The following is a 57,671-nucleotide window of genomic DNA, read 5'->3' on the forward strand; positions in this document are numbered from 1 at the left end:
CTCTTTTGCCGGCCAGCAGGAAACCTTCCTCAACGTACGTGGCCTGGACGCCGTGATGGTGGCCATCAAGCACGTATTCGCCTCCCTGTTTAACGATCGCGCCATTTCCTACCGGGTTCATCAGGGCTACGACCATCGCGGCGTGGCGCTGTCGGCCGGCATTCAGCGCATGGTGCGTTCCGACATCGCCGCTTCCGGGGTCATGTTTACCCTGGACACCGAGTCCGGCTTCGATCAGGTGGTGTTCATCACTTCCTCTGTCGGTCTGGGCGAAATGGTGGTGCAGGGCGCAGTCAACCCGGATGAATTCTATGTGCACAAACCGACCCTCAAGGCCGGTCGCCCGGCGGTGGTGCGCAAGACCCTGGGTTCCAAGCTGCAGAAGATGATCTACGCCGATGGCGTAGAGCTCGGCAAGCAGGTGGAGATCAAGGAAACCAGCCGCGAAGAGCGCCGCCATTTCTCGTTGACCAACATTGAGGTGATGGAGCTGGCCAAACAGGCGGTGATCATCGAAAAACACTACGGCCGCCCGATGGACATCGAGTGGGCCAAAGACGGTATCGACGGCCAGCTGTATATAGTACAGGCGCGTCCCGAAACCGTGCGCAGCCGCCAGGATGCCAATGTACTGGAGCGTTTTGCCCTCAACGAAACCGGCAAGGTTATCGCCGAAGGCCGCTCCATCGGCCACAAGATCGGTGCCGGCACCGCCAAGGTGATTGCCTCTATCGAACAAATGGACGACATCAAGCCCGGTGACGTGCTGGTGACCGACATGACCGACCCGGACTGGGAGCCGATCATGAAGCGGGCCGCCGCCATCGTGACCAATCGCGGTGGCCGTACCTGTCACGCGGCCATTATTGCCCGTGAGCTGGGCATTCCGGCGGTAGTCGGCTGTGGTGACGCCACCCAGCGCATTCAGGATGGTCAGCAAGTGACCGTGTCCTGCGCCGAGGGCGATACCGGCTTTATCTACGACGGTCAGCTCGAGTTCAAGGTCAACACCTCCGAAGTCGGCTCCATGCCGGTGTCGCCGGTGAAGGTGATGATGAACGTGGGTAACCCGGACCGGGCATTCGACTTTGCTCAGCTGCCCAATGCCGGTGTGGGTCTGGCACGACTGGAGTTCATTATCAATCGCATGATTGGTGTGCACCCCAAGGCGCTGCTGAATTACGACACCCAGAGCCCGGAGCTGAAGCTGAAGATCGACGAAGTCATCGCCGGCTACGAGAGTCCGCGCGAGTTCTTCGTGGCCAAGCTGGCCGAAGGGATCTCTACCCTGGCATCCGCCTTCTGGCCGGAGCGGGTGATTGTGCGCATGTCCGACTTCAAGTCGAACGAGTATGCCAACCTGATGGGCGGTGACGCCTATGAGCCGGATGAAGAAAACCCCATGCTGGGTTTCCGGGGCGCTTCTCGCTATATCTCCGAAGACTTCCGCGACTGTTTCGCCATGGAGTGCGAGGCGATGAAGCGGGTGCGCAACGACATGGGTCTGACCAACGTCGAAATCATGATTCCCTTCGTGCGAACCCTGACCGAAGCCGCTTCCGTTATCGACATTCTGGCGGAAAACGGCCTCAAGCGTGGCGAAGCCGGCCTCAAGGTGATCATGATGTGCGAACTGCCTTCCAACGCCCTGTTGGCGGACAAGTTCCTGGCCTACTTCGACGGCTTCTCCATCGGCTCCAATGACATGACCCAGCTTACTCTGGGCCTGGATCGGGACTCGGGACTGGTGGCCGGCTCGTTCGACGAGCGGGACGAGGCGGTGAAGGCGTTGTTGTCGATGGCCATTCAGGCGGCACGCAAGGCCGGCAAGTACGTGGGCATCTGCGGCCAGGGCCCGTCGGATCACGCCGACTTCGCCGCCTGGCTGGTAGAGCAGGGCATCGACTCGGTCTCGCTCAACCCGGACACCGTGATCGACACCTGGTTGTATCTGGCCGAGCATTCGGTAAGCAAATAAGCTTATTCCGGTAAAACCTATTCCGGTAAAACCTATTCCGGTAAAAACGTTAAAGGGCGCTTCGGCGCCCTTTTCTGTGACAGGGAATATTAATTACAGGGAATAGGGATTAGGGATTAGGGACTTGGGATTAGAGGGGGAGTGCATTATTGCCATTCCCCATTCCCCATTCCCCATTCCCCATTCCCCATTCCCCATTCCCTATTCCCCATTCCCCATTCCCCAGTCTTGCGCTTCTCGCCCACGGCGTTAAAATGCACCCCGCTTTTACTCCCGGTCGCAGCCTACCCGGACAAAACAAGGACACAATATGAAAGCATTACTGATCTGCTCCGGTGGATTCGACTCCGTGACCCTGGCTTATCGGCTGGCGGCGGAGCAATCCCTCGGTGCTCTGCTGACCTTCGATTATGGTCAGCGCCACAAGAAAGAAATCGATGCCGCCCGCCTGTGCGCCGAGCGACTCGGGGTACCGCATCTGGTGATGGACATCGGTCACATCGGCCGTCAGCTGTCCGGCTCGGCGCTGACCGACGACATCGAGGTGCCCCACGGCCACTACAGCGAAGAAAACATGAAACTGACGGTGGTGCCCAATCGCAACGCCATCATGCTCACCATCGCTTTCGGCGTGGCCGCCGCCCGTGGTCTGGACACGGTGGCACTGGCGGTACACGGCGGTGATCACTTCATCTATCCCGACTGTCGACCCGACTTTATTCGCCTGTTTGGCGAAATGCAGGCCCGGGCGCTGGACGGCGTGGCCGAAGTGGCCCTGTTTGCCCCCTACGTAGACAGCGACAAGACCGACATCGCCCGCGATGCGGCGCGCTTTACGGTACCGGTGGCCGACACCTGGTCCTGCTACGAAGGCGACGAACTTCACTGCGGTCGCTGTGGCACTTGCGTGGAGCGTATCGAAGCCATGACCCTGGCCGGGGTGGAAGATCCGACTCCCTATCTGGATAAAGAGTATTGGCTCGAGGCCGTGGCGAGGGTGGAAAAATGTACACCATAAAGAAAGAGTTTCACTTTTCCGCCTCCCACCAGCTGCACCAGATGCCGGACTGGCACCCTTGTGCCCGGCTGCACGGTCACAACTACGTGGTGGTCATCGAGCTGCAAAGCGAGGTGCTGGATCAATACGGCTTCGTGCGTGATTACCTTGAACTCAAGGCGTTCAAGGACTACATCGACGACAAGCTCGATCACCGCCACCTCAACGAGGTGCTGGGCGACGAGTGCACCACCGCCGAACGGCTGGCCCGCCATCTGTTCGACTGGGCCCGGGCGCGTTGGCCCGAGGTGAGCGCGGTGGCGGTATCGGAAACCCCCAAAACCTGGGCGGAGTACCGGCCATGAGTATCGCCATCAGCGAGATCTTCGGCCCCACCATTCAGGGCGAAGGGGCGCTTATCGGCGTGCCGACCCTGTTCGTTCGTACCGGTGGCTGCGACTTTCGTTGCAGTTGGTGTGACACCCTCTATGCGGTAGAGCCGCGCTTCAAGGCCGACTGGGCACCGATGAGCGCCGAGGCCATTATGGCCGAGGTGAAGCAATTGAGCGGTGGCCAGCCGCTGCTGGTGACCCTGTCTGGCGGCAATCCGGCGCTGCAGCCATTAAGCGAGCTGCTGGAACTGGGTCATGCCGAGGGCTATACCTTCGCCATGGAAACCCAGGGCAGCAAGGTACAGGACTGGTTTGCGCGGCTCGATCATCTCACCCTCAGCCCCAAGCCGCCGTCGTCCGGCATGGCCTTCAATCGCAGTCGGTTCGAGGCCGGCCTGGCTGCCGCCGGCGAACAGACGCGAGTCAGCCTCAAGCTGGTGATCGCCGACGAGGCCGATTACCAATGGGCGAGGGCAGTGGCCGCCGATTATCCGCAACTGCCGCTGACCCTGCAGCCGTGCAATCCGAGCCCGGCTACCCCCGAGCAGCCGGATCTGGAAACCGACACCGCGTCGCTCAACGCTCGCCTGCGCTGGCTGGTGGACAAGGTGACCGCCGATCGCTGGTTCAACGCCCGGGTACTGCCCCAGTTGCACGTACTGATCTGGAATAACGAACGCGGGGTGTAGCGCTCCGCCAACCCCTGTTTTCAATTCTGCTGGATCTGTAGTGTAAAAGAGGCAACAGGGTTGCCTCTGGGCTACGGCATTCTTTACCCTCTGAAACTATCACATTGCACACCGTCTACTGCTACGAATTTCCCCCGCATATCGGGCAGTCGGGTGCCTTGGGCAGGGTCAGCTCCCGAGTGTTGAGGTTGAGACCGTCGACCAGTAACAGCTTGCCTTTGGGCGAACGACCCATGTTGGCCAGCAGCTTGATCGCTTCCAGCGCCTGCAGGGAACCCATCACGCCCACCATGGGGGCCAGTACCCCGGCCTCCACACAACTCAGGGTGCCGTCGCCCATCAGCCGGCTCAAACAGCCGTAACAGGGCTCATCGTCGCCATAGGTAAAGACGCTGAGCTGGCCTTCCATGCGGATCACCGCCGCCGACACCAAGGGGATTTTGGTGGCAAAGCACAGCCGGTTGACCCGCTGGCGGGTCTCCAGGTTGTCGGTGCCGTCCAGTACCAGCTGATGTTGGGGGATAAGCCGGGTGAGCAGGGCATCATCGGCGTCGCAGGCGTGGGTAACCACCTCGAGATAGGGGTTGGCGGCGCGCAGGCTGTCGGCGGCGGAGTCCACCTTGAGCCGGCCTATATCACCATCCTGATGCAGTACCTGGCGCTGCAGGTTGGACAGCTCGACCCGGTCGTGATCGACCAGGGTGATCTGGCCCACCCCGGCTACCGCCAGATACTGGGCGGCGGCGCAGCCCAGACCACCGGCGCCGATGATCAGCACGGCGGCATTTTTCAATGCCTCCTGCCCCTCTATATCGAACTGGCGCAGCACTATCTGGCGGTTGTAGCGCAGCCATTCGTCGTCGTTGAGTGGCTGCATCACCAGTACAAGCCGTCAATCAGTTCCAGAGTGACCATATCGCCCTCACTCACGTTGCCTCTGTCCTGCTCCAGGTGCAGCAGGCAATTGGCCTCGGCCATGGCGCTGAAAACCGCCGAGCTCTGGGCACCGGCGGCCACGACGCCCAGACTGCCGTCGGCCTGGGTGCTGACCGTGCCACGCTGAAAGTCCATGCGGCCGGGACTTTTCTTGAATGGCATCAGCGCCTTCGCCTGCAGCAAAGGAGTGGGCTTGAGAGTTTCACCGGCCAGGGTGGCCAGAGCCGGGCGCACCAGCAGGTGAAAGGTGACGGCGGCCGATACCGGATTGCCGGGCAGGCCGAAGAAGGGACAGTTGTTGATGTGGCCGAAGGCGAAAGGCTTGCCGGGCTTGATGGCCAGTTTCCAGAAGCCGATGCGGCCCACCTCTTCCAGCACCTGCTTGGTGTAGTCCGCATCGCCCACCGACACGCCACCGGAGGTGATCAGCGCATCGGCTTCGGTGGCGGCCTTGATAAAGGCCTGACGGATCAGCGCAGGATCGTCCTGGATAATGCCGTAGTCGAGGACCCGAATGCCGAGCCGTTCGAGCATGGCGCCGACACCGATGCGATTGGAGTCATAAATATCGCCGGGGGCGAGCAGCTCGCCCGGGCTTTTCAGCTCGTCACCGGTCGACAGCAAGGCCACCGTCAGCTGACGTTGAACATAGACCTGCTCCAGCCCGAGCGAGGACAGTACCGACAACACCCGGGCGTTGATGCGGGTGCCGGCGGCAAAGACCCGTTCGCCCTGGGCCAGATCCTCGGCGGGCAAACGTACATGCCGGCCTTCGGTCACCGGGCCCCGGGGGTAGATGATGTTGTGCTCCGAGCGGCAGTTTTCCTGCATCACCACGGCGTCGGCGCCCAGCGGCAGGGCGGCACCGGTCATGATGCGTACGCATTCACCGGGCCCAATGCTGCCGTTGAACGGATGCCCGGCCAGGCTGGTACCGACCAGGGTGAGGGCGGCCTCGTCGGTTACATCGGCGGCGCGCAGGGCGTAGCCGTCCATTGCCGAGTTGGCGAAAGAGGGCACGTCGAGGGGAGAGTGAATATCGTCGGCCAAAATACGGTTCAGCGCCTGTTCCAGCGAAACGGGGGTGCTGTCGGTTATTGCCTCGAGACGAGAGAGCATCTCGTGTCTGGCGTCGAGATAGGGACGCAGTCCGGGTTGGCTGTCGCAATCATGAATGGCCATCTTGGGTTACCTGTTGTGGGGACGGTTGAGCTCATTATTCCAGTTTAAAATGTTTTTTGTCATCTTTCTCTGCAGGTTAGGAAATGAATCCATCATTCACACCAGACCATAAATGCACTACCATTCCAGCAGTTTTTTTACCGCTTTTTATTTATTCAACGGAGCCTGTCATGACCGCTTTGAGCGACGCCGCCATTCGAGTTCGTTCTGCCCTCGAGGCCAGGGGACTGGAAACCCCGATGAAAAGTAATCATCTGACCCTGGATGAAAAACAGTCGCGCATTACCGGCCTGATGACCGAGATGATGGACGTGCTGGGCCTGGATCTCGAAGATGACAGCCTGGCCGAAACCCCGCAGCGCATCGCCAAGATGTATGTGCGTGAAATTTTCTCCGGTCTGGATTACAGCTACTTCCCCAAAATCACCCTGATCGAGAACAAGATGAAGGTGGATGAAATGGTGCAGGTGCGGGACATCACCCTGACCAGCACCTGCGAGCATCACTTCGTGACCATCGACGGTACGGCTACCGTGGCCTATATTCCGCGCAGCAAGGTGATTGGGCTGTCGAAGATCAACCGCATCGTGCAGTTTTTTGCCCGTCGCCCGCAGGTGCAGGAACGACTGACCCAGCAGGTGCTGGTGGCCTTGCAGGCGCTGCTGGAGTCGGATGACGTCGCGATCAGCATTACTGCCACCCATTATTGTGTGAAGGCCCGCGGCGTGATGGATGCCACCAGCGCCACCACCACCACCTCGCTTGGTGGTATTTTCAAGAGCCGTCCCGAAACCCGCCAGGAGTTTCTGATGGGGGTAAAACGCTGATCGTCACTCGTTAATGGTGGTTCGTTAGCCATGGTTCGTTAACCATGGTTCATCAAGAACAAGGGCGCCGATGCGCCCTTTATTTTGTCTGTTTGAAGCAGTCTTCCATGTATTCCACAAAGCACTTTACCCGACTGGGCAGAAAATGCCGGTGCGGGTAGAGCAGGTTCAGGCTGACAGCCGGTAGTTCAAACTCTTCCAGCAGCGGCACCAGGGTTCCCTGCGCCAGATAATCTTCCACGATAAAGCGGGGCTGCATGATCACGCCCATGCCCTGACTGGCGGCCAGGGCCAGTGCCCGGCCGGTATTGGCACGCATGGCGCCTTTGGGCCGCACCGGATAATGGTGCCCCTGTTGCCGATAGCTCCATTGCGGTTCGCTCAGGGTATAGAGCAGGCAGTTATGGTCGGCTAGCGCCGAAGGATGAGAGGGAGTGCCGTGCCGGTCCAGGTAGTCGGGCGCGGCACAGGTGAGCAGCGGTATCTGTGCCAGAGGGCGGGCAATCAGCGACGAGTCGGGCAGGGCGCCGATGCGCAGCGCCAGATCAAAGTTTTCTTCTACCAGGGCCACCAGACGGTCGCTGTATTCCAGAATCAGCTGAATATCCGGGTAGCGGCGGTGAAACTCCGCCAGTAGCGGCGCCACCTTGAGGGTACCGAAGTCCATGGGCACAGAGATACGAATAGGGCCACTGGGTCGGCGACTGTGATCCGAGATCATGGCGTCGGCCTGCTCCAGCTCGGCCAGAATGGCATGACAGCGTGCGTAATAGAGCTGGCCGGCTTCGGTGACGCTGACCCGTCGAGTCGTGCGCATCAGCAGCCGGGCGTTGAGATGTTGCTCCAGCAGGCCCACCTGTTTCGATACCATGGCGACCGACAGCTCCAGCTGCTGCGCGGTTTTGGTAAAACTCTGCAGTTCTACTACCTTGCAAAAGGTCCGGATGGCGGATAATTGATCCACGTTTTATGCTTCCTTATACCAATTCCATGAACATTATTTATCATCTTCAACTTCTTTGTTCTCTTTGAAGTACCGGCGTGCCAATAGACAACATTATTAACTAAAAGTTGATAATGTTTTAGTTAAGCTATAATTGTTCTCGTTTGCAAGGCATCCTACTATCTAGTCCAGACGCATCATATGGCGCCATCTGCGCCTGATTTAGGCAGAAACGGAGATTGTTATGAACATGAAAAAAGTAGCCCTGCTGGTTTCTTCCCTGGCACTGGCCGGGCCGGTGATGGCCGCCGATTACAAGGTGGATCCCGCTCATACCACGGCCGTTTTTGAAGTGAGTCACATGGGCTTCAGTACCCTGCTGGGGCGCTTCAACACACTGGAAGGCGAGTACCAGTTCGACGCGGAAAACCCGGCTGCCGCCAAGGCCAGCTTTACCATAGAGGCCGACAGCGTCGATACCAACCATGAAGAACGGGACAAGCATCTGCGCAGCCCCGACTTCTTCGATGTGCGCCAGTATCCGACCCTGAATTTTTCCAGCACCGGTTATGAAGGTGACAAAGACAGCGGCAAGCTGAGTGGCGACCTGACCGTGCACGGCGTGAGCCAGCCGGTGACTTTTGACGTCGATTTTGTCGGCGAGGGTGAAGATCCCTGGGGCGGCTATCGTAACGGTTTCAATGCTGAAACCACCATCAAGCGCAGTGACTTCGGCATGAGTTATGGCCTGCCCGGCGTGGGTGACGACATTCATATCAAGCTGTTTGTCGAAGGCATTCGTCAGTAACGTCGGAGGTTGATATGGGCGTGGATCTGCTGCTGCAGACACTGCTGCCGGCCTTGTTTGCGGGCGCCATCGGTTGGTGGCGCCCGCCTGCATTCTGGTGGCTGGCCGGGGTGGCGGTATGGGTAACCATGGGCTGGGCATCCGGCTGGTATTTGTTACCGACCAAGGGAACCCAGTGGTTGCCGTTTGCCCTCTGGGCAGTGGCGCTGGCCGAACTGTTACCGGGCCTGTGGCGTCGAATACTGACTCCCGTGCTGGTCAGTGGGGTGTTTCTACTGGCGTTATGGCCCTTGCTCGGTCGCTATCCAGAGGCGCTGTTCGGCCTGCTGGTGTTCTGGCTATGGCAGGGCTGGCGAGAGTGGCGCGGCGGTAGCGGCCGGGCCGGGTTGGGCTTTGCCGTCGGTGGTGCCGCTTTCGCCATTACCGTGGCCATCGGCGGCAGCCTGCTGCTGGCCCAGCTCGCCGGATCTCTGGCGGTGCTGGCCGGCATCTTGTGGTTGAGTGGCCTGAATCGTGCCGTGTCCGATCGGCACTTTACCGGCGTTTATGTGTTGTTGCTGACCCTGTGCTGGCAGTTTATCCCCATGGACGGGTGGCTGGTGGCGCTGGCGTTGGTACCGCCTCTGGTGGAGCAGGGTCTGCGCCATAAAGGGGCCGGGTGGTCGGCACTGGCGGCGGTGGTGTCGGCGTTGCTGGTGGGGGCGCTAAGCCTCTGGCTGGTGTGGCCGCAGGACTCGTTATACTGATAGTCATGTTATAAAAAGGGGTCGGCGTCATTTATCGACGCCGACCCCTTTTTCGTTCCGAGACTTTTTATTTTGAGAGAAGGAAAACCATGAAACCGAGAGTGGAAATTCGCTACTGTTCCCTGTGCCGCTGGCTGTTGCGCTCGGCCTGGCTGGCGCAGGAAATATTGTCGACCTTCAATGACGAGGTGGGCGAGGTGGCCCTGATCCCGGGTGAAAAAGGCCAGTTCCAGATCCTGGTCGACGGCACCCTGATTTGGTGTCGGGTGGCCGACGAGGGCTTTCCCGAAGCCAAAGAGGTTAAACAGCGGTTGCGGGATCATATCGCGCCGGACAGAGACCTGGGCCACAGTGACCGTTAACCCCGTAATCCGCCCCCACGCGATGGATTGGCTATGATTTTAGTATCGGGTCGAATGCGGGACAGCAGCCTGTCACCCGCATCATAACGTGAATTCCAATCCGTCCCGATGACGGTGCCATGGCACCATGCATACGGTTTGATGAAGGGAATCACTATGACCAATCATGTTTCGGTCAGCCTTGACCATATCACCCCCTTGTATGCCGATGCCGGGGGACGCAGCGGCAAGATGGCCCTGGTGTGTGAAGGGGGCGGGCAGCGGGGCATTTTTACCGCCGGGGTGCTGGATGTCTTTATGGAAGCCCGTTTCGACCCCTTCGATATTCTGATCGGGACCTCGGCCGGTGCACAGAACCTGTCCGCCTTTGTCTGTGATGCCCGGGGGTACGCCCGCACCTTGATTGAGGAATATACCACCCGTGCCGATTTTTTCCGGCCGCTGCACTTTGCCCGTGGCGGTGACCTGGTGGATCTGGACTGGTTTTTCGACGTCCTGACCCATGGCCTGCCGCTGGATATTCACACCGGTCGCAAGCGGCTGAACGGGCGCGAGCTGCTGTTTTGCAGCACCCGTACCGGGGATTACCAACCCCATTATTTTCACCCGGGCGAGAGCGACTGGATGCTGGGGTTGAAGGCGTCCAGCGCGATTCCATTGTTTTACCGGGCCGGAGTGGAGTGGCAGGGAGAACGTTATGTGGACGGTGCCGTCGCCGACGCCATTCCGGTGCGCGAGGCCTATCGTCGCGGGGCGCGCACCATAGTGGTGATCCGCACCGTGCCCCAGCACAGCCGCTTCAGTCCACATTGGGCACGCAAGCTGGAAGGCTGGATAGGCCGGGAACGGCTGGGCGATCTGATGCAGATAGTGGAGGCGCATGAACGCTGCTTCAACGACTTTCACGACTTCATCCATTGCCCGCCGAAGGATGCGCAGATCATCGAGATTTTTCCACACCAGCCGTTGCAAAGCCGGGTGCTGGGATCGAGTCGGGCGCAGCTGGAACAGGACTATGAACTGGGGCGTCATTACGGTCTGCATTTTCTGCATACCCTGGGCTCGTTACTGGAGATACGGGCGGCGCAATAAAATGGCTGCAAGTGGTTTCATACACTGGTCAGCGCCCGAGTCTGTGTGTAGACTCGGCTCCCGTTTTTCAGGACAAGCCATGCCCATGGCCGTTGCCATTAATGTTGGTATTAATGTTGCGGTGATGCTTGCTGAAGTCGCGGGCGCTCGATACCCTCCGAGCGTCAAAAAATTATCGTACCGGGTCTTACCCAGGCCCGGATCTTCTATGACCCTTACAATCAAAGGGGACAAAGAATATGGCTGAATGGTCCGCAAACGACGCGCTCAAAGTATATAACCTGCCTTACTGGGGCGCGGGCTTCTTTCATCTGGACGATCAGGGACGGGTGGTGGTGACTCCCGATAAAACCCGGCCCGAGGCCAAAGTGGTGGTGTCCGAGGTGGTCGAGCAGCTCAAGGCCGAAGGCTATGCCGCGCCGGTGTTGTTGCGTTTTCCCGATATTATCAAAAGCCGCATCGATGCCCTGTTCAATGCCTTTAGCGGCGCCATCGAAGATTACGGTTACGAAGGCGATTACCTGACCGTTTATCCGATCAAGGTCAACCAGCAGCGCGGTGTGCTGGACGCGGTCACCAAGGCCTACAAAGACAAGCCGCGTCTTGGGCTTGAGGCGGGTTCCAAGCCGGAGCTGCTGGCCGTGCTTGCGCACAGTCATGAAACCGAGTCGGTGATCGTCTGTAACGGTTACAAAGACAAGGAATATATTCGTCTGGCGCTGATGGGCACCAAGATGGGCCATCAGGTGTATATCGTCATCGAGAAGCTGTCCGAGCTGACCATGGTGATGGAGGAGGCCAGGCGCCTCAACGTGGCCCCTCGCCTCGGTGTGCGGGCCCGATTGGCCTCCCAGGGTGCCGGCAAGTGGCAGTCCAGCGGCGGTGAAAAGTCCAAGTTTGGCTTGAGCGCGGCTCATGTGCTCAATCTGGTCAAGCAGTTGCGCGATGCAGACTGCCTGGACTGGTTGCAGCTGCTGCACTTTCATCTGGGCTCCCAGATTGCCAACATTCGCGACATTCAGAAAGGCGTGCGTGAATGCGGCCGTTTCTATGGCGAGCTGCGCCGCATGGGCGTACCGGTCGACATCGTCGATGTGGGCGGTGGTCTGGGCGTGGATTACGAAGGAACCCGTTCGCAGAGCTATTGCTCGGCCAACTATAACCTGCGCGAATACGCCAACAATGTGGTGTGGGGTATCGGGGATGTGTGCCGCGAATTCGAGCTGCCTTATCCGTTGATCATCAGTGAATCCGGCCGGGCCATTACCGCGCACCATGCCATGCTGATAGCCGATGTGATCAGCACCGAGTCGGCCAAACCCCAGGCCGCGAAAGCGCCGGCAGACGACGCCGCCTTTCTGCTGCAGAACATCTGGGAAACCTGGGAAGACCTGTGCCAGGAAGATCCGCCATTGCTTGAAATCTACCACGATACCGTGGCCGAGCTGGCCGATGTGCACCAGCAGTACAACATGGGTCTGATGACCCTGGAAGACAGAGCCTGGGCCGAGGAAATGCACCTCAACATCTGTCTGGGCATCAAGTCACGGCTGGATACGGTTAACCGGGCGCACAGACCCATTATCGACGAGCTGAACGAGAAGCTGGCAGACAAGTGTTTCGTCAACTTCTCCCTGTTCCAGTCGCTGCCCGATGCCTGGGGTATCGATCAGATTTTCCCGGTATTGCCGCTGGATGGTCTGGACAGAGCGCCGACCCGTCGTGCGGTGATCCTGGATATCACCTGTGATTCGGACGGTGCCATCGATCAGTACGTGGATGGCCAGGGGGTGGAAACCACGCTGCCGATGCCGGAGTTTATTCCCGGTCAGCCCCAGTATCTGGGCTTTTTCCTGGTGGGCGCCTATCAGGAAATTCTGGGCGACATGCACAACCTGTTCGGTGATACCCACAGCGCGGAAGTGTCGGTAGACGAGCAGGGCAAGGTGGTGGTCAATAACGTGAAAGCCGGCAGCACGGTAGCCGACATGCTGCGTTATGTGGACATAGATCCGTCGGTGATCAACGCCCGTTACGAGGTATTGGTGAATCAGCCGGATCTGGATGAAGAAACCCGCGCCATGCTGATGAAAGAGCTGACCGCCGGTCTGGAAGGGTATACCTATCTGGAAGAAGAGCTGTAAACTTTATAAGCCGTAAGCCGTAAGCCGTAAATGACCAGCGGGAAGTCGACATCGACTTCCCGCTGTTTTTATTTCAGTACAAACGTCGGACAAATGGCCCGCTCCACCGACTCGCTGTGAATACCTCCCTGATACCAAGGAGTTGCCTCTGGTCTAAGGCCGTACCTACAGGCCGAGATCCTTCACACTTTCCATGACCACGAAGGTACTGGTTTGCACCACATGCGGCAGGGTGGAGAGTTTTTCACCCAGCACCATGCGGTAAGCGACCATATCGTTGGTACGTACCTTCAGCAGATAGTCGTAACCGCCGGCGATCATGTGGCACTGCTCGACTTCTCCGATCTTGCGGACGGCCTTGTTAAAGGCGGTCAGGGCCTTGCTGCTGGTATCGTTGAGGGTGACCTGGACAAAGGCGATATGATTCATGCCGAGCTTGCCATGATCGACCAGCGCCGTATAACCGGTGATATAGCCCTGTTCCTCGAGTCGGCGCATTCGCAGCTGGCAGGGGGTCTTCGACAGGCCGACGCGGGAAGCCAGCTCGGTAAGTGTCATTCGAGCATCTTCCTGGAGTTCCTTGATGATCTGCAGATCAGCTCTATCCAGATTTCCTGTTTTTTCTGTCATTTTTGGTTTTTATTCCCATTGGGTTGTTTAAATATATTCCAATATTCTACATACGTTTATTTATTGGTGAAATGGACTATCGGTTTCAGAGCGGTGGCGGTGTGTGTCAACCCTGATAACGCCCGAGAGCAGGCGTCTTCATACTCGAAATCCGGTACTTCTCCGGAGAATGTCGTGCCTTGCCGGGACCAGCTTTGGATGGCGAGGTTAGTCTATTTTCCTGTTATTTATATTTTTATGGTGAAAAGTTAAAAATTAACATTAATAAATAGTCATAAGGTAAGGCTTATGGATTTCATATAGGAAATGTGACTCTCTGTTTGTGGGTAGAATGGCGGCAACAAGACTGCATATATCAAGGGAGTAGGTCGGATGAAAGAACAAGCACAATCGATGGCGTCCAGCCGGGAACAGATGCGTAGCCACTATCTGGCCGATGAGGCCACCGTCGTCAAGGCGTTGGCGGCCAGTGCACAGGTATCCCCCGGTGAGCGTGCCAACATCTCCGCACGGGCGATCGCGCTGGTTAAGGATGTGCGTGCCAACGCCACGCCAACCATCATGGAAAAATTTCTTGCCCAGTACGGCCTGACCACCAAGGAAGGCGTGGCCCTGATGTGTATGGCCGAGGCCCTGCTGCGGGTGCCGGACAAGAGCACCATCGACGAGCTTATCGAAGACAAGATTTCATCCGGCAACTGGGCCGAGCACCGTGGCCGCTCCGGCTCCTCGCTGATCAACAGCTCCACCTGGGCACTGCTGGTGACCGGCAAGCTGCTTTCGCCGGTCGACCGCAAGGGATTGGCGAGCACCCTGCGCGGCATGGTCAAGCGTCTCGGCGAGCCCGTGGTGCGCACGGCCGTGGCTCAGGCCATGAAGGAAATGGGGCGCCAGTTCGTTTTGGGCCGCAATATCGAAGAAGCACTCAAGCGTGCGAAAAATTATGAAGCGCGGGGCTATACCTATTCCTACGATATGTTGGGAGAGGCGGCTCGTACCGACGGGGATGCGCTGCGCTATCACCGCGCCTATTCCGATGCCATCAAGTCCCTGGCACCGCACTGTGGTCACCAGGAAATTCGCAACAACCCGGGTATTTCGGTCAAGCTGTCCGCACTGCACGCCCGCTACGAATTCGGCCAGCAAGATCGGGTCATGAACGAGCTGGTGCCCCGGGCGCTGGAGTTGGCCAGACAGGCCAAGGCCGCCAATATGGGCTTCAATATCGATGCGGAAGAAGCCGATCGCCTGGACTTGTCTCTGGATGTGATCGAAGCGGTGCTGTCCGATCCCTCGCTGGCGGGCTGGGACGGCTTTGGTGTCGTGGTGCAGGCCTTCGGCAAGCGGGCGGCGCATGTGCTCGACTGGCTGTATGCACTGTCCGAAAAGCTGGACCGACGCATCATGGTACGCCTGGTCAAAGGCGCCTACTGGGATGCGGAGATCAAGCGCGCCCAGGTGATGGGCCTGACCGATTTTCCGGTCTTCACCCGCAAGGTCAACAGCGATCTGTCCTACATTTCCTGCGCCAGAAAACTGCTGGCGATGACCGATCGTATCTATCCCCAGTTTGCGACCCACAATGCCCACTCGGTATCGGCCATTCTGGAACTGGCTCAGGGTCGCGATTGCTTCGAATTCCAGCGTCTGCACGGCATGGGCGAATCGCTGCATGATGCGGTGCTCACCAAGCAGGGAACCCGCTGTCGTATCTACGCCCCCGTGGGGGCCCACCAGGATCTGCTGGCCTATCTGGTACGCCGCCTGCTGGAAAACGGTGCCAACAGCTCCTTCGTCAACCAGATTGTCGATACCCGCATTCAGCCCGAAGACATCGCTCGCGACCCCTTCGATACCGTCGCGGCCATGGGGGATGCGGTGTCGAGTAAAATCATTGCCCGCCCGGCGGATCTGTATGGTGCCGAGCGCCTCAATGCCAAGGGCTGGGACATCACAGATCCGGTGGAAGTGGCCGAGATCGAAGAGGGCCGTGGCCGCTTCAAGCGCCATCAGTGGACCGGCGGCCCCGTGCTGGCCTGCGCGGTGCAGGGTGGCGAGGTGCAGGAAGTGCGCAACCCGGCCAGGCCGTCCGATCTGGTGGGTCATGTGACCCAGGCCTCGAAGCAAGATATCGAAGGTGCCATTCGCGCAGCACAAACGGGCTTCCAGGCCTGGTCCGCCCTGTCGGTAGAAGAGCGGGCCAGCCGCATTCGCCGGGTGGCCGACTTGTTTGAAGAGCATGTCCACGAGCTGTTCGCCCTGGCGACCCGAGAAGCGGGCAAGAGCCTGCTCGATGGCGTGGCCGAAATTCGCGAAGCCGTCGACTTTGCCCGTTACTATCCGAACGAAGCGGTACGCAACCAGGAGTTCGGTGCCGGACGCGGTGTCATTGCCTGTATTTCACCCTGGAACTTTCCGCTGGCAATCTTCGCCGGTCAGGTACTGGCGGGGCTGGCGGCAGGCAATGCCGTTATCGCCAAGCCGGCGGGTCAGACCGCACTGCTCGCCACCCGGGCCGTCGAGCTGATGCATCAAGCCGGTATTCCCAAGGGCGCCATTCAGCTGCTGCCCGGTGGCGGCAGCACCGTCGGTGCGGCGCTGACCTCGGATCCGCGTATTGCCGGCGTCTGCTTCACCGGCTCTACCGCCACGGCCCAGCACATCAACAAGGTGATGGCCGAGACAATGGCGCCGGATGCCCCCCTGGTGGCCGAAACCGGCGGTCTGAACGCCATGATCGTGGACTCCACCGCCCTGCCGGAGCAGGTGATACGCGATGTACTGGCTTCTTCGTTCCAGAGTGCCGGTCAGCGTTGCTCCGCCCTGCGCATGCTCTATGTGCAGAAGGACATCGCCGATCACCTGCTGGAGATGCTGTTCGGTGCCATGGACGAACTGAGCGTGGGTGATCCCTGGTTGCTGTCTACCGATGTGGGCCCGGTGATCGACGACAATGCCAAGCAGGGTATCGAAGCCCATTGCAAGAAATTTGCCGCCATGGGGCGGGTGCTCAAGCAACTGCCGGTACCGGCAGAGGGGCGTTTCGTGGCACCGACGGTGATCCGGCTGGAAGGCATTCATGAGCTGGAAGAAGAAATCTTCGGGCCGGTACTGCACGTGGCCACCTTCGAGGCGGACGAAATCGAGCAGGTGGTCGATCAGATCAACGCCCAGGGCTTCGGCCTGACCTTCGGCCTGCATACCCGGGTCGACAAGCGGGTTGAGCGCATCGTCAACCGGGTCAAGGTGGGTAACATCTACGTCAACCGCAATCAGATCGGCGCCATCGTCGGCTCTCAGCCCTTTGGTGGCGAGGGGCTGTCGGGCACGGGTCCGAAAGCGGGTGGCCCCCAGTATGTGCGCCGCTTCATGAAAACCGGCGCGGTAGCGACGGTAGACGCCGCCGGGGCAGAAACGGTTACCGCGGATCAGCTGCAGCGGGCGATCACCCGGCTGGATGTGAAGGCCTGGTCCGTGGCCCGGGATCGGGCGGCGCGGCTGCAGCCCGTTTTTGGTACCGTGCCCGCGGCCCTCGATGCCGCACCGGAAGAAATGCCGGGACCGACCGGGGAGCTGAACCGGCTGTCTTGCCGTCCTCGTGGTGTTGTGCTCTGTCTGGGGCCGGATCTGGCCTCGGCCATGAAGCAGGCCGGCATTGCCCTGTCGCAGGGTAACGGCGTGGTCGTGGTAGCGCCGGGCGCACCCGCGGCACTGGCAGGCCTGGCAGGTATTCCCGTACTGGGGCTGGAAGGTCTGTTGCAGCCTGCCGCCCTGAAAACCGTTGGCGGATTCGAGGCGCTGGTCAGTGCGGCTGCCGAGCCGACACTGCGGCAATACCGTGTTGCTCTGGCGAAACGTGACGGTGCCCTGTTGCCGCTGCTGACCAGTCAGGATGCGCCCGAGCGCTTCGTGATCGAGCGCCACCTCTGTGTCGACACCACGGCAGCCGGCGGCAACGCCAGCCTGATAGCGGCATCCGAGTAAGCGTTATCGCGTACCTGGCGACAGCAAACCAATACGGGCCCAGTGCCCGTATTTTTATGCCCGGGTGTCCGGGATCAGGCTGTGCAGCCACTCCCGCCAGATGGCCACCAGCAGCGCCATCGGTACCGGCCCCACAAAGAGGCCGTCGATGCATCTGAGCGTATTTTCAATAGACAGAGCCTGAGTTATCGGCTTATTGGCCCGGCTGATCGGGCCGTGTCAGTTTGCGCTCACAATCGGTTCTGACGATGGCCAGTGCGGCCAGGGCAACAGCCGGATCCACGTCATTGAGCTCCAGTAGTTCAATCAAGTCTACCGCCAGTTGTACTTCTGCCGGGGCATCGGCCAGGGTCATCATGCTGCTCCCTTGTCATGGGTGGGTACTAGGCGCGTATTGTACGCAAAAGAGCGATTGCAAAGAACGGCGTGCAAAAAAATGCCCAGCAAGCGCTGGGCGAAGACTTAGTGCTTAATTGCAGTGGCATTACATTGGAGCAAAGAACGAGCCGAAGGTTCCCGTGATATGCGGTAAAAAAGGAAAAAATTTATCGCCGCGGTTTAGCTTGACAGTCAGCGGCCATGAAACGTAAATTCAAACAGTTGTTTTATTTTTGAGGTGAGTCGTGAGCAAAGCCGCAGGCAAAGTGGGCAAAAAAGATACCAAGCAGAAGATACTCGATGCCGCCGAGGTGTTGTTCGCCGAGCAGGGGTTCAACGATACCTCGCTGCGGCGGATCACCAGCGCGGCCGACGTGAATCTGGCCGCGGTCAATTATCATTTCGGCTCCAAGAAAGACCTGATCAAGGCGGTGATGGATCGCTATCTGGCCATCTTCATGCCCCGGGCCGATGCGGCGCTGCGGCAACTGCTTGTTGATCCCGCCATTACCCTGCACCAGGTATTCGATTGCTTTGTGGCGCCATTGATGGAGCTGACGGTGCTCAAACGGCGCGGACCCGAAATCTTTTTACAGTTGCTGGGCCGTGGCTATATCGATAACCAGGGTTTTTTGCGCTGGTTTATCGTCAATCATTATGGCGAGGTGCTGGAACACTTTACCCGGGCCATTCACAAGGCGGCGCCGGAATTATCGTCGGCCGATGTGTTCTGGCGACTGCACTTCACCCTGGGTACCGTGGTATTCACCATGGCGTCCAGTGAAGCGCTGCGGGACATTGCCAAAGTCGATTTTAATGAAGACATCGATGTGGAAGGGCTGGTGCGCAAGGTGATTCCTTATCTGGCCAGTGGCGTGGGCGCCACACCCTGTTGAGTGACCATATCGGTTAATGAGGAGAGGGAACATGAGTTTACGCAAGAAGTGGATCAGTGAACCGGCCTTTACCACCTTCAAGAAAATTCTGCCGCCGCTGTCGGTGACCGAACGGGAAGCGATGGAGGCCGGCTCCGTCTGGTGGGACGGCGAGCTGTTCGGCGGCAAGCCCGACTGGTCACGGCTGATGGCATATGGCCCCTCGACGCTGACCGATGAAGAGCAATACTTTCTCGACAACCAGGTAGAAACCCTGCTGGCCATGCTGGACGATCATCAGATCGTCAACGATGAACGCGAACTGCCCGAGCCGGTATGGGACTACATTAAAAAAGAAGGTTTCTTCTCGCTGATCATCCCCAAATCCTATGGCGGCCGGGATTTTTCCGCCTTTGCCAACTCCACCATAGTGGCGCGCATCGCCTCGCGCAGCGTCAGCGCCGCGGTCACCGTGATGGTGCCGAACTCGCTGGGCCCCGGCGAGTTGCTGATGCACTACGGCACCGAACAACAGAAAAACCGCTGGTTACCCGATCTGGCCGGGGGGAAAGAAGTGCCCTGTTTCGCCCTGACCGGGCCCGAAGCAGGCTCCGATGCGGGGGCCATTCCCGACAGCGGCGTGGTGTGTGAGGGGGAATACCGGGGCGAGCAGGTGCTGGGCATTCGCCTGAACTGGGACAAACGTTATATTACCCTGGCGCCGCGCGCTTCCGTGCTGGGGCTGGCGTTCAAGCTGTTCGATCCCGACGGGCTGCTGAGCGATGACCCGGCGCCGGGCATTACCTGCGCATTGATCCCGACCAGCCACCCGGGGGTGGAAACCGGTGACCGTCACTTTCCCATGGGGCTGGCGTTTCTGAACGGCACCACCCGTGGCAAGGATGTGTTTATTCCCCTCGACTGGATCATCGGCGGACCGGAATATGCGGGACGGGGCTGGCGCATGCTGGTGGAATGCCTGTCGGCGGGGCGGGGCATTTCCCTGCCGGCATTGGGTACCGCCAGCGGCCATCTGGCGGTACGCAGCACCAGCGCCTACGCCTATGTACGCAAGCAGTTCGGTTTGTCCATCGGCAAATTCGAAGGGGTGCAGGAAGCGCTGGCGCGTATTGGTGGCCTGACCTATCAGTTGGAAGCCACCCGGCGTTTGACCGCCCGGGCACTGGATTTGAACGAAAGCCCGGCCATCGTGACCGCCATCTCCAAATACCATATGACCGAAATGGCGCGCACCGTGATGGATGACGCCATGGATGTACATGCGGGCAAGGCCATTCAGATGGGGCCGAAGAATTATCTGGCGCACAACTACATGGGCATACCGGTGGCGATCACGGTAGAGGGAGCCAACATTCTGACCCGTAATCTGATGATCTTCGGTCAGGGCGCCACCCGTTGTCACCCTTATGTGCTGGCCGAGCTGGAGGCGGCGGCCAACCCGAATGAACAGGAAGGGCTGGAGGCGTTTGACCGGCTGCTGTTCAAACACATCGGCTTTGCCACCGGCAACGTATTCGGTGCGCTCTGGCAAGGGCTGACCGGTGCCCGTTTCAATGGTGCGCCGGTGTCCGGTGAAACCGCTTGCTATTACAAGCAGCTGGCGCGGATGAGCAAGGCGCTGGCGCTGTGTGCCGATATATCGATGCTGCTGCTGGGCGGCGACCTCAAGCGCAAGGAGATGATTTCGGCACGGCTGGGCGATGTGCTGAGTCATCTTTACCTAGGCAGCGCCACCCTCAAGTATTTCGAGGACAATGGCCGACCCGCCGATGAGCTGCCGTTTGTGCATTATGCGCTGACGCGCAACCTGAACCTGATTGGCGAGGCGCTGGACGGTTTCTTCCAGAACTTCCCCAACCGGCCGGTGGCGTTGACCCTGAAGGCGCTGATCTTCCCATTGGGTAACCGCTATAAAAAGCCGCTGGACAAAGATGCCCGGGCCATCGGCAAGGTGCTGATGGTGCCGGGTGGCATACGCGACCGGTTAACGGCGTTGTGCTATGTGCCGGCAGAAGGCAAGCCGGGGCTGAGTGAGGTGGAAGCCGCCTTTCTGGCCATGATTTCGGTGCAGGCAGTCGAGAAAAAACTGCATGCGGCGCAAAAGGCCGGCACCCTGCCGCGCAAGCTGGCGTTCGATGAGTTGTTGCTGCAGGCCAAGGCGCAGGGGATCATCGACGATACCGAGGTGCAGAAGCTGAAGCACGCCGATGAACTGCGCCGCAACGCCATTGCGGTCGACAGCTTCGAACCCGGCGTGTTGAGTCGACAGGCAAGCAGCAGTAAAACATCCGCGGTGGCTTGAGGTGTTAACCGGGATACCGAAGGCCGCTTGTTGTTTGCAGACAGGTGCTGGCTAATACCTATCTGAATAAAGATCTGATCTTTCTCGAGTCCGAACTCAGAGGCAACACAGCCGGCTCCCACGACACGCCATGGGCTAAGGCCATCTGCGTTTGGCGATGGCTGCAAACATTCACTGGATGTTTGGTCCATCACCGAACTTGATGCAGGCAGCAAGCTGCCCCATGGGGGCTCGGAAATGCCCTCCTTGGCATTTCACGGTCGTGGGAGCTCGTCTCTGTTGACTCTTTCTGAGCCCCGAGTTGCCTGCAGACAGTGCCAACAGATGACTCTGCAGCATCAAGGAGGACAAAGGGATCTGCTCAGCCGACCATCCGCACCATGGATGGTGCGGCTGAGCCCCCAAGGATGGGTTCACGGCGAGTCGGTGGAGCGGACCCTTTGTCCTACTTTTGTAAAGCAACCGAATAGATCAGTTATTTAATCAGTTTGGTATAACAGCAAAGCTTGGTCCGTAAATGGCGATAGTCCAAAAACAAAAAAGCCGCCCGAAAGGGCGGCTTTTAACGTCAGTCAAGCGGAAGGCTTATTCGACGGTCAGGATCTTGCAAGTGTTGGTGCTGCCAACCACTTCCATGGTATCACCATGGGTGAGCAGAACCAGGTCACCGCTGTTCACGTAACCGGCGGCTTTCAGGGTTGCCAGGGCGGCACGGCTGATTTCTGTGCTGCTCTGGTTGGCATCGTGCTTGAAGTGAACCGGAGTGACACCGCGGTACAGGTTGCTCCAGGCCAGGGTTGTTTCTTCGCTGGACAGGGAGAAGATCGGCAGACCCGAGCTGATGCGGGACAGCAGCAGCGGTGTGGTGCCGGAGTGAGTCAGTGCCACGATGGCCTTCACGCCCTGCAGGTGGTTGGCCGCATACATGGTAGACATGGCAACGGTTTCTTCCACCGAGGTGAAGGTGAAGTTCATGCGGTGGTTGGACACGTTGACGCTGGGGTGCTTTTCGGCGCCCAGGCAGACTTCGGCCATGGCCTTGACGGTTTCAATCGGGAAGTCACCGGCGGCGGTTTCGGCAGACAGCATCACCGCATCGGTACCATCCAGTACGGCGTTGGCCACGTCCATGACTTCGGCACGGGTCGGCAGCGGCGCCGAGATCATGGACTCCATCATCTGGGTGGCGGTGATCACGACCCGGTTCAGGCGACGAGAGGTACGGATCAGCTTCTTCTGTACGCCCACCAGCTCGGGGTCACCGATTTCAACACCCAGATCGCCCCGGGCTACCATGACCACGTCGGAGGCCAGGATCACGTCTTCCATGGCGGCATCGGTGGCCACGGCTTCGGCACGCTCTACCTTGGCCACCAGCTTGGCATTGCTGCCGGCGGCACGGGCCAGTTCACGCGCAACCTGCATGTCGGCACCGGTACGGGGGAAAGACACGGCCAGGTAGTCGACGCCGATTTTGGCGGCGGTGATGATGTCTTCCTTATCTTTTTCGGTCAGGGCCGGCGCGGAAAGACCGCCGCCTTTCTTGTTGATGCCCTTGTTGTTGGACAGGGGGCCGGCCACGGTGACTTCGGTCAGTACCTTGTTGCCGTCTACGCCTTCAACCCGCAGCTGTACCCGACCATCGTCGAGCAGCAGAATGTCGCCGGTTTTTACGTCTCTCGGCAGGTCTTTATAGTCGATGCCTACCTGTTGCTGGCAGCCTTCACCCTTGGGCAGATCGGCATCCAGCAGGAACTTGTCGCCGATGTTGAGATGAATTTTGCCGTCTTTAAAGGTAGATACGCGAATCTTCGGACCCTGAAGGTCGCCCAGAATAGCCACATGCTTGCCCAGCTTTTTGGCGATTTCCCGCACCTGATTGGCGCGCGCCAAATGGTCTTCTGCGGTGCCGTGGGAAAAGTTCATACGTACCACGTTGGCACCGGCCTTGATAATGCCTTCGAGATTATTGTCGCGATCGGTAGCCGGACCCAGGGTAGTAACTATCTTGGTACGTCTTAACATAAGAGACTCCAATTGAGAGGTAGATCACATAAAAAGGGGGACGTTGCGCTGCGTTTGAAACGGGCAGGGCGCAAGCGATATCAGAACAAAGGATGTCTGCAGCAAAGAGGGTGGCAGCCGGAGAAAACGAGGTGGTGACAACTTCTCTATGGGTGTTGAATGGCTTGCTCACGGTTTGACGCTGCACTCTTGGTTTATTTAATTGTTATCGATAGTAACTGAAGAAAATGGAAAAGTGTAGGCTAGGTCACAAAAATGGCCGGTGTTTTACGGCCATTTGATCAAAATCAAAGATGGGGGTTATCGAAGCGTGAATTTTTGATCCCTTCTTTAACCTTTCTTAAATTCTCGCGGAATTTGCTGCCACGACGCAAAATAAAGCCGGTCGCCAGTACGTCGATCAGTACCATTTGAGCCAAACGTGAGGCCATCGGCAGGTAAACGTCGGTGTCTTCCGGCACTTCCATCGACAACACCATGGTGCATTCTCGTGCCAGGGGCGAGTCTCTGGCGGTCAGACCGATGACGATGGCATCATTCTGGCGGGCCAGCTGGGCGATTTCGACCAGCGCCTTGGTGCGGCCGGTATGAGAAATCAATACCACCACATCGCCTTCTGCGCTGTTGATGCAGCTCATGCGCATCATGACCACGTCGTCGAAACACAGCACCGGTACATTGAAGCGAAAAAACTTGTTCATGGCATCGTGGGCCACGGCCGACGAGGCACCCAGCCCGAAGAACGACAGTTTCTTGGCCTGGGTCAGCAGGTCGACGCAGCGATTGACGGCCTGTGGGTCCAGGGTATTACGGGCGGAGTCCAGACAGGCCATGCTGGATTCGAAAATCTTGGCGGTATAAGACTCGGGGCTGTCGTCTTCTTCTACATGACGGTTTGCATAGGGAGTGCCGTTGGCCAGGCTCTGGGCCAGATGCAGCTTGAAGTCCGGAAAGCCCTTGGTGTCGAGCCGGCGACAAAAGCGATTGACGGTCGGCTCGCTCACATCCGCCAGTTTGGCCAGGGTGGCAATGCTGGAATGGATGGCGGTTTGTGGCGAGGCGAGGATCACTTCTGCCACTTTTCTTTCAGACTTGCTGAAACTCTCGATACTTTTTGTAATTTTTTCTAATGTATTCATCTGGACTACCGGGCTCGATGAAACGGGCCAGGACTGACCCTGGACGGCGTAAAAACAGGATCTACTATACAGGACAATCGATTGGCTGAAGAGTCTCACTCGACCAAAGTATGACTGCAGCCGAGAAAAAGCCTTTTTGGTTGAAAGCCGCAGCAACAGAAATGTTGCTGAGTAACAAATGAGGTGAATTAATACCAATAACATTAAACAAATGATCTATTTCATTTCTGTATAAACGTCGGACAAAGGGTCTGCCCCACCGACCCGCTGCTAGCACATCCATGTGACGCTCAGCACATGACATCCTTGTCATGTGACGGTCGCTGGAGCAGATCCCTTTGCCCTCCTTGATGCAGCTGAATCGTCTGTTGGCGCCGTCTGCGGGCAACTCGGTGTTCCAGAAGAGGCAACAGAGAACGGCTCCCACGACCGTGAAATGCCATGGCCGAAAAATGCTCCTGCTGTTCCGGCATTCCCGCCGTCCCTGGCGGTCAGACGGCATTTCCGAGCCCCCATGGGGCAGCTTGCTGCCTGCATCAAGTTCGGTGATGGACCAAACATCCAGTGAATGTTTGCAGCCGCAGATGGCCTTAGCCCATGGCGTGTCGAGGGCGGCGGCTGTGTTGCCTCTGGTCTGGGGCCTCAATATGACCAGATCATTACTGGGATTGGTATTAGCTACCAGCTTATGGATACAAAAAAGCGGACACAAAAAAGCCCCGTTGCCGGGGCTTTTGCAGAAGGTGGGCGGCTATCAGGCCAGTTCACCCCAGAGATCGTACTCGTCTGAATGGGTGATGGTCACGGGTACCATCTGGCCGGGAGTGAGGTCGGTTTCACCGTTCAGGTAGACAACGCCGTCGATTTCGGGAGCATCGGCGCTGGAACGACCGATGGCGCCTTCTTCGTCTACCTCGTCGATCAGCACCTGCATCACCTTGCCGACTTTCTGGGCCAGCTTGCGAGTGGAGATTGCCTGCTGCAGCGACATGAAACGCTCAAACCGCTCCTGCTTGACCTCTTCCGGCACCGGATCGGCCAGCTCGTTGGCGCGAGCGCCTTCCACCGGGCTGTAGGTGAAGCAACCGACCCGATCCAGCTCGGCCTGCTCGATGAAGTCGAGCAGCATCTGGAAGTCTTCTTCGGTTTCACCGGGAAAGCCGACGATGAAGGTAGAGCGAATGGTGATCTCCGGGCAGACTTCACGCCAGCTGCGAATACGTTCCAGGGTGCGATCCACGGCACCGGGGCGCTTCATCAGCTTGAGGATGCGGGGGCTGGCATGCTGCAGCGGAATATCCAGATAAGGCAGTATCTTGCCGTCACGCATCAGCGGGATCAGGTTATCCACACTCGGGTAGGGGTAGACATAATGCAACCGCACCCAGACGCCCATCTTGCCCAGTTCTTCGCACAGGGCCTGAATCTGGGTCTTGACCGGCATGCCGTCGGCGAAACCGGTCTTGTGCTTCACATCCACGCCGTAGGCGGAGGTGTCCTGGGAGATAACCAGCAGCTCTTTCACGCCGGCATTTACCAGGCGGCGAGCTTCGCTCAGCACATCACCGATGGGACGGCTGTCCAGATCGCCGCGCATCGAGGGGATGATGCAGAAGGTGCACTTGTGGTTGCAGCCTTCGGAAATCTTGAGATAAGCGAAATGCTTGGGTGTCAGTTTAACGCCCTGCTCGGGTACCAGGTTGACGAAGGGGTTGTATTGCGGGCGCGGTACATAACGATGCACGTGCTCCAGTACCTGCTCGTAGGAATGGGGGCCGGTAATTTCCAGTACCTTGGGGTGCACTTCACGGATTTGATCTTCCTTGGCACCCAGACAACCGGTGACGATCACCTTGCCGTTTTCGCTCAGGGCTTCGCCTACCGCTTCCAGCGATTCCTGCACGGCGCTGTCGATAAAGCCACAGGTATTGACGATCACCAGATCGGCATCATCGTAGGAAGGCACCACATCATAACCTTCGATACGCAGCTGGGTCAGAATTCGCTCGGAATCGACCAGGTTTTTAGGGCAACCGAGAGACACAAAGCCGATACGGGGAACAGTCATACTCACTGGGCTTAACTCACTTTAAAGAGACAAAAATAAAAGAGGGCGCATTTTACACCCAAACAGGCTGTATAAAAAAGATTCAGTAACAAAAACACCCCGGCAAGCCGGGGTGTTTTTAGCTAACCAGGACTTACTTGGCGAAGTTTTCTGCCACGAATTCCCAGTTGACCAGAGACCAGAAGGCCTTCACATAGTCGGGACGCACGTTGCGATAGTCGATGTAGTAGGCGTGTTCCCACACATCACAAGTCAGCAGCGGGGTCGTAGCGTCGGTCAGCGGGCAACCGGCATTGGACGTGTTGGCGATGGCCACGGAGCCGTCGGCCTTTTTCACCAGCCAGGTCCAGCCGGAGCCGAAGTTGGTCACACAGGATTTGGTGAACGCTTCCTTGAAGGCATCGAAAGAGCCGAAGGCGGCATTGATGGCATCGGCCAGGGCGCCGGTAGGTTCGCCGCCACCGTTGGGAGCCAGACAGTTCCAGTAGAAGGTGTGGTTCCAGATCTGGGCGGCGTTGTTGAAGATGCCACCGGTAGAAGTGGTGATGATCTCTTCCAGAGACTTGCCTTCGAACTCGGTGCCGGGAACCAGGTTGTTCAGGTTGACCACGTAGGAGTTGTGGTGCTTGCCGTGGTGATATTCCAGGGTTTCCTGAGAGATATGCGGTTCCAGCGCGTTTTTGGCGTAGGGCAGAGCGGGAAGTTCAAATGCCATTATTATATTCTCCATTTTGATGGTGCCAGCCTGAGGCTGGTCTCGACATTGCTGACTTGCTTTCTTTCCATGGCGGGGCGGCCGACATTTCATAGCCGCAAACCGCTAAATTGCTGAAAGGATTGTAGCAGTTTGCCGGACGGCGAAACAACAATAGCTTTTGTAGGGGTACACAGGGGCGTGAAGACGCTGAAAAACGGCGACTTTTAACCGGAACATCGAGGGCAGGGGCCTGATCCGGGTTAATATATTGCCAATACCAATTTATGGTGTCCCGCTCTTGTGACGAGGAAGGGATAAAGTAGAATGGGGCCTTTAACAAATCCCGTTTTCTAACCGTCGTCTGCCGAGGTGCCCCATGGACACAATTGAAAAAATCAAAACCCAAATCAGTGAAAACCCAATTCTGCTCTACATGAAAGGGTCACCCAAGTTTCCCAGCTGTGGTTTTTCTGCCCAGGCCTCTCAGGCATTGATGAATTGTGGCGAACCCTTCGCCTACGTGGATATTCTGCAGAACCCGGAAATTCGTGCCGAACTGCCGAAGTACGCCAACTGGCCGACCTTTCCCCAGCTGTGGGTTGACGGTGAGCTGGTCGGCGGTTGCGACATCATCATGGAAATGTTCCAGCAGGGCGAACTGCAGCCGCTGATCAAGGAAACGGCTGCCAAGTATCCCAAGTCCGAGCAAGAATAAGCTCGAAGGACAGCGGTAAGCTTTCAAGTGATAAGAAAAAGCCCGAATTGATTCGGGCTTTTTTGTGCCTGGCACCGGCTGAAGCGGCTGCTGTAATCTGGCCTCACGCCTCATACCAATCCCAGTAATGATCTGGTTATATCAAGGCCTCAGATCAGAGGCAACACAGCCGCCTCCCACGACACGCCACTGATAAATGACACTCACAGTTGCAGCCTACTGCGAACATCCACTGGATGTTCGGTCAGGCTGCAACCGTTCGTCACGGCGAGACAAGCTCGCCCCCTGAGGGCTCAGGAAATGCCGTCTGACCGCCAGGGACGGCGGGAATGCCGGAACAGCAGGAGCATTTTTCGGCCATGGCATTTCATGGTCGTGGCAGTCGATCTCTGTTGCCTCTTCTCGAGCACCGAGTTGCCTGTAAACAACGCCAACAGGCAACTCCTTGGTATCAGAGAGGATAAAGGGATCTGCTCCGCCGACCCTCCGCGCCAAGGATGGCGCGGCGGAGCCTACATGGATGTACTTGCAGCGTGTCGGCGGAGCGGGGCCTTTGTCCGATCTTTGCAGAGCAACCAAATAGATCAGTTATTTAATCCCTTTGGTATTAGATGCATTTCACCGGTTTGGGCAGGCCGGCGAGCTTGGTCGCCTGCTTGGCCGGGCCCTTGGGGAACAACCGGTACAGGTAGCGACTGTTGCCTTTTTCTTCGCCCAGCTCTTTGGCCATGGCCTTGACCAGGGCGCGCATGGCCGGTGAGGTGTTGTACTTGAGATAAAAGTCGCGCACAAACTGGATCACTTCCCGGTGCTCGGGGGTCAGCGTGATGCCTTCCTGCCCGGCCAGAATAGTCACCATCTCCGGCTGCCAGTCCTGATGCTGTTTAAGATAGCCCTGAGCATCGGTATCTATGGTGCGGCCTTCAAACTCGAACATATTTACTCATCTTCTTTATCCTCTGGAGTCGGCGATTTTACCCAAGTCCCGGACCGGGTGCATCTTTCTCCGGCGTTTGCTGCTGAAAGCCGCGAGCCAGCTGATAGAGATCGTTGACCAGCAGGGTGATATGCCCCAGCAACTGCCGACTGAGGATCAGCCATTCGTCGTCGCTATCGGCGTCGAGGGCGCCGGTCGGCAGTGGCGGATAGACCGGCAAGGTGTCTGCGCTGCGCAAGGCACGAGCCGAGGCCAGCAGGCGGGATACCAGCTGTTGTATCTGTTCGTCCTGCAGAGGAGCGCTGTGTCTGCGATGGGCACCCAGGGTCGACAGATACGACAGCAGCGCATGGTTGCGATAGGCAATATCGAAACACAGGTTCAGCCAGTATCTGGGCACCGGCTCGACTCGAATATTTTGCCAGGCCAGTGCCAGCTGATTGTCCGCCAGATGCGCCTGTTTGCGCGGCAGCCGGTAGTCGAGTTCATCATCCCGGCCCTGGGCAAACTGGCGGGCAATGGCTGAGAGATAATGGGCATTGGCTTCCATGGCATCGGCCATCAACCGGGGCAGATGGCGGCGCTGCCAGTCGGGCCAGATAAACCAGACCGCCACAAAGGCCAGGGCACAACCGGCCAGGGTGTCGAATAACCGGGGCAGAAATACCGGCTCGACAACGCCGGCCTGCAGGTTGAAGGCCAGCAGTACGAACAGGGTAACAAAGCCCACCGCCCAGCTGTAATAGACCTTGACCTGGGTAAAGAAGATAAAAATGCACAGCAGCAGTATCACCAGTTGGGCGCCGACCGAGGGAAAGAGGTAGAGCAGCGGAATGCCGGCCACTATGCCGCCCAGGGTACCCAGCGTTCGTTGCACCAGTCGCTTGCGGGTGGCGCTGAAGCTGGGCTGACAGACAAAAAGAATGGTCAGCAGTATCCAGTAGCCGCGTTCCAGCTCCAGGCTGGCGATCAGGCTGTAGCCGAGGGCAAAGCACAGGCTCAGGCGTACGCCGTGGCGAAACAACAGCGAATTGGGATGCAGCAGCGCCTTGAGCTTGGGCCAGAACGGCACCGGCTCCGGGCGGGCCAGTTCAACGGAGACCGCTTCGGACAGCGGCTGGCGCCGGGTCAGCGCCTCGGCCCGTAACAGAGCCTGATGCAGGTGTGCCATGTTGCGGCCCAGAAATTTCATCGGGCTGAGCAGGGAGCGGGGATAGTGCCGCTTGAGGTGGCTATAATCCAGCTGATCCTGCAGGGCACTCAGTTCCCAGCTGATGCGTTTGCTGTGTTGATAGTCATTATGGGTGAGAATGGCATAGCCGAGCCGGTAGCAGGCTTCGCCCAGCTCCACCAGCAGGGTCTGATAACCGGCCAGCACATCCACCTGTTTCAGATCCCGGTTCAGTTGCTGATAGGAATAATGACTGGAAGTGGCGCGTTCGTGCATCTCCTGCACCAGCAGATAGAGTGCCAGCAGACGGCCCAGTTCCCGCTCCTGTTTTTCCCTGCCCTGAATACGGCGATTCAGTATCAGTTTGGTGGTTTCCAGGGCGCTGACCAGCTGGATATTGAGCTGGGCCAGCTGATGGCGCAAATGCTGATGCTGCTCTTCGGGGCTGTCGAAGAAGCGGGATTTTTCCAGCAGATAGCGGGACAGGGCAAAGTAGCACTGGGCCAGTTGTTCGTGCACCTGCTTGTAGGGCCAGACCAGCAGCACCAACCACGACAGCAGACCGTACCAGGCCGCCCCCAGGGTCAGCAGCAGCGGCTGATACCAGAACGAAGGACTGTCGGCGTGGCCCTGCATGGCATAGAGCGACACCAGCAGGGTGCCGAATCCCAGAGTACCGGCACCGGGCCCCCAGGCTCCCATCAGGATCAGCACCAAGGTACTGAGCACCAGCAGCGGGCCGAACAATAGGGGACTGTCGATGAACAGGTTCACCAGGGTGATGGCGCCGAAAAAGCACAACAGGCTCAGCAGCAGATGGCGCAGTCGGCCTTTGGGATCCTGATCCACTTCGCTCAGGGCACCGGCCATGGCGCCCAGGGTCAGGGTGACGGCGGCAGGCGTCTGCTCCAGCCACCAGCCGGGTAACAGCAGGCTGGTCATGGCCAGCAGCACTTTCAGGGCAAAGAAGAAATGGCTGTCAGTAAAGACGCGCCTGATCCAGAGGGTTGCGGGAGACATAGGACACTTTCACAATACCGGGCTTTACGTCCGATAATACGCGAGTCGGCCCCGAACAACAGACATTGCGGCCACAAAAAAGCCCCATGAAGGGGCTTTTTACACTCGATGAGCGGGGAAGCATTAATCCCGGCTCAGACCCAGCAGTTGCAGCAGGCTGAGGAAGATGTTGAAGATGGACACATAGAGCGTCACGGTGGCGGAGATATAGTTCTGCTCGCCGCCGTGGATGATGGCGCTGGTCTGCATCAGGATGGCGCCGGACGAGAACAGAATGAACAGCGCGCTCAGGGCCAGGCTCAGCGCCGGCAGGGCCAGGAAGATATTGGCGACGATACCGACCAGCAGTACTACGAAGCCCGCCATCATCATGCCGCCGAGGAAGGACATGTCCTTCTTGGTGGTCAGCACATAGGCCGACAGCGACAGGAAGGTCAGGGCAGTACCACCCAGCGCCAGCATCACGGTTTCGGTACCGGAGGCGGTGCTCAGGTAATAGTTGATGATGGGCCCTATGGTGTAACCGGTGAAGGCGGTAAAGGCGAAGATGAACAGCAGACCCAGGCTGCTGTTGCGGTTACGCTCGGTCAGGTACATCAAGCCGTAAAAACCGACCAGGGTAATGATGAGGCCCGGGCGGGGCAGGGCCAGCATGGCACTGACGCCGGCCGACAAGGAGGCCACCACCAGCGTCAGGCCCAGCAGCATATAGGTGTTGCGCAGTACCTTGTTGGTCGCCAGTGCGCTCGACTGGGCACGGGACAGAGTATCGTTATATCGCATCGTTCAGACTCCTTTAGTGTCTAAAACCTGTTTCCGGCCTGCCTTCGAGTCAACCATCTTCGAGTCAATCATAGAAGAACAGGGCGGCTAAAAAATAATTCCGGTCATTTGGACATAACATGACCCGGTTGTCGAGCTTTCTATTCCCGAATTCAAGGGCTTGCCCCGTGAATTTGCGGTGAAGTGATCACAAAATGCCCACTCGCACCAATATTGGTATTTATCAGTTTACAAGACAGTCCGGCCTTGGGTAGTATGCACGGCGTCGGAGGGGTGGCAGAGTGGTTGAATGCACCGGTCTTGAAAACCGGCATGGGTTTATAGCCCATCCAGGGTTCAAATCCCTGCTCCTCCGCCAGACCACAGAAAAGCCCGCTGCGTTTATTCGCAGCGGGCTTTTTGCATTCAAGCGCTACAGACCCTGGCTCAGAGGCCCTCATGGACATTCTGCTGGAACATCGCGATTACCTCGTTATCAACAAGGCCGCCGGCATCGGCATGCATCAGGAAGGGGAACAGTCCGGGCTGGTACGCCAGCTCGGCGAAACCCTGGGCGAGGCCCTGTATCCGGTACATCGGCTGGACAAGATCACCACCGGCGTTCTGCTGCTGGCGCGTAACCCGGACGCCAACCGCGAACTCAGCCGCCAGTTTGCCGAACGCAGCACCCGCAAATGGTATCTGGCGCTGTCGGATAAAAAACCGAACAAAAAGCAGGGCCTGATCAAGGGCGACATGGAAAAAGCACGCGGCGGCAGCTGGAAGCTGTGTCGCACCCAGCACAATCCGGCCATTACCCGTTTTCACAGCGGCTTGCTGGGCGAGGGTTTGCGCGGTTTTCTGCTGCAGCCGCAGACCGGCAAGACGCATCAGTTACGAGTCGCGCTGAAAAGCCAGGGTAGTCCCATTCTGGGGGACAGCCGCTACGGTGGTAGCGCGGCCGACCGAGGCTATCTGCATGCCTGGCAGTTAAGCTTCTCCTATCAGGGCGAGCAGATCACGGTAAGGGCGCCACTGAGCGAAGGCGAGCAGTTCATCAGCCACGCCGCCGAGCTGGAAAGCTGGGCTACGTCATTGATGGCGGTAACAAAAGTCGACTAAACTCGGTCATCCTTCACAACGAATGTGAACACAGGGAGAGACCGAATGGACTATTGGATCATGGGCGGCGGCGGCATCGGTTGCGCGCTGGCGCAGGCCTGCCTTGAACGTGGCGATACAGTGTCGCTGTTCAGTCGAACCGACCCCGGTATGGCGGGCGCAGACTGGCTGGCGGTGGACAACACGGATCTCGAGGCGCTGGCTGAAGCCACTCGGGAGCTGCCGTTACCGGATCGGGTCATCAATACCCTGGGCATGCTTCATCAGGATGAACAGCAGCCGGAAAAGCGCATCGAACAATGCACCGAGGCGGCGCTGACCAACAGTATTCACATCAACACCTGGCCCACTCTGGCCATGGCCCGGTTACTTTCTTCCCGTCTGTCACGCCGGCAACCACTGCAGTTTGCCGCCCTGTCGGCACGGGTGGGCAGCATCAGCGACAACCGGGCCGGCGGCTGGTACAGCTACCGTATCAGCAAGGCGGCACTCAACATGGCGATCAAAACTCTGGGCATAGAGTGGCAACGGCGCTTTCCCGCCGCTTCTGTGGTGGGGCTGCATCCGGGCACCGTCGCCACCGGCTTGTCGGCGCCGTTTCGGGCCGGTTTGGCCGAGGGCCAACTGCATAGCCCGCAACAAACGGCGCAACACCTACTGGCGGTACTCGACGGCCTTGGGCCCGAGCAGTCCGGCCGAATCTTCGCCTGGGACGGGCAGGAAATTCAGCCCTGATGGTACCGAGTCGTTGTTTGCAACGAGTCGGCAGTTGTGATGTTGAACATCCGTTCTTCTTTGTTCATCAGCGAGTGACGCCATGCTTTCACTGACGGCACAAGATGTAAAAACCGGTGTGCCCCTGGCCGACAAGGCCGCGGTCATTCAGGCCCTGGCCGACTGGCTGCAACAGGACGGCCATGTGGCTGCCGGTTACGGTGCCGGCCTGCTGGCGCGTGAGGCACAAGCCGCCACCTACCTGGGCCAGGGGATTGCCATTCCCCACGGTACGCAGGAGAGTCGCCATCTGATCAAAAAAACCGGCATCAAGGTGATGCATCTGCCCGATGGGGTCCCCTGGGATGATGGCGAAAAAGCCTACCTGGTGCTGGGTATTGCCGCCCGCTCCGACGAGCACCTGGACCTGCTTAAACAACTGGCCCGCACCCTGTCGCGAGACGGCTTGCTTGAACGGGTCAAGGCCATTCGGGAGCCGCAGCAAGTATTGCAACTGTTGCAGGACGACAGCGGGTCGAGTACCGAAACGGAGCTGATGCTCAGTGTCGAGCAGCTGGCCGTCAAGGCCGATGCCGGCTCACTGGAGCAACTGCTCGAACAGGCCGCGACGCTGATGTCATTGATCCCGAGTGAAGCGACGGCGTTGCAGCAGAGCGATGCCATGCATATCGGTCAGGGCTGGTGGCTGCAGCAGACTCCGACCGGTGAGCAGCCCCGAATGGCGTTGCTGACCGCCGCCAGCACTGACATTGTTCATCGCCGACAGCCGGTGAACGGTGTGCTGGCCCTGGCGGTCAAGGGCATGGCACACAAGACGCTGCTGAACCGAATCGCCGACTGGCTGGCGGCGGGCCGAGGGGCAGAGCTGGCGGGGTTGGGCTCGGCCGAGGAGCTGTTGAACGCGCTACAACGAGGTCCTGGCTCCGCCAACCGCCATCAACGGTTGGCGGTGGTGCGCAATAGCCACGGCCTGCATGCCCGCCCCGGCGCCATGCTGGTCCAGGCCGCCAAGTCATTCGAGACGGATATTCAGGTCTGCAATCTCGACGGTGACCAACACTGGGTATCGGCCAAGAGCCTGATGCAGGTGATAGGGCTGGGCGTCAAGCACGGGCACCGGCTGCTGTTCAAAGCCGAAGGCCCCGATGCCGATTCGGCCCTTAATGCCTTGACGGAAGCGGTAAGCGGAGGCTTGGGGGAGAAGCTGGTGTCGCCGGAGCCGAAGGCCGACGCGGTGGAGGTGCGTGAACCGCAAGGCATAGCGCTCAATACTCGGGTGCAAGGGGTGGCCGCCTCACCCGGCGTGGCCATAGGGCCGATATTCGTGGACGCCCCTGTGCCGTTCGATTATCCGCAACAGGCCGGAGATGCCGAGGCCGAACAGCAAAAGCTTGAAGGTGCCATCAAGCAGGCCGGCGAGGAGTTGAATGCCACCTTGCGCCAGACTCGTGATACCCAGGCGCGGGATATGATGCGCATGCATGGAGAGTTGCTGGCCGACGCGTCCCTGATGCAGGGCGTGACCGGCCGTATCAAACAGGGCCTGTCTGCCGCCGCCGCCTGGTGGAGCGAAATTGACGCCGCCGCTGCCCGGCAGGCGGCCAGCGATGATGCCTTGCTGGCGGAGCGGGCCGCCGATATTCGTGATATTGGCCGTCGAGTGATGGCGATGTTGTGTCATCGCCGTTTGCCATCCCCACCTACACATCCTTACCTTTGGCTGGCGCAGGATATTGGCCCCTCGCAGTTGGTCAATCTGGATACGAGTCGGGTGCTTGGGCTGGTAACCGTGGGCGGTGGTGCCTCCTCGCACAGCATGATTCTGGCTCGTGCGCTGGGTATTCCGGCATTGGTGGCGGTGGATGAGGCGGTGATGACCTTGCCGTCGGGCACCGAAGCCATGCTTAATGGCGATGACGGTACGCTCTGGATTGCGCCCGAGGCGGCGGTGCTGGAACAGGCTCGTGCCCGCCAACAAGAAGAGCAGGAACGGGCGGAGCAGGACTGGACGCATCGACACGACGCCGCCATCACCCGGGACGGGCATCGGGTGGCGGTGGCCGCCAACCTGGGCGATACCGCCCGGGCACAAGAGGTGGCGGATGCGGGTGCCGCCGGGGTAGGGCTGCTGCGTACCGAGTTTATGTTTATGGCCCGGCGCAGCGCACCGGATTTAACAGAGCAATTGGCGCTTTACCGGCAAGCGTTTGATGCCCTGGAGGGCAAGCCGCTGCTGGTGCGTACCCTGGATGTGGGCGGCGACAAACCCCTGCCTTACTGGCCGATGCCCAAAGAAGACAATCCTTTTCTCGGCGTACGCGGTATTCGGCTGTGCATGCAAAAGTCCGAGGTGCTGGAAACCCAGTTGCGCGCCTTGTTGATGGCGGCCGGCGACAAACCGCTGCGGATTATGTTTCCGATGGTGGCCGACTGGTCGGAGTGGCGCTGGGCCAAGGCCCGGTTCGATACCATTCAGGCCGAGGTGCAGGCAACGAATGTACAGCTCGGTATCATGGTGGAGGTGCCTGCCGTTGCCCTCAATGCCGCTGTATTTGCCGAAGAGGTCGACTTTTTCAGTATCGGCACCAACGATTTGACCCAGTACACCCTGGCGATGGACAGGGGAAACGGCGGGCTGGCCAGACTCTCGGATGGTCTTCATCCCTCGGTGCTGCGCTTGATCAAGATGACGGTGAATGCCGCTCATGCCAAGGGTAAATGGGTAGGTATCTGTGGGGAGCTGGGCTCGGATCCGCAGGCGCTGCCGTTGTTGCTGGGATTGGGGGTGGACGAACTATCGGTCAGTCTCAAGCGGGTGCCGTTTATCAAGGCGCAAGTACGTGACTGGCGCCTGAGTCGCTGCCGGCAGCTGGCCGAACAGGCCTTGCGGGCAGTCGATGCTCCGGCGGTACGACGACTGGTAGCCGCAGCGCAACGCGAGCCGGGAACAGCGCAATGAAAATATTGATTATGACGGCCTGCCCCTGTGGCATGGCCAGCAGTTATCTGGCGGCCCGCTTATTGCGTCAGGCGGCACAGGATCTGGGCTGGCAGGTGAACGTGGAATGTTACAGCCGGCTTGAACCGGTGACCAGCTTCACCCAGACGCAGCTTGATGAGGCCGAGCTGGTGCTGGTGGCGGCGGATACCTTACTGGACGTGTCCCGTTTCATCGGCAAGCCATTGTATCGCAGTGATATTCAATCGGCACTTAACGATCCCAAAGCCTGGCTGCAGCAGGGCAGGACGCAGGCGGTGGTGCAGAAAAAAGGTGAATCGATGGCCGGGGTAAAGCTGGTGGCGATTACTGCCTGTCCGACCGGGGTGGCGCATACCTTTATGTGTGCCGAAGCATTGACTGGGGCCGCCACCGCCATGGAAATTCAGCTCAAGGTGGAAACCCGGGGCTCGGTGGGTGCCCAGCACGCACTGACTGCCGCCGACATCAAAGCCGCGGATGCGGTGATAATAGCGGCGGACATCGAGGTGGATTTGAGCCGATTTGACGGTAAACGGGTGTATCGCACCAGCACCGGCATGGCACTGAAAAAACCGCAATACACCCTGGAGTGCGCCCAGGCCGAAGCCCGATTGTATCGGCACAAGGAGAAGAGCCCGGCGGGAACGGACGGAACCTGCCGGCAAGACGACATTCAACAAGACGTTAAGCAGGCCGGTCCTTATCGGCACCTGCTGACCGGCGTGTCATTCATGTTGCCGATGGTGGTGGCCGGCGGCCTGATCATCGCGCTGTCATTCGTGTTTGGTATCGAGGCCTTTCAGCAGCAAGACAGCCTGGCGGCGGCGTTGATGCAAATTGGCGGCGGCTCGGCCTTTGCTCTGATGATCCCGGTGCTGTCCGGCTACATCGCTTATTCCATTGCCGACCGGCCGGGCATTGCTCCCGGCATGATTGGCGGCATGCTGGCCAGCACCCTGGGTGCCGGTTTTCTTGGTGGCATCATCGGCGGTTTTCTCGCCGGTTACAGCGCGCGAGCTCTGGTGCAGAAGGTACCGATGCCAACCAGCCTGTCGGCACTTAAACCCATATTGATCATTCCGTTGTTTGCCAGCCTCTTTACCGGCCTGGTGATGATTTATGTGGTCGGTGGTCCGGTGGCCTGGGTGATGACCACCCTGACCGAGTTTCTCAATAACATGGGCTCGGCCAACGCGGTACTGCTCGGTATCATCATCGGTGCCATGATGTGTTTCGACATGGGCGGGCCGGTCAACAAGGCGGCCTATGCGTTTTCGGTGGGATTGCTGGCGTCACACACCTATGGTCCCATGGCCGCAGCCATGGCCGCCGGTATGGTGCCGGCACTGGGCATGGGCATCGCCACCCTGTTGGCCCGGCGCAAGTTCAATGTGAGCGAGCGGGAGGCGGGCAAGGCGGCATTGGTGCTGGGGCTGTGCTTTATTTCCGAAGGCGCGATTCCCTTTGCCGCAAGGGATCCGCTGCGAGTGATCCCCAGTTGCATGCTCGGGGGGGCTCTCACCGGGGCTCTGTCCATGTTCTTTGGCGCCAGACTGTTGACGCCCCACGGCGGCATCTTCGTGTTTTTTATCCCCAATGCCATTCAGCCGTTGCTGTGGTACGGGCTGGCCATTGCCGTTGGCGCCATTATGACCGGTGTGCTGTATTCGGTGCTGAAACGCAGCGATGCCCAGCTGCTGGCGGGAAAATAAATCGTGAGGGGTGAAGGGGGAAGGGTGAGGGGTGAGGGGTGAGGGGGTATCTTTTACTCCTTACTCCTTACTCCTCACTCCTTACTCCTCACTCCTCACTCCTCACTCCTCACGATCTAGCACCCACAAAAAAGCTCCGGGCAATGGCCCGGAGCTTTGGTAGCCGCAGAAGCGTTAGCGTCACTCTTTGAGCATATGGCCCAGCTTGCCGGCCTTGGTGTTCAGGTAATCTTCGTTGAAGGGATTGCGACCTTCCTGCAGCGGTATCCGCTCTACCACGTCAATACCGAAGTTTTCCATCGCCTTGACCTTGCGCGGGTTGTTGGTCATCAGCTTCATCTGCTTGACACCCAGACCGTGCAGCATATCGGCACAGATGGTGTAGTCGCGCATGTCGGCAGCAAAGCCCAGTGCGACATTGGCTTCCACCGTGTCCTTGCCCTGATCCTGCAGATGATAGGCATGGATCTTGTTAAGCAGGCCGATGCCTCGTCCTTCCTGACGCACATAGAGCAGTATGCCGCGTCCTTCCTTGGCGATCATTTCCAGCGCCGCCTGCAGCTGAAAGCCGCAGTCGCAACGCAGACTGAACAAGGCGTCACCGGTCAGGCACTCGGAGTGAATGCGGCCCAGTACCGGCTGTCCGTCGTCGATATTTCCCATCACCAGGGCGGCATGATCCTTGCCGGTGCCTTTTTCTTCAAACCCGATCAGGGTAAAGGTGCCCCAGGGTGTTGGCAGTTTTGAGTTTGCCATCCGGGTAACACTGCTCATGGCGTTCCTCTTATGGTTATCAAGTAACAAAAAATGGCGGCCATTGTAAAGCGGATGGGCGTGTAGGTATAGGCGCAATATCGGCGGCGCGCGAACGACTTTCTTTTTGTCGTGTTAATGAATTGTAAGTTATGCCTTTATCTCTCAACTCGGGTATAATGCCGGCCGCGCGGCATCAGGGTCTGTTGACCTTTCGCGGTTAAGTTTTGTTCGAGTTAAACGCGTTTTTATCGCGGCGAGTGGGATGTAGCCTAGTTGTTCTAAGCAAACTCCCACTCAACAAAGAGAAAAATGCGTTTAGCCGAACCCGAAGGGCAGCATTTGTGGCGCCTTTCTACGGCGTTATCGCTTATTGATGGAGAATGACTCCATGGCACAAGCGATGCCTTGTATAAAGCCCCCACAAACTGCTGCAAAAATCATCTCGAAAGGTCAACAGACCCTCGGTGCCCAGACTCATTATTCACTGGAGAATGCCATGACTGAACAAGCTCCCGTCATTACCGTGGATGGCCCAGGCGGCGCCGGCAAGGGCACCCTTTGTCAGTTGCTGGCCGAAAAACTGGAATGGCACCTGCTTGATTCCGGCGCTATCTATCGCGTACTGGCCCTGGCGGCCCGGCATCACAATGTGGCGCTGGACGATGAAGCCGGGCTGATGCCGTTGGCGGCGCATCTGGATGTTCAGTTCCCGGTCGAAGATGGCCATATCAAGACCATCCTCGAGGGAGAAGACGTTTCCCGTGCCATTCGCACCGAACAAATGGGAGACGCCGCCAGCAAGGTGGCCGCCTTTCCCCGGGTGCGAGAAGCCCTGCTGCGTCGTCAGCGCGCTTTTCGGTCCGGCCCCGGTTTGATTGCCGACGGTCGGGACATGGGCACGGTGGTTTTCCCCGATGCACCGGTCAAAATATTTCTCGATGCCAGCGCCGAAGAAAGGGCGCAGCGACGGCTTATTCAGTTGCAAGACAAGGGCTTTGATGTTAGTTTTGACCGTCTTTTAAGCGAAATTCAGACCCGTGACGAGCGCGATCGCAATCGCGCCGTGGCGCCGCTCAAAGCCGCAGCCGATGCGCTGGTGATTGATTCGACGGATTTGTCTATTACACAAGTACTGGACAAAGTGCTGGGTCATACTAGAGTTAAGCTCGGTTAAGCGTTATTTCGGTTAAAAATTTGAAAAGATGACTTAAGCCAAGTTGCTTGTGCAACTTGGCCCTGCCCGCCCCAGGGAAGGGACGGGTCTATACTAATCACCCCATCGGTGCCGGATTGCCCTGTGGATGTTCAACTTAAAAAGTGTATTCATTAAACATGATTGAATCTTTTGCCCAACTCTTTGAAGAGTCTCTGAAAGAACTGGAAACCCGTCCGGGTTCCATTGTTAAAGGTACTGTAGTAGCCATCGAGAACGGTATCGTTCTGGTTGACGCAGGCCTGAAGTCTGAATCCGCTGTCCCTGCCGAGCAGTTTAAAAATGCTCAGGGCGAGCTGGAAGTCAGCGTTGGCGACGTAGTAGACGTAGCGCTGGACGCGGTAGAAGACGGTTTCGGTGAGACTCTGCTTTCCCGTGAAAAAGCGAAGCGCCACGAGTCATGGCTGCAACTGGAAAAAGCCTACGAAGATCAGGAAACCGTTATCGGTGTGATCAACGGCAAGGTCAAGGGTGGCTTCACTGTTGAAGTGAACACCATTCGTGCCTTCCTGCCTGGTTCGCTGGTTGACGTACGCCCGGTACGCGACACGCTGCACCTGGAAGGTAAAGAGCTTGAGTTCAAAGTAATCAAGCTGGATCAGAAGCGCAACAACGTTGTTGTTTCTCGTCGTGCCGTTATCGAAACCGAAAACAGTGCAGAGCGCGAGCAGCTGCTCGAAAATCTGCAGGAAGGCCAGGAAGTCAAGGGTATCGTCAAGAACCTGACCGACTACGGCGCTTTCGTAGACCTGGGCGGCGTAGACGGCCTGCTGCACATCACCGACATGGCTTGGAAGCGCGTTAAGCATCCTTCCGAAATCGTGAACGTGGGTGACGAAATCAACGTTAAGGTGCTGAAGTTCGACCGTGAGCGCACTCGTGTGTCTCTGGGTCTGAAGCAGCTGGGCGAAGATCCGTGGGTTGATATCGCTAACCGTTACCCGGAAGGCACTCGTCTGTCTGGCCGCGTGACCAACCTGACCGACTACGGCTGCTTCGTTGAAATCGAAGAAGGCGTTGAAGGCCTGGTACACGTGTCCGAAATGGACTGGACCAACAAGAACATCCACCCGTCCAAAGTGGTTTCCGTTGGCGACAGCGTAGACGTGATGGTGCTGGATATCGACGAAGAACGTCGTCGTATCTCTCTGGGTCTGAAGCAGTGCAAATCCAACCCGTGGCAGCTGTTTGCGGAAACCCACAACAAGGGTGACCGTGTTTCCGGCAAGATCAAGTCTATCACCGACTTCGGTATCTTCATCGGTCTGGACGGCGGCATCGACGGTCTGGTTCACCTGTCCGACATTTCCTGGAACGCCAACGGTGACGAAGCCGTTCGTGAATTCAAGAAAGGCGACGAGATTGACGCCGTTGTTCTGCAGGTCGATCCCGAGCGCGAGCGCATCAGCCTGGGCGTGAAGCAAATCGACGAAGACCCGTTCAACAAGTACCTGTCTGACAACAAGAAAGGTGCTATCGTTAAGGGTACCATCACTGCCGTTGACGCCAAAGGCGCCGTGGTTGAGATGGAAGAAGGCGTTGAAGGTTATGTCCGCGTTGCCGACATCTCCCGCGACCGCATCGAAGACGCATCCACCGTACTGAAAGTGGGTGAAGAAATCGAAGCGCGTTTCATGGGCGTTGATCGCAAGAACCGCACTCTGAGCCTGTCTATCCGTGCGAAAGACGAAGCTGAAGAGAAAGTGGTAATGGATAGCCTGAACCAGCAACAACCTGAAGATGTTGGTTTGAGTGCCATGGCCGAAGCTTTCAAGGCGGCTAAAGGCGAATAAGCCTGTCCGAGTTCAAAAGGGGGCCTTCGCGCCCCCTTTTTGTTGTCTGATGATCAGGAGAAACACATCATGACCAAATCCGATCTCATTGAAAGACTGTCAGAACAGTACAGCCATCTCTCCGCCAAGGAGGTGGAAAATGCCATCAAGGAAATTCTTGAACAGATGGCATCGACGCTGCAAACAGGGGATCGCATTGAAATCAGAGGTTTTGGCAGCTTTTCATTGCATTATCGGGCCCCCCGTCAGGGCCGTAATCCGAAAACCGGTGAAAAAGTTGAATTGACCGGTAAATATGTACCGCATTTCAAACCCGGTAAAGAATTGCGCGAGCGGGTTAATCCGGCCTGAGCCTATACCGGCTTGTTCCATATCACTTTTTGTGGCAACTCGACTGGCGAGCATTCGGCTTTTACGGGATAATGCCAACACTCGAAATCAGGAAGTTGAGAGGGTAAGGTGAAAATTATTTTTGGCCTGGTAATCCTGGCAATTTTGTTTGCGGTAGGACTGACACTGGGCTCGCAAAATGACCAGTTGGTGCATGTGAACTATCTGCTGGCTCAAGGCGACTATCGTCTTTCCACATTACTGGCAGTGGTATTTGTCGCCGGCTTTTTTATCGGTTGGTTGGTGTTCGGTCTGGTATTGCTGCGTCTCAAGATGAACAACAGTGGTTTGCGCAAGAAAGTCGAGCGTCAACAAAGGGAATTGGAAGAGCTCAGAGCATTGCCCATTAAGGATTGACGAGCCCTATGCTGGAATTGCTGTTTCTGCTGCTTCCGGTCGCAGCTGCCTATGGCTGGTATATGGGGCGCAGAGGAGTCCGGCAGGATGCTCAAAACAAATCCAATCATTTCTCCCGGCAATACGTTGCCGGGCTGAATTTTCTGCTTTCCGATGAGCCTGACAAGGCCGTTGACCTGTTTATTCAATTGCTGCAGGTCGACAGTGAAACCATTGAAACCCACCTTGCTCTCGGTAACCTGTTTCGTTCCCGGGGCGAAGTCGATCGTGCCATTCGCATACATCAGAACCTGATCGCCCGTCCGAACCTGTTACTGGAGCAGCGTCATCTGGCGATGCTGGAGCTGGCTCGCGATTTTTTGGCTGCGGGTCTGCTGGACAGAGCCGAACATATTCTGCTGGAGCTGAAAAACGACCCGGATTATGAAGAAGAAGCCCTGAGCCAGCTGATGCAAATCTATCAGCAGTTAAAAGACTGGGAGCAGGCCATTATCGTGGCCGAGCGGCTCAAGAAACGACAGGGTGTCAAGGCCCTGGTTCCCATTGGGCATTTCTACTGCGAGCTGGCCGAACAGCAATGGCGTCGGCAGGACACCAAGGCTGCCATCGCTCAGCTAAAGAAGGCGCTGAAGGCCGACGCTGGCTGTGTCAGGGCCAATATGCGTCTGGCTGCTATTTATATGACACAGCAACAATGGTCGCAGGCGGCTGTTTGTCTGCTGCAGGTAACCGAGCAGGATGCGGACTTTACCAGCGAGGTATTGGCAGACTTGCAACATTGTTACCAAATGCTGGGTAATGAGGCGGAGTTTGTACAGCGGCTGGAACAGTGGGTTGCCGCCGATAGTGGTGCTACTGCCGTACTGATGCTGGCCGACAAGGTAAGCGAAACACAAGGCGCGCTTGATGCCGAGCAACTGGTATTGTCGCAGCTGCAGCGGCACCCGACCATGAAAGGCTTTTACCGATTGATGTCGTATCATGCGGCCAATGCAGAGCAGGGCAGGGCGCGGGAAAGTCTGGAAATGCTGAAATCGCTGGTGTCCGAGCAAATCAGGCTCAAGCCCAGCCATCGTTGTGGCCAATGCGGCTTTTCTTCACAAACGTTATTCTGGCAATGTCCTTCCTGCAAGCAGTGGGGCAGTATCAAACCGGTGCGTGGTCTCGACGGTGAGTGAATGATAGTGAGGTGAGGGGTGAGGAGAGCCCACATGGGAACCTTGTTTTGCTCTTTACCCCTCACCTCTTACTCCTCACGCCTTACAATCTGTTATAAAAATCAAAAGGTAACCCCATGCAAGACTCAAAAAAACTCGATCCCAAGATCCTGATCGCCCTGGATTTTGCCGATGAACAGCAGGCGCGGGCGCTGATTGCCAAGCTCGATCCGGCCAGCTGCCGACTAAAAGTCGGTAAGGAAATGTTCACCCTGTTCGGACCAGACTTTGTACGGTCTCTGGTGCAGGCCGGATTCGATGTTTTTCTCGATCTCAAGTTTCACGATATTCCCAATACCGTCGCCAAGGCGGTGGCCGCCGCGGCAGAGTTGGGGGTCTGGATGGTGAATGTGCATGCCAGTGGTGGCCCGCGCATGATGCAGGCGGCCCGTGAGGCCTTGTTGCCTTATGGTGACAAGGCGCCCTTGCTGATAGCGGTCACGGTATTGACCAGTATGACCGCCGAAGAGCTGGCACAGGTTGGGGTGCAGAGATCTCCGGCAGAGCACGTGCTGTCTCTGGCGCGGTTGACGCAGGCCGCCGGGCTTGACGGCGTGGTGTGCTCGGCTCAGGAAGCCAGCCTGCTGAAGGCGGAGCTGGGACCCGACTTCAAGCTGATCACGCCCGGTATTCGCCCGGCCGGCAGCGACGCAGGTGATCAACGTCGTATCATGACGCCAGAGCAGGCGGTGAGTGCAGGCAGTGATTATCTGGTGATTGGCCGACCGATCACGCAGGCGGCCGATCCGGCGGCCGTACTGGACCAGATCAATCTTGGCCTGACGGCATAATCATTATTAAAACCGAGCTGTAAGCCATAACCAGCCGTAAGCCATAAGTCTGTCTCTTAGTCACAAGTTTTTGTTGAACTTAATGAGGCCATCAGGCAAAGCGCACTGCTCAGCCGACACGCCGTAAACCCCTCCCTGGGGGCTCAAACCGCGCCATCCCTGGCGCGGATGGCCGGTTGAGCAGACACCCTTTGCCCTCCCGTCGGCAGCGGAGTGGTCTGTCAGTGGTACTCAGCGAAGGCTCTAAGCCCGAAAAGAGGCGGCTGGGTAGCCTCTGAGCATATCTTATGGGCTGACAGAGTAGTGACTAAGAGACAGGCCATAAGTTGTCAGCTTTAAGTTAAAGACAGGCACTATGGCAGTAGAGACGGCGTTATTTCTGCAGGTATGGCGTGTTGTGGGAGGTGGCTCTGTTTCCTCGAGTATCCAGTTTCAAATAGATCACATTTTTGCTTAGATTGGTATCACAGGCTCGTCATACCGTTACTGAATCAAGCTCAGCATGACGATCCAGTTAACACCGATTGTTCTGGCACCGCACATATTGTGTGCTCAAGAGCATAATGATTAACCTGCTCGATAGGGACTTTTCATGACACTACAGTCGTCAGAGCTGCTGAGCATTATCCAAAAGCCGATGCCATTCGGTAAATACCGGGGCCAGCCGTTGCTCCGGCTGCCCATGGCCTATCTGTGTTGGCTGGAGCGCAAAGGCTGGCCTGCCGGCGCCTTGGGGGCCGAGCTGGCGCTGGTATACGAGCTGAAGCTGAACGGCATCGATCAGTCGTTGTATCGATTACTGGAGCGGCGTTAACGGCAGTATATTTTCCGGTGCGAAAAAGCATAAACAAAAAAAGGGCCATATGGCCCTTTTTAATAATAAGTAAACGGCTGCTTACTTGCTGATAAGAAAGTCTTCCAGCGTCTTTTCACCGTTGTCCAGTGCCTGCTGGATCACGGAAGGCTTGCGACCCTGGCCGGTCCAGGTTTTGTATTCGCCATTTTCATCGTGATATTCGTATTTGGCCGGGCGCTTGCTGCGGGGCGCACTGGCTTTTTTGGCCGGCTCGGCCAGTTCAATCAACTCGCTGATATCAATACCTTCTGCGGCCATTTGCTCCATCAGCTCTTTCACTTTACGCTCGCGCTCTTGGGCTGCAGCCTGTTCGGCGGCTTTGGATTCACGCTGCTCTTCAATAACGGAAGCCAGCTTGGCCAGGCCTTCTTCCATCTGATCAAGGGTCAGTTCACGAGTAGCTGCACGAAGACTACGGATATTAAGCAGTGTTTTCAAAAAGTCAGACATTAGATTCACCTGTTGGTCTATCTTGTTTTTTTAATAAATTAAATTTACATCTTCATTTTAAATGAAGCAAGGTAATTAATGATTTCATTTCAGTAATATTAATTATAAAGCCGGATTATGTGTAAATTAATGTATATATCGTTGCATTTTGCGAATGTCGCTTGCCGATTAAAAAAGACAAACTTTTTTATTGAAATGTCATATTTCGAGGGTGATTCGACCTCTCTTTCATGCCTGAACATTGTTCCACGGGAACGGACGGTGGCAGGCTGAATCTTATCGTTGATTAAAGTCCGGAAATAGAATTTGGTTAAAAATGAAGCTGCTATTTTTTTGGTCAAATGTGTTGATTTTTGTCTTTTTGGCAGTAAAATCTCCCGCCTTACCTGCGTAGAGGTGCATAACTTATCAGTAGATCAGCTCAGGGTGATGCCGTTTATCCTGATCGAAAGGAGGTTATGCCGAAGTCATGTCATTTATCCAATGGCCTGGCTGGGATCGGTACCGAAAGGGCCGATACTGTCATGAATACTTATTCATGATGCGCTATAGCTGGGAAAGAGAAGACGATCTAGATATCGGCCTCCTGCTCCTGGTAGTTATGTTGTCAATTCAGAATCAGGTATTGCCGTGGAATCTCATCCTTTTATTCAGACCTTCTGGTCTCTGCTCCCCCCCCTGCTGGCCATTGTGTTGGCTATTTTCACCCGTCGTGTGCTGTTGTCGCTGGGACTGGGAATCATCCTTGGCGCGCTGTTGTTACAGCAATTCAATCCCCTGACGGCCATCACGCATCTGGGGGGCAATATTACCGGTCTGTTCTGGTCCGACAATGCCGTTAATGAATGGAATGTTAATATATTGCTGTTTTTGCTGCTATTAGGTTGCATTATCAGCATGCTGAGTCGTACCGGTGCCACGCTGGCGTTTGCGGAATGGGCGCAGTCACGTATTAAAAACCGCCGACAGGCCAAGGTAATGACCGGATTGCTGGTCTTTATCTTCTTTATCGATGATTATTTTCACAGTCTGTCGGTGGGTACCATCTGTCGGCCGGTGACGGATCGGTTTCATATTTCACGTGCCAAACTCGCCTATTTACTGGATTCGACGGCGGCCCCCATTTGCGTGCTGATGCCTATTTCTTCCTGGGGGGCTTATATCATCGCCCTGGTGGGAGGCATACTCGCCAGCCATGGCTTCACCGGACAAAGTGCGCTGAGTACTTTTCTGATGATGGGAGCAATGAATTTTTATGCCATTTTCACCCTGCTGATGGTGCTGCTGGTGATCCGGGGTGGTTGGGATCTGGGCGCCATGGCACGGCATGAACAACAGGCGCTGAACGGCGAGCTGTTTGACAAGGCCAAAGGCACGCCGCCTGGCGTGGCCGACAGCAGTGTTACCGTGGGCCGCGTCGGCGATCTGTTGCTGGCAATTAGCACCCTGACGCTGGTCACGGTGGCGAGTCTGTTGCTGACCGGCGCGCAGGCGTTGGCCCAAAAGCAGATGGACTTTGCGCTGCTGGCGGCCCTTGAAAATACCAATGTGGGTCGGTCTCTGGTATTTGGTGGTATGGCGGGATTACTGGTTTGTGCCCTTGCCATGTTCAAGCACAAGGCATCTGCATCAGACTGGGGCCACACTCTTAAGGTCGGGCTCAAGGGGATGCTGCCGGCGATATATATTCTGTTGTTTGCCTGGACCATTGCCGGACTGATTGGCGAGCTGCAAACCGGTAAATACCTGGCGTCCTTGATCCAGCAAAATATTCCCTTGTTTATGCTGCCGGCCATTCTGTTTCTGCTGGCGGGAGTCATGGCCTTTGCTACGGGCACCAGTTGGGGAACCTTTGGCGTGATGCTCCCCATTGCCGCCGATATGACCATGGCGATTGATGCCTCCTTGCTGTTGCCGGGTATGTCGGCGGTCATGGCAGGGGCGGTATTTGGTGACCATTGTTCGCCTATTTCGGACACCACGATTCTGTCTTCTACCGGTGCCTCCTGTCACCATATCGATCATGTGATCACTCAGCTGCCTTACGCGCTCTCCATCGCCCTGGTCAGTGTTATTGGCTATCTGGCCCTCGGATACAGCGCCTCAGTGGGTATGGGGCTGCTGGCGGCGTTAGCCTGCTTTATGCTGGTGCTGGCAGGCTGGGCCTGGCAACAGCAGCGGGCTCATTGACAGGCTGTCCATTACGTTTAAAGAATACATAAAGACAGATCATCAAACAGGCCCGGTATCAAATGATACCGGGCCTGTTTGATTAACAGCTGCTGGTCGTTGTTTTACCGAGGAGAGTGAATGTCGTTCAGGCGCTGACACCATTGCACCGCTTCTTCATAACACTGGCTGCTGGTGGCTTCACTCAGGCTAATGAAGTCCAGACGTTGCTGTAATCTTGGCCATTCCGCCTGTTCATGATCGTGCATCATGCTCATCAGAAAGCCAAGCTGCCCCTTGCGTTCAAGTAATGCCAGACTAACCGGCTCAGTAATCGATATATGCGGCAAAATTTCGGCCATGGGTCGTTCCAGCAGCGCATCCAGCAGAGAAAACAAGCCGCACATAAATGCGTCTTCCTGCAGCTCCGGGCACACCTTTTCAGCCAGCAGCTCACACCACTTTGCTCGAATCATCGATAACCGATAAAGTTCTATATTTTTGTTTTTACTGACATAAGCGGTCATTACCAGGGCAGTAAAGCGTCTAAGTTGCTGATGGCCAAGATAAACAATGGCACTGCGCAGATTAGCAATGCTCTGATGACGATATCCGATATAAAGACTGTTGACATAACGCAGCAGATTATAGGTCAGCGACAGATCACGGCTGAACAATTCGGTGAGTCGGTCATAATCAATATCGGTACCGTTGACGGTAGATAACAATTCGAAGGCGGTTATTTCATCGGTGGTCAGAATGCGCCGGCTGATGACCTGGGGCTGCTGAAAATAGTAGCCCTGAAAGTAAGAGAATCCAGCCGCCTGGGCGTCGGCGAACTCTTGTTGCGTTTCCACTTTTTCGGCAATGAAGCTGAGTTGTGGATAACAATGGCAGCGTTTGATGAAACGGGCACAGTCGGCAATGGAAGTCTGACGTAAATCCAGTTTGATAAAATCCATCAGCGGCAGAAAGTCATCCCACTCGTCGTTTGGAATATGATCGTCGAGGGCAACCTTGAGTCCGAGTTTTTTAAGGTGTTTTACGCTGTCAAGCAGGGCCTGATCCGGGGTCGCATCTTCAAGAATTTCAATCACCAGCTTATGCTGATGAAAAGCATCTGCCATACCTTCGCGCAGCAAGGTGTCGGGAAAGTTCACGAAACACAATGAATCACCGACCAGATCCTCTATTTTCTGGCTTAAAAATTGTTCGGCCATCAAACGACGAGTCGCCAGTTCGGCTTCGATATCGGGAAAGCGATTATCAAGACCAAGACGGAATAACAGCTCATATCCCAACGGGTTACCCTGAGTATTCAGGATAGCTTGCCTGGCCACAAAACAGTGCATTGTAAAGCCCCGATATATTTATAGATAGCCGCCAAATATACAGGATGTGGTTTGCATTAACAAAGTCGTACCGGGAAAAAAGCGCCCGAACGGGCGCTTGATGACAGCATGTATTTACTGACATATCAGAAGAGGTAGTTCAGCTGTAAACCGAACAAATAGGCGTCGCCGCCGGAAGTCATATCGTAATCTGTTCCGAATTTGCTCTCTTCCTGTTCTACGGCCACATTGCTACCATCCAGAAAGGCAAAGGCGGCATCGACACTCAGATTCTGGCTATAGGCGTAGGTAGCACCCAGGCTGTACCAGGTGCGATCCACGTCGGGAATCGATATGGAACGAAATTCTTCAGGAACTGGCGATTTGTCGTAGGCCAGGCCGCCGCGCAGCGTCCACCGATCGTTCAGCTGATGGGTGGCGCCCAGGCTCATGCGCCAACTGTTTTCAAAGTTTTCGTCTTTTTGTAACTGCTCATTACCTTGTGGCCCTAGTGCTTTTAGTTCTTTAAAGCTGCTCCACTCGGTCCACATGATGCCGTAATGTATCGCCCAGTCGGGTTGCACCTGATGAAAGCCGGACACTTCGGCGATGGCTGGCAGAGTGAGATCCAGCTTTCCTGGTTCAGTCATGCCTGGCGTGACTGAACTCAACCCTGAATATTGCCCTTCAAGTGTCAAGTCGACTTCGGATCTGTAGGTCAGCGCCCAACGATTATTTTTATCCGCTTCCAGCAGCAGTCCGATATTCCAGCCATAGCCCCAGTCGTCACCCGCGAGGTTGGCTATCTCGGTGGACCGCTGTAAACCCAAAGGCGCATCAGCACCTTTTTGACCTGCATAGCGAATAAACTCGGCATCGGCATACACGGCGTTAACACCGGCACCTAATGACACGTGTTCATTGGCCTTGAAGGCGATATTGGGGTTCAGGTTAATGGTTTCCAGCGAGGTTTTTCCGCCGATTTCACCGGCCGAGAACTCGGGAGAGTAAGAAGTTGCCAAGCCATAGTTGGTTAAGGCGCCAAAACCGGCTACCCATTGTTTGTTGATGGGGTGCACGTAGTAGAAGAACGGGACTACCGCTTCGTCGGCAATATCGTTGGCCTGCTCGCCGGTTTCGTTATCGGTAACATCCACATCCGGATTGATGTAAATGGCACCGGTCGACAGGGCAGGGCGGTCAAACAGCGTCATGGCGGCCGGGTTGCGGCCCAGCACGGCAGCATTATCGCCGATGGCGCCTTCACCGGCATAGGCGCGACCCAGGCCGGTTGTATTCTGCTCCGCCAGCTGAAAAGCGGCGGAATGAGCTTGCCCTGCTACCACTGCAATGGAAGCGGCGAGCATGGACAATGTTAACGTCTTTTTGCTCATGGAAGACTCTCTCGTCATGATGATTTGGTTCGGGCGCCACTACGACCAGCGCAGTCGATAAGAGGTATGAACTCTTACCAGTTGGTAGAGTAAAAAGACGTAACTGAAAAGTAAAACGCTTGTTTATAAAAAAGGAGCCTGTCGGCTCCTTTTGTGAGGGCAATCAAAGATTAAAGCTCGGACTCCATGCGTCTGAAACCAAGAATCACGGTTTTAACGGGCGGAGTATCCAGTCGGCTGATCAGGATGCAGGCCAGGCCGCAGACCAGGAAGCCGGGGACGATTTCGTACAGGTCGAACAGACCACCAGTCAGCTGCTTCCAGCCGATGACGGTCAGGGCACCGAACACGATACCGGCAAGCGCCCCGTTGCGGGTAAGGCGTGGCCAGTACACGGAAAGAATAATGACGGGGCCAAAGGCGGCACCAAAACCGGCCCAGGCATAACTGACCAGACCAAGCACGGTAGATTGCGGATCAAGCGCTATCAGCATGGAGCAGACCGCCACGCCCAGTACCGCAAATCGGCCTACCCATACCAGTTCGTTATCTCCGGCGGCAGGACGCAACCAGCGCTTGTAAAAGTCTTCGGTGATGGCGGAAGAACATACCAGCAGCTGGGAGTCGATGGTGCTCATGATGGCCGACATGATGGCGGCAATCAGCAAACCGGCCACCCAGGGGTTGAATACCGCATTGGCCAGTGCCAGAAACACGGTTTCCGGATTGTTCAGCGGGGCATCGGCAAAATAAACGGCGCCGGCCAGGCCCACACCCAAAGAGCCAATCAGTGACAGTAGCATCCAGCTCATGGCAATACGGCGAGACAGAGGGACGGATTTGGGCGAGTCGATGGCCATAAAGCGCGCCAGAATATGTGGCTGGCCAAAATAGCCCAGTCCCCAGGCCAGCAGGCTGATGCCGCCGAGTAGCGAAAAGTCGTGGAACAAATCCAGTTTGGACGCGTCCATGGTGTTCAGGGTAGTCAGGGTCTGATCGATGCCGCCCAGCTCGTTCATCACCGCCCAGGGCAAGGCAATCAATGCCAACAACATCAATATGCCCTGGAAAAAGTCGGTCCAGGATACCGCCAGAAAGCCGCCCATAAAGGTATAAGCCACGATGACGCCACCACCGATAATCAGGGCAGTGAGGTAGGGCAGGCCAAAGACTTTTTCAAACAGAATGGCGCCACCCACCAGGCCGGAGGCGGTATAGAAAATAAAGAACACCAGTATGGTAATGGCGGCAACCACGCGGAGCAGGCCGCTGTGATCGGCCAGGCGATTTTCCAGAAAATCGGGCAGGGTAAGAGAGTCGTTGGCCTGTTCGGTATACACCCGCAGTCGTTTGGCCACGAACAGCCAGTTCAACCAGGCGCCCAACACCAGACCGATGCCAATCCATGCCTGATTGATGCCATAAAGGTAGACGGCACCGGGCAAACCGAGTAATAACCAGCCGCTCATGTCGGAGGCGCCCACGCTCAGTGCCGCCACGCCAGGGCCCAGACGGCGTCCGCCCAGAATATAATCACTCAGTGAACTGGTGGCTTTATAGGCCACCAGGCCGATAAGCATGGTCAGCAGCAGATAGCCGACAAAGGTAATCAGAATAGGGAGTTCTATGGTCATAAGCGGGTTCCTGTTGTTCCGAACAGCATGTTCGCCTTCCGTGTGGGCGAAGTCAGCAAATGTTACATCATAAAACCGAAGAACTCCCGATTCCTGTCACCTTATGGTGGAATAGCATAATAAATAGACAGGTTTCACATAGAACTGTCTGATGATACCAAACTGCTTAACTAACTGATCTACTCGGTGCTCTGCAAAGGTCGGACAAATGGCCCGCTCCTCCGACACGCCGTGAACCCATCCATGGGGGCTCCACCGCGCCATCCCTGGCGCGGAGGGTCGGCGGAGCAGATCCCTTTATCCTCCCTGATGCCAAGGAGTTGCCTGTTGGCGTTGTTTACAGGCAGCTCGGTGCTCGGGTTTAAAAATGATCAGATCTTTATTCAAATTGGTATTAAATGTGAGTTTATTGCAAAAGAAAAGGGGCCGGAGTCAATTTGGAATTCAGTATTCCGAAAAATTGACTCCGACCCCTTTTATCCACATATGCTGTGGTTATATCGCTCTTTTAAGCGAGGCCTTTATCTTGCTGGCCATCTTGCCAACATCTTCTTCCAGCTCGCTGACCACCACCAGGCGGTTGAGGGTCATGGGAATGACCTCACCGTGGTATTGAGCACCGGAGAAGCTGTTGACCAGTTGCAAGGCCCGGTCGGCCGGCACAATAAACACGTGCACCCTGTCGTGCTCTCCCTGGATCACCAGATGCGCCGCCGGCCCGCCGGCAAACATGCAGTGGTTGGCGTAATACACCTTGCCTACACCGCTCATGTCGTTGATGCGGGTACCGTAAGGCGCTAATTTGGCATTGATGGTGGTCAGGCTGACTTCTTCATCCACATAATGGGTAAAGGGCATTTCAAACTGTACATGATGCATGGCCACACTGGCGACTGATGGCGCCAGATTATCTGCTCCTGCCGTCAGGGGAAGAAAGCGGGTAGAAAAACCCAGCACGAAGGTAACGGAAGCGGCGAGTGCCAGATGGCGCCAGCCGAAGCCTTTTGATTGCTCCGGTTGACGCAAAAGGTGCGACAGCATCAGCTTGTCGGGCAGGGCAGAAGGCACCGGCTCCTGCAGTGCGTGGGCCAGTTTGTGATTGAAATCCTTGATTTCACTTACAAACTGCCGGTTACCGGCATTGGCGGTTGAGGCACTAATAAAGTCAGAACTCGTGTCGTTGGGATCGGCATAAGCCCGACGTCTGAACTCCAGGTCATCCATTGCTTTGGCCTCGCGACGATTTATCTTGGTCCATGGCCTCTTTCAGCTTGTTGCGGGCACGAAAGAGACGGGTCATTACGGTGTTCTTGTTCAATTCCAGTATCTCGGCTATTTCTTCACCACTGAAACCGCCCAGTACCTGCAGTAACAGTGGTTCGCGATATTCTTCAGCCAGCTCGGCAATATGCCGACGCAGCCATTCGGTTTCCATATCCTGCTCCGGCCCCGGGCTTTGCTTGTCGGGTACCGGCACGCTGTCAAGATCGACCAGGTCGAACTGTTTGCGCTCGAAACGGCGGGCATTTTCTCGCCGTAATATGGTAATCAGCCATGCCTTGGCGGCTTTTTCGTCTTTCAGACTGTCCAGTGCTTTCCAGGCACGCAAAAACGTCTCTTGTACCAGATCCTCGGCTACCTGCCGGTCATGACACAACCAGAAAGCATAACGAAACAGGTCGCCATGCAAGGTATACACCAGCGCCTCATAGCGCTTTTGTTTTATTACCATGCTTTTAGAGACCGCATCCGGCTTGGTCTTCTTTCGCCCGAATAAAGAAATCATTGTTCACCGTTCAAATAGGGTGGCTAAATTCAGTCTACTCACTCTTAAAGTCTGGTGCGAGTAATGTTGATCACGAACTGTGGGGTTAACGAAGCTGAGGTTGCCGTAATAACGTCATTGTCATGACAGATATACCATTATTTGTTGCCTATCAATATTTTCAATCAGCTGTTTTAAACCGGTAATGCCGTTGTTAGTATACCGGTGAGGTCAGACCTGTTTTGGGTCAGGTTTATCAGCTGAAGCCAGTCACTGATGGCCCATACCTGGTGGCTGACAACTTACGGCTGATAACTTACTGCCGATGAACAAGGAGCGTACATGTCGCCGACGAATCCACTCATTACCCGCCATGGCGACCGGATCGCCATTGTTTCCGGGCTAAGAACGCCATTCGCCCGTCAGTCCACCGCCTTGCGTGGCATACCGGCACTGGAACTGGGCACCATGGTGGTGAACGAGCTGCTGGCACGTACGCCGATGGCGGCGAGTGAGGTGCAGCAACTGGTGTTCGGCCAGGTGATCCAAATGCCCAAGGCGCCCAACATTGCCCGGGAAATCGTGCTGGGTACCGCACTGCCGGTCGGCACCGACGCCTACAGCGTCACCCGCGCCTGCGCCACCAGCTTTCAGGCCGTGTCCAGCCTGGCCGAATCGATGCTGGCGGGGCAGGTGCAGGTGGGCATTGCCGGTGGCGCCGACTCTGCTTCCGTGTTGCCTATCGGGGTGTCGACGCCACTGGCCGAGGCCTTGCTGGATTTGAGTAAGGCCCGCTCTTTTGGCGCCAAACTGGCGATACTGCGGGGTCTAAAGCTCAAGGATCTGGCCCCGGTGCCGCCGGCGGTGGCGGAATACTCCACCGGTCTGTCGATGGGGCAGACCGCCGAGCAGATGGCCAAGAGTCACGGCATCGGCCGACAGGCCCAGGATGAACTGGCACATCGCTCTCATCAACTGGCCACCGGCGCCTGGCAGCGGGGGGAGCTGGATGCTGAGGTGATGGTGGCCTATGTACCGCCGTGCAAGGCCGCCTTTGAGCAGGATAATAATATCCGCACCGAATCCAGCCTGGGCGATTATGGCAAACTCAAGCCCGCCTTTGACCGTCGCCACGGCACCGTGACCGCCGCCAACAGCACGCCGCTGACCGACGGTGCCGCCGCGGTACTGATGATGACCGAAAGTCGGGCGAAAGAGCTGGGCCTGCAGCCGCTCGGCTACCTGCGCAGTTATGCCTATTCGGCAATAGAGGTACGCCACGACATGCTGCTGGGCCCGGCCTACGCCACCCCCATGGCGTTGGAGCGCGCCGGCTGCACCCTGGCGGACATGGATCTGATTGACATGCACGAGGCGTTTGCCGCCCAGACCCTTGCCAACCTCAAGATGTTTGCCAGCACCACCTTTGCCGAGCGTGAACTCAACCGCTCCCGGGCCATTGGCGAGGTGGACATGAGCAAGTTCAACGTGCTGGGCGGCTCGCTGGCCTATGGTCATCCCTTTGCCGCCACCGGCGCCCGCATGATCACCCAAACCCTGAGAGCGCTTAACCGCCGTGGTGGCGGTCTGGCGCTGACCACCGCCTGCGCCGCCGGCGGTCTGGGTGTGGCCATGGTACTGGAGGCCGCACAATGAGCGACGTTATGACCGAGACAGGAACCGAGCAGATGACTTCTTCCACCTTTACCCTGCGTATTGAGGACGGCATCGGCATCATTACCATGGACGTACCGGGCGAGCGCATGAATACGCTGCGTGCCAGCTTTGTTGACGAAATACAGGCGCTGCTGAGCGATATTAGCGCCGACAACAATATCAAGGGGCTGGTGCTGTGCTCGGGCAAACCCGACTCCTTCATTGCCGGCGCCGATGTCCGCATGCTGGACGAATGCAAAACCGCCAAACAGGCCGAAGCGCTGGCCCGGGCCGGGCAGCAGATATTCAACCGTCTGGAAGCGCTCGAGATACCCTTGATTGCCGCCATTCACGGCGCTTGTCTGGGAGGCGGGCTGGAGCTGGCGCTGACCTGTCATGGCCGGGTGTGCAGTGACGACGACAAAACCCGCCTGGGACTGCCGGAAGTGCAATTGGGGCTTATTCCCGGCTCCGGCGGTACCCAGCGGCTGCCTCGCCTGGTGGGGCTGACCCGGGCGCTGGACATGATGCTGACCGGCAAGCAGTTGCGAGCCAGGCAGGCGCTGAAAGCCGGGCTGGTGGACGACATGGTGCCTCACAGCATACTGCTTCAAACGGCCATCGAGCTGGCGCGCCGGGGCAAGCCGAAGCGCACCCGTAAAAAAGACATGAAAACCCTGCTGCTTACAGCCAATCCTCTTGGCCGCAAGCTGGTGTTCGACAAGGCGCTCAGTACCCTGCGCCATAAAACCCGCGGCAAATACCCGGCGCCGGAACGCCTGCTGGCGGTGGTGCGTACCGGCCAGGACCAGGGGATTAATCAGGGCTTGGCCGCCGAAGCACAAGCCTTTGGCGAGCTGGTGATGAGCCCCGAATCGGCGGCCTTGCGTCAGCTGTTTTTCGCCACCACCGAGATGAAGAAGGAAACCCGCTGGCAGGGCGAGGCGCCAAACCGGCTTGCCCGCATCGGCGTGCTGGGCGGCGGCCTCATGGGCGGCGGTATTGCCTTCGTTACCGCCACCAAGGCCGGGCTGCCGGTGCGCATCAAGGACATTTCCCATCAGGGCATCAATCAGGCCATGGCCAATGCTCACGGTTTGCTGGCGCCGAAGGTGAAGAAGAAACAGCTGCGGGACACGCAAATGCAACAGCAGCTGGCGCGGATCACCGGCACCCTGGATTACAGCGGCTTCGAGCGCGTCGATCTGGTGGTGGAGGCGGTGTTCGAGGATCTGGAGGTCAAGCGGCAGATGGTGGCCGAGGTGGAGGCGAACTGCCCGGCACACACCCTCTTTGCCACCAATACTTCGTCGCTGCCCATTCATCAGATCGCCGACGGCGCCGCCCGGCCCGGGCAGCTGGTGGGGCTGCATTACTTCAGCCCGGTGCACAAGATGCCGCTGGCGGAAGTCATTCCCCACGCGGGCACCAGCCCTGTTACCGTGGCCACGGCGCTGAAGCTGGCCCGTGCCCAGGGCAAGAGGCCCATCGTGGTACAGGACAAGGCCGGTTTTTACGTGAACCGCATTC

47 protein-coding genes, 1 tRNA gene and 1 riboswitch (2 of these 49 cut by a window edge) are annotated in these 57,671 nt (G+C 57.3%); of the genes, 29 read left to right on the plus strand and 19 right to left on the minus strand.

The annotated features are described in order from the left end of the window. The 4 genes from ppsA to queE form a co-directional block, all read left to right on the plus strand. Positions 1 to 1,978: the 3' portion of a phosphoenolpyruvate synthase gene (gene ppsA / locus Q0753_RS01845; RefSeq protein WP_298716605.1), read on the plus strand. 401 nt of this gene lie to the left of the window's left edge; 1,978 of the gene's 2,379 nt are visible here — the last part of the coding sequence; the start codon falls outside the window, past its left edge; it ends in the stop codon at positions 1,976 to 1,978. 310 nt (positions 1,979 to 2,288) lie between these two features. Then, entirely contained in the window at positions 2,289 to 2,996 is a 708-nt protein-coding gene (queC, locus tag Q0753_RS01850) for a 7-cyano-7-deazaguanine synthase QueC (RefSeq protein ID WP_298716313.1), read from the plus strand. Further along, positions 2,984 to 3,340, plus strand: a complete 357-nt coding sequence (gene queD / locus Q0753_RS01855) for a 6-carboxytetrahydropterin synthase QueD (RefSeq protein WP_298716316.1) — start codon at positions 2,984 to 2,986, stop codon at positions 3,338 to 3,340. The genes queC and queD overlap by 13 nt, the downstream gene beginning before the upstream one ends. After that, on the plus strand, positions 3,337 to 4,056 hold the full coding sequence (queE, locus tag Q0753_RS01860) for a 7-carboxy-7-deazaguanine synthase QueE (RefSeq protein WP_298716319.1): 720 nt from the start codon (positions 3,337 to 3,339) through the stop codon (positions 4,054 to 4,056). Before queD ends, queE begins: the two co-directional genes overlap by 4 nt. Before the next feature lie 121 nt (positions 4,057 to 4,177). On the opposite strand, the gene Q0753_RS01865 is transcribed toward queE, so the two are convergent. Together Q0753_RS01865 and glp are read right to left on the minus strand one after the other, a co-directional pair. Further along, on the minus strand, positions 4,178 to 4,936 hold the full coding sequence (locus tag Q0753_RS01865; protein WP_298716322.1) for a molybdopterin-synthase adenylyltransferase MoeB: 759 nt from the start codon (positions 4,934 to 4,936) through the stop codon (positions 4,178 to 4,180). Then, positions 4,933 to 6,174, minus strand: coding sequence for a gephyrin-like molybdotransferase Glp (glp, locus tag Q0753_RS01870; RefSeq protein WP_298716324.1), 1,242 nt, complete (start codon positions 6,172 to 6,174; stop codon positions 4,933 to 4,935). Before glp ends, Q0753_RS01865 begins: the two co-directional genes overlap by 4 nt. Positions 6,175 to 6,344: 170 nt before the next feature. Between glp and folE the strand changes: the two genes are divergently transcribed. Next, complete coding sequence (gene folE, locus Q0753_RS01875; protein ID WP_298716326.1) at positions 6,345 to 7,001, plus strand: GTP cyclohydrolase I FolE; 657 nt, start codon at positions 6,345 to 6,347, stop codon at positions 6,999 to 7,001. 79 nt (positions 7,002 to 7,080) lie between these two features. Here folE and Q0753_RS01880 read toward each other — a convergent pair whose 3' ends face one another. Continuing rightward, complete coding sequence (locus Q0753_RS01880; protein ID WP_298716329.1) at positions 7,081 to 7,965, minus strand: LysR family transcriptional regulator; 885 nt, start codon at positions 7,963 to 7,965, stop codon at positions 7,081 to 7,083. 223 nt (positions 7,966 to 8,188) lie between these two features. Here Q0753_RS01880 and Q0753_RS01885 point away from each other — a divergent pair, with 223 nt between their 5' ends. The 5 genes from Q0753_RS01885 (at position 8,189) to speA (ending at position 13,096) form a co-directional block, all read left to right on the plus strand. Next, positions 8,189 to 8,752: a YceI family protein gene (locus Q0753_RS01885; protein WP_298716332.1), complete on the plus strand. Its 564-nt coding sequence runs from the start codon at positions 8,189 to 8,191 to the stop codon at positions 8,750 to 8,752. 14 nt (positions 8,753 to 8,766) lie between these two features. Beyond that, a complete protein-coding gene (locus Q0753_RS01890; protein WP_298716335.1) occupies positions 8,767 to 9,498 on the plus strand; it encodes a hypothetical protein in 732 nt (243 codons plus the stop codon). 89 nt (positions 9,499 to 9,587) lie between these two features. Beyond that, positions 9,588 to 9,860 carry a SelT/SelW/SelH family protein gene (locus Q0753_RS01895; protein WP_298716337.1) on the plus strand — a complete coding sequence of 91 codons (273 nt, stop codon included), beginning with the start codon at positions 9,588 to 9,590 and terminating at the stop codon, positions 9,858 to 9,860. A 156-nt stretch (positions 9,861 to 10,016) separates the two neighbouring features. After that, the gene (locus tag Q0753_RS01900; protein ID WP_298716340.1) at positions 10,017 to 10,952 is read left to right on the plus strand and encodes a patatin family protein; all 936 of its coding nucleotides are present in this window, start codon (positions 10,017 to 10,019) and stop codon (positions 10,950 to 10,952) included. 239 nt (positions 10,953 to 11,191) lie between these two features. Further along, a complete protein-coding gene (gene speA, locus Q0753_RS01905) occupies positions 11,192 to 13,096 on the plus strand; it encodes a biosynthetic arginine decarboxylase (RefSeq protein ID WP_298716343.1) in 1,905 nt (634 codons plus the stop codon). 165 nt (positions 13,097 to 13,261) lie between these two features. Here the strand turns inward: speA and Q0753_RS01910 are convergent, their stop codons facing one another. Continuing rightward, positions 13,262 to 13,726: an Lrp/AsnC ligand binding domain-containing protein gene (locus tag Q0753_RS01910; RefSeq protein WP_298716346.1), complete on the minus strand. Its 465-nt coding sequence runs from the start codon at positions 13,724 to 13,726 to the stop codon at positions 13,262 to 13,264. A 372-nt stretch (positions 13,727 to 14,098) separates the two neighbouring features. Here Q0753_RS01910 and putA point away from each other — a divergent pair, with 372 nt between their 5' ends. Then, positions 14,099 to 17,710 (plus strand): bifunctional proline dehydrogenase/L-glutamate gamma-semialdehyde dehydrogenase PutA, encoded by a 3,612-nt coding sequence (putA, locus tag Q0753_RS01915; RefSeq protein WP_298716348.1) that lies wholly within the window; start codon positions 14,099 to 14,101, stop codon positions 17,708 to 17,710. A 193-nt stretch (positions 17,711 to 17,903) separates the two neighbouring features. Here putA and Q0753_RS01920 read toward each other — a convergent pair whose 3' ends face one another. Further along, positions 17,904 to 18,065 (minus strand): DUF2496 domain-containing protein, encoded by a 162-nt coding sequence (locus tag Q0753_RS01920; RefSeq protein ID WP_298716609.1) that lies wholly within the window; start codon positions 18,063 to 18,065, stop codon positions 17,904 to 17,906. A 289-nt stretch (positions 18,066 to 18,354) separates the two neighbouring features. Here Q0753_RS01920 and Q0753_RS01925 point away from each other — a divergent pair, with 289 nt between their 5' ends. Beyond that, a complete protein-coding gene (locus Q0753_RS01925) occupies positions 18,355 to 18,984 on the plus strand; it encodes a TetR/AcrR family transcriptional regulator (protein ID WP_367179486.1) in 630 nt (209 codons plus the stop codon). 31 nt (positions 18,985 to 19,015) lie between these two features. Then, positions 19,016 to 21,286: an acyl-CoA dehydrogenase gene (locus Q0753_RS01930; RefSeq protein WP_298716355.1), complete on the plus strand. Its 2,271-nt coding sequence runs from the start codon at positions 19,016 to 19,018 to the stop codon at positions 21,284 to 21,286. Positions 21,287 to 21,871: 585 nt separating this feature from the next. On the opposite strand, the gene pyk is transcribed toward Q0753_RS01930, so the two are convergent. From pyk to sodB, 4 genes are all read right to left on the minus strand, one after another. Next, positions 21,872 to 23,311, minus strand: a complete 1,440-nt coding sequence (gene pyk / locus Q0753_RS01935; RefSeq protein ID WP_298716360.1) for a pyruvate kinase — start codon at positions 23,309 to 23,311, stop codon at positions 21,872 to 21,874. Positions 23,312 to 23,598: 287 nt separating this feature from the next. Next, a complete protein-coding gene (locus Q0753_RS01940; protein ID WP_298716363.1) occupies positions 23,599 to 24,450 on the minus strand; it encodes a MurR/RpiR family transcriptional regulator in 852 nt (283 codons plus the stop codon). A gap of 754 nt (positions 24,451 to 25,204) precedes the next feature. Next, on the minus strand, positions 25,205 to 26,518 hold the full coding sequence (rimO, locus tag Q0753_RS01945; RefSeq protein WP_298716611.1) for a 30S ribosomal protein S12 methylthiotransferase RimO: 1,314 nt from the start codon (positions 26,516 to 26,518) through the stop codon (positions 25,205 to 25,207). Between the two features lie 133 nt (positions 26,519 to 26,651). Continuing rightward, positions 26,652 to 27,233, minus strand: coding sequence for a superoxide dismutase [Fe] (gene sodB, locus Q0753_RS01950; protein WP_298716366.1), 582 nt, complete (start codon positions 27,231 to 27,233; stop codon positions 26,652 to 26,654). A 358-nt stretch (positions 27,234 to 27,591) separates the two neighbouring features. On the opposite strand from sodB, the gene Q0753_RS01955 reads away from it, so the two are divergent. Further along, the gene (locus Q0753_RS01955) at positions 27,592 to 27,930 is read left to right on the plus strand and encodes a Grx4 family monothiol glutaredoxin (RefSeq protein WP_071471778.1); all 339 of its coding nucleotides are present in this window, start codon (positions 27,592 to 27,594) and stop codon (positions 27,928 to 27,930) included. 607 nt (positions 27,931 to 28,537) lie between these two features. Here Q0753_RS01955 and Q0753_RS01960 read toward each other — a convergent pair. The 3 genes from Q0753_RS01960 to Q0753_RS01970 form a co-directional block, all read right to left on the minus strand. Continuing rightward, a complete protein-coding gene (locus Q0753_RS01960; RefSeq protein WP_298716374.1) occupies positions 28,538 to 28,867 on the minus strand; it encodes a TusE/DsrC/DsvC family sulfur relay protein in 330 nt (109 codons plus the stop codon). A 37-nt stretch (positions 28,868 to 28,904) separates the two neighbouring features. Next, positions 28,905 to 31,058 carry a YccS family putative transporter gene (yccS, locus tag Q0753_RS01965; protein ID WP_298716376.1) on the minus strand — a complete coding sequence of 718 codons (2,154 nt, stop codon included), beginning with the start codon at positions 31,056 to 31,058 and terminating at the stop codon, positions 28,905 to 28,907. A 123-nt stretch (positions 31,059 to 31,181) separates the two neighbouring features. Then, positions 31,182 to 31,841: a Bax inhibitor-1/YccA family protein gene (locus tag Q0753_RS01970; RefSeq protein ID WP_298716378.1), complete on the minus strand. Its 660-nt coding sequence runs from the start codon at positions 31,839 to 31,841 to the stop codon at positions 31,182 to 31,184. A gap of 267 nt (positions 31,842 to 32,108) precedes the next feature. Here Q0753_RS01970 and Q0753_RS01975 point away from each other — a divergent pair. The 5 genes from Q0753_RS01975 to Q0753_RS01995 all read left to right on the plus strand — a co-directional run bounded on the left by Q0753_RS01975 (position 32,109) and on the right by Q0753_RS01995 (position 38,369). Next, positions 32,109 to 32,199: transfer RNA gene (locus Q0753_RS01975), tRNA-Ser, on the plus strand. Between the two features lie 80 nt (positions 32,200 to 32,279). Next, positions 32,280 to 32,942 (plus strand): TIGR01621 family pseudouridine synthase, encoded by a 663-nt coding sequence (locus Q0753_RS01980; protein ID WP_298716380.1) that lies wholly within the window; start codon positions 32,280 to 32,282, stop codon positions 32,940 to 32,942. Positions 32,943 to 32,987: 45 nt separating this feature from the next. Then, entirely contained in the window at positions 32,988 to 33,677 is a 690-nt protein-coding gene (locus Q0753_RS01985) for an SDR family NAD(P)-dependent oxidoreductase (RefSeq protein WP_298716383.1), read from the plus strand. Between the two features lie 82 nt (positions 33,678 to 33,759). Then, positions 33,760 to 36,636, plus strand: coding sequence for a phosphoenolpyruvate--protein phosphotransferase (gene ptsP, locus Q0753_RS01990; RefSeq protein WP_298716386.1), 2,877 nt, complete (start codon positions 33,760 to 33,762; stop codon positions 36,634 to 36,636). Beyond that, entirely contained in the window at positions 36,633 to 38,369 is a 1,737-nt protein-coding gene (locus Q0753_RS01995; RefSeq protein ID WP_298716389.1) for a PTS fructose-like transporter subunit IIB, read from the plus strand. Before ptsP ends, Q0753_RS01995 begins: the two co-directional genes overlap by 4 nt. A gap of 180 nt (positions 38,370 to 38,549) precedes the next feature. Here the strand turns inward: Q0753_RS01995 and ribA are convergent, their stop codons facing one another. Continuing rightward, positions 38,550 to 39,143, minus strand: coding sequence for a GTP cyclohydrolase II (gene ribA / locus Q0753_RS02000; protein ID WP_298716392.1), 594 nt, complete (start codon positions 39,141 to 39,143; stop codon positions 38,550 to 38,552). Between the two features lie 478 nt (positions 39,144 to 39,621). Between ribA and cmk the strand changes: the two genes are divergently transcribed. The 7 genes from cmk to Q0753_RS02035 all read left to right on the plus strand — a co-directional run bounded on the left by cmk (position 39,622) and on the right by Q0753_RS02035 (position 45,700). Further along, positions 39,622 to 40,299 (plus strand): (d)CMP kinase, encoded by a 678-nt coding sequence (gene cmk, locus Q0753_RS02005; RefSeq protein ID WP_298716394.1) that lies wholly within the window; start codon positions 39,622 to 39,624, stop codon positions 40,297 to 40,299. A 158-nt stretch (positions 40,300 to 40,457) separates the two neighbouring features. Beyond that, entirely contained in the window at positions 40,458 to 42,131 is a 1,674-nt protein-coding gene (rpsA, locus tag Q0753_RS02010; RefSeq protein WP_298716398.1) for a 30S ribosomal protein S1, read from the plus strand. 69 nt (positions 42,132 to 42,200) lie between these two features. Next, positions 42,201 to 42,482 carry an integration host factor subunit beta gene (gene ihfB, locus Q0753_RS02015; protein ID WP_104485045.1) on the plus strand — a complete coding sequence of 94 codons (282 nt, stop codon included), beginning with the start codon at positions 42,201 to 42,203 and terminating at the stop codon, positions 42,480 to 42,482. Positions 42,483 to 42,590: 108 nt separating this feature from the next. Further along, the gene (locus Q0753_RS02020) at positions 42,591 to 42,878 is read left to right on the plus strand and encodes a LapA family protein (protein ID WP_298716412.1); all 288 of its coding nucleotides are present in this window, start codon (positions 42,591 to 42,593) and stop codon (positions 42,876 to 42,878) included. A gap of 8 nt (positions 42,879 to 42,886) precedes the next feature. Continuing rightward, complete coding sequence (lapB, locus tag Q0753_RS02025; RefSeq protein ID WP_298716413.1) at positions 42,887 to 44,056, plus strand: lipopolysaccharide assembly protein LapB; 1,170 nt, start codon at positions 42,887 to 42,889, stop codon at positions 44,054 to 44,056. A gap of 116 nt (positions 44,057 to 44,172) precedes the next feature. Further along, positions 44,173 to 44,886, plus strand: coding sequence for an orotidine-5'-phosphate decarboxylase (pyrF, locus tag Q0753_RS02030; protein WP_298716415.1), 714 nt, complete (start codon positions 44,173 to 44,175; stop codon positions 44,884 to 44,886). Between the two features lie 592 nt (positions 44,887 to 45,478). Next, entirely contained in the window at positions 45,479 to 45,700 is a 222-nt protein-coding gene (locus Q0753_RS02035; protein WP_298716417.1) for a DUF3820 family protein, read from the plus strand. 81 nt (positions 45,701 to 45,781) lie between these two features. Here the strand turns inward: Q0753_RS02035 and Q0753_RS02040 are convergent, their stop codons facing one another. Continuing rightward, positions 45,782 to 46,192 (minus strand): H-NS family nucleoid-associated regulatory protein, encoded by a 411-nt coding sequence (locus Q0753_RS02040; protein WP_298716419.1) that lies wholly within the window; start codon positions 46,190 to 46,192, stop codon positions 45,782 to 45,784. 383 nt (positions 46,193 to 46,575) lie between these two features. Further along, a riboswitch (Lysine riboswitch) is annotated at positions 46,576 to 46,749 on the plus strand. 73 nt (positions 46,750 to 46,822) lie between these two features. Between Q0753_RS02040 and Q0753_RS02045 the strand changes: the two genes are divergently transcribed. Beyond that, the gene (locus Q0753_RS02045) at positions 46,823 to 48,382 is read left to right on the plus strand and encodes a Na+/H+ antiporter NhaC family protein (protein ID WP_298716421.1); all 1,560 of its coding nucleotides are present in this window, start codon (positions 46,823 to 46,825) and stop codon (positions 48,380 to 48,382) included. Positions 48,383 to 48,486: 104 nt separating this feature from the next. Here the strand turns inward: Q0753_RS02045 and Q0753_RS02050 are convergent, their stop codons facing one another. From Q0753_RS02050 to Q0753_RS02070, 5 genes are all read right to left on the minus strand, one after another. Next, the gene (locus Q0753_RS02050; protein WP_298716423.1) at positions 48,487 to 49,713 is read right to left on the minus strand and encodes an EAL and HDOD domain-containing protein; all 1,227 of its coding nucleotides are present in this window, start codon (positions 49,711 to 49,713) and stop codon (positions 48,487 to 48,489) included. Between the two features lie 125 nt (positions 49,714 to 49,838). Continuing rightward, positions 49,839 to 51,086 carry an outer membrane protein transport protein gene (locus Q0753_RS02055; RefSeq protein ID WP_298716425.1) on the minus strand — a complete coding sequence of 416 codons (1,248 nt, stop codon included), beginning with the start codon at positions 51,084 to 51,086 and terminating at the stop codon, positions 49,839 to 49,841. A 170-nt stretch (positions 51,087 to 51,256) separates the two neighbouring features. Beyond that, positions 51,257 to 52,720 (minus strand): sodium/proline symporter PutP, encoded by a 1,464-nt coding sequence (putP, locus tag Q0753_RS02060; protein ID WP_298716427.1) that lies wholly within the window; start codon positions 52,718 to 52,720, stop codon positions 51,257 to 51,259. Positions 52,721 to 53,215: 495 nt separating this feature from the next. Next, on the minus strand, positions 53,216 to 53,944 hold the full coding sequence (locus tag Q0753_RS02065; protein WP_298716430.1) for a DUF3379 domain-containing protein: 729 nt from the start codon (positions 53,942 to 53,944) through the stop codon (positions 53,216 to 53,218). After that, a complete protein-coding gene (locus Q0753_RS02070) occupies positions 53,937 to 54,452 on the minus strand; it encodes a sigma-70 family RNA polymerase sigma factor (protein WP_298716432.1) in 516 nt (171 codons plus the stop codon). The genes Q0753_RS02065 and Q0753_RS02070 overlap by 8 nt, the downstream gene beginning before the upstream one ends. Before the next feature lie 375 nt (positions 54,453 to 54,827). Here Q0753_RS02070 and fadI point away from each other — a divergent pair, with 375 nt between their 5' ends. Continuing rightward, the gene (gene fadI, locus Q0753_RS02075; protein WP_298716434.1) at positions 54,828 to 56,141 is read left to right on the plus strand and encodes an acetyl-CoA C-acyltransferase FadI; all 1,314 of its coding nucleotides are present in this window, start codon (positions 54,828 to 54,830) and stop codon (positions 56,139 to 56,141) included. 32 nt (positions 56,142 to 56,173) lie between these two features. Further along, positions 56,174 to 57,671, plus strand: partial view of a fatty acid oxidation complex subunit alpha FadJ gene (gene fadJ / locus Q0753_RS02080; RefSeq protein ID WP_298716613.1) — the 5' portion only. The gene runs 617 nt beyond the window's last position; 1,498 of the gene's 2,115 nt are visible here — the first part of the coding sequence; its start codon is at positions 56,174 to 56,176; its stop codon lies off the right edge, out of view.

The organism is uncultured Oceanisphaera sp., from assembly GCF_947495715.1.
Classification (GTDB): domain Bacteria; phylum Pseudomonadota; class Gammaproteobacteria; order Enterobacterales; family Aeromonadaceae; genus Oceanimonas; species Oceanimonas sediminis.

Excerpts from the sequence above, each read along its gene's own strand:
- queC (WP_298716313.1), top strand. The coding sequence starts at position 2,289 with ATGAAAGCATTACTGATCTGCTCCGGTGGATTCGACTCCGTGACCCTG.
- queD (WP_298716316.1), top strand. The coding sequence starts at position 2,984 with ATGTACACCATAAAGAAAGAGTTTCACTTTTCCGCCTCCCACCAGCTG.
- queE (WP_298716319.1), top strand. The coding sequence starts at position 3,337 with ATGAGTATCGCCATCAGCGAGATCTTCGGCCCCACCATTCAGGGCGAA.
- glp (WP_298716324.1), bottom strand. The coding sequence starts at position 6,174 with ATGGCCATTCATGATTGCGACAGCCAACCCGGACTGCGTCCCTATCTC.
- folE (WP_298716326.1), top strand. The coding sequence starts at position 6,345 with ATGACCGCTTTGAGCGACGCCGCCATTCGAGTTCGTTCTGCCCTCGAG.
- Q0753_RS01885 (WP_298716332.1), top strand. The coding sequence starts at position 8,189 with ATGAACATGAAAAAAGTAGCCCTGCTGGTTTCTTCCCTGGCACTGGCC.
- Q0753_RS01890 (WP_298716335.1), top strand. The coding sequence starts at position 8,767 with ATGGGCGTGGATCTGCTGCTGCAGACACTGCTGCCGGCCTTGTTTGCG.
- Q0753_RS01895 (WP_298716337.1), top strand. The coding sequence starts at position 9,588 with ATGAAACCGAGAGTGGAAATTCGCTACTGTTCCCTGTGCCGCTGGCTG.
- Q0753_RS01900 (WP_298716340.1), top strand. The coding sequence starts at position 10,017 with ATGACCAATCATGTTTCGGTCAGCCTTGACCATATCACCCCCTTGTAT.
- speA (WP_298716343.1), top strand. The coding sequence starts at position 11,192 with ATGGCTGAATGGTCCGCAAACGACGCGCTCAAAGTATATAACCTGCCT.
- Q0753_RS01910 (WP_298716346.1), bottom strand. The coding sequence starts at position 13,726 with ATGACAGAAAAAACAGGAAATCTGGATAGAGCTGATCTGCAGATCATC.
- putA (WP_298716348.1), top strand. The coding sequence starts at position 14,099 with ATGAAAGAACAAGCACAATCGATGGCGTCCAGCCGGGAACAGATGCGT.
- Q0753_RS01920 (WP_298716609.1), bottom strand. The coding sequence starts at position 18,065 with ATGACCCTGGCCGATGCCCCGGCAGAAGTACAACTGGCGGTAGACTTG.
- Q0753_RS01930 (WP_298716355.1), top strand. The coding sequence starts at position 19,016 with ATGAGTTTACGCAAGAAGTGGATCAGTGAACCGGCCTTTACCACCTTC.
- pyk (WP_298716360.1), bottom strand. The coding sequence starts at position 23,311 with ATGTTAAGACGTACCAAGATAGTTACTACCCTGGGTCCGGCTACCGAT.
- Q0753_RS01940 (WP_298716363.1), bottom strand. The coding sequence starts at position 24,450 with ATGAATACATTAGAAAAAATTACAAAAAGTATCGAGAGTTTCAGCAAG.
- rimO (WP_298716611.1), bottom strand. The coding sequence starts at position 26,518 with ATGACTGTTCCCCGTATCGGCTTTGTGTCTCTCGGTTGCCCTAAAAAC.
- sodB (WP_298716366.1), bottom strand. The coding sequence starts at position 27,233 with ATGGCATTTGAACTTCCCGCTCTGCCCTACGCCAAAAACGCGCTGGAA.
- Q0753_RS01955 (WP_071471778.1), top strand. The coding sequence starts at position 27,592 with ATGGACACAATTGAAAAAATCAAAACCCAAATCAGTGAAAACCCAATT.
- Q0753_RS01960 (WP_298716374.1), bottom strand. The coding sequence starts at position 28,867 with ATGTTCGAGTTTGAAGGCCGCACCATAGATACCGATGCTCAGGGCTAT.
- yccS (WP_298716376.1), bottom strand. The coding sequence starts at position 31,058 with ATGTCTCCCGCAACCCTCTGGATCAGGCGCGTCTTTACTGACAGCCAT.
- Q0753_RS01970 (WP_298716378.1), bottom strand. The coding sequence starts at position 31,841 with ATGCGATATAACGATACTCTGTCCCGTGCCCAGTCGAGCGCACTGGCG.
- Q0753_RS01980 (WP_298716380.1), top strand. The coding sequence starts at position 32,280 with ATGGACATTCTGCTGGAACATCGCGATTACCTCGTTATCAACAAGGCC.
- Q0753_RS01985 (WP_298716383.1), top strand. The coding sequence starts at position 32,988 with ATGGACTATTGGATCATGGGCGGCGGCGGCATCGGTTGCGCGCTGGCG.
- ptsP (WP_298716386.1), top strand. The coding sequence starts at position 33,760 with ATGCTTTCACTGACGGCACAAGATGTAAAAACCGGTGTGCCCCTGGCC.
- Q0753_RS01995 (WP_298716389.1), top strand. The coding sequence starts at position 36,633 with ATGAAAATATTGATTATGACGGCCTGCCCCTGTGGCATGGCCAGCAGT.
- ribA (WP_298716392.1), bottom strand. The coding sequence starts at position 39,143 with ATGAGCAGTGTTACCCGGATGGCAAACTCAAAACTGCCAACACCCTGG.
- cmk (WP_298716394.1), top strand. The coding sequence starts at position 39,622 with ATGACTGAACAAGCTCCCGTCATTACCGTGGATGGCCCAGGCGGCGCC.
- rpsA (WP_298716398.1), top strand. The coding sequence starts at position 40,458 with ATGATTGAATCTTTTGCCCAACTCTTTGAAGAGTCTCTGAAAGAACTG.
- ihfB (WP_104485045.1), top strand. The coding sequence starts at position 42,201 with ATGACCAAATCCGATCTCATTGAAAGACTGTCAGAACAGTACAGCCAT.
- lapB (WP_298716413.1), top strand. The coding sequence starts at position 42,887 with ATGCTGGAATTGCTGTTTCTGCTGCTTCCGGTCGCAGCTGCCTATGGC.
- pyrF (WP_298716415.1), top strand. The coding sequence starts at position 44,173 with ATGCAAGACTCAAAAAAACTCGATCCCAAGATCCTGATCGCCCTGGAT.
- Q0753_RS02035 (WP_298716417.1), top strand. The coding sequence starts at position 45,479 with ATGACACTACAGTCGTCAGAGCTGCTGAGCATTATCCAAAAGCCGATG.
- Q0753_RS02040 (WP_298716419.1), bottom strand. The coding sequence starts at position 46,192 with ATGTCTGACTTTTTGAAAACACTGCTTAATATCCGTAGTCTTCGTGCA.
- Q0753_RS02050 (WP_298716423.1), bottom strand. The coding sequence starts at position 49,713 with ATGCACTGTTTTGTGGCCAGGCAAGCTATCCTGAATACTCAGGGTAAC.
- Q0753_RS02055 (WP_298716425.1), bottom strand. The coding sequence starts at position 51,086 with ATGAGCAAAAAGACGTTAACATTGTCCATGCTCGCCGCTTCCATTGCA.
- putP (WP_298716427.1), bottom strand. The coding sequence starts at position 52,720 with ATGACCATAGAACTCCCTATTCTGATTACCTTTGTCGGCTATCTGCTG.
- Q0753_RS02065 (WP_298716430.1), bottom strand. The coding sequence starts at position 53,944 with ATGGATGACCTGGAGTTCAGACGTCGGGCTTATGCCGATCCCAACGAC.
- Q0753_RS02070 (WP_298716432.1), bottom strand. The coding sequence starts at position 54,452 with ATGGTAATAAAACAAAAGCGCTATGAGGCGCTGGTGTATACCTTGCAT.
- fadI (WP_298716434.1), top strand. The coding sequence starts at position 54,828 with ATGTCGCCGACGAATCCACTCATTACCCGCCATGGCGACCGGATCGCC.